Annotated in this window: 60 protein-coding genes and 1 tRNA gene (1 of these 61 running past the window's edge); 44 read left to right on the forward strand and 17 right to left on the reverse strand. The window is 41.4% G+C overall.

The genetic code is table 11. From position 1 onward, the window contains the following. Window positions 1-301 precede the first annotated feature (301 nt). From NT136_03930 to pheT, 25 genes are all read left to right on the forward strand, one after another. Entirely contained in the window at window positions 302-856 is a 555-nt protein-coding gene (locus tag NT136_03930; protein ID MCX6766078.1) for a hypothetical protein, read from the forward strand. A 103-nt stretch (window positions 857-959) separates the two neighbouring features. Beyond that, window positions 960-1,730 (forward strand): hypothetical protein, encoded by a 771-nt coding sequence (locus tag NT136_03935; GenBank protein MCX6766079.1) that lies wholly within the window; start codon window positions 960-962, stop codon window positions 1,728-1,730. 54 nt (window positions 1,731-1,784) lie between these two features. Next, window positions 1,785-2,555, forward strand: a complete 771-nt coding sequence (locus NT136_03940; protein MCX6766080.1) for a hypothetical protein — start codon at window positions 1,785-1,787, stop codon at window positions 2,553-2,555. 840 nt (window positions 2,556-3,395) lie between these two features. Then, window positions 3,396-4,808: a sugar transferase gene (locus tag NT136_03945; GenBank protein ID MCX6766081.1), complete on the forward strand. Its 1,413-nt coding sequence runs from the start codon at window positions 3,396-3,398 to the stop codon at window positions 4,806-4,808. Between the two features lie 115 nt (window positions 4,809-4,923). Beyond that, window positions 4,924-5,253, forward strand: a complete 330-nt coding sequence (locus NT136_03950; protein MCX6766082.1) for a KH domain-containing protein — start codon at window positions 4,924-4,926, stop codon at window positions 5,251-5,253. Between the two features lie 82 nt (window positions 5,254-5,335). Then, on the forward strand, window positions 5,336-6,016 hold the full coding sequence (gene trmD, locus NT136_03955) for a tRNA (guanosine(37)-N1)-methyltransferase TrmD (GenBank protein MCX6766083.1): 681 nt from the start codon (window positions 5,336-5,338) through the stop codon (window positions 6,014-6,016). An 86-nt stretch (window positions 6,017-6,102) separates the two neighbouring features. Continuing rightward, window positions 6,103-7,209 carry a putative lipid II flippase FtsW gene (gene ftsW, locus NT136_03960; GenBank protein ID MCX6766084.1) on the forward strand — a complete coding sequence of 369 codons (1,107 nt, stop codon included), beginning with the start codon at window positions 6,103-6,105 and terminating at the stop codon, window positions 7,207-7,209. Window positions 7,210-7,282: 73 nt separating this feature from the next. Then, window positions 7,283-8,389 (forward strand): undecaprenyldiphospho-muramoylpentapeptide beta-N-acetylglucosaminyltransferase, encoded by a 1,107-nt coding sequence (gene murG / locus NT136_03965; protein ID MCX6766085.1) that lies wholly within the window; start codon window positions 7,283-7,285, stop codon window positions 8,387-8,389. A gap of 60 nt (window positions 8,390-8,449) precedes the next feature. Continuing rightward, entirely contained in the window at window positions 8,450-9,844 is a 1,395-nt protein-coding gene (gene murC, locus NT136_03970) for a UDP-N-acetylmuramate--L-alanine ligase (protein ID MCX6766086.1), read from the forward strand. A 112-nt stretch (window positions 9,845-9,956) separates the two neighbouring features. Further along, window positions 9,957-12,728: a cation-transporting P-type ATPase gene (locus NT136_03975; GenBank protein ID MCX6766087.1), complete on the forward strand. Its 2,772-nt coding sequence runs from the start codon at window positions 9,957-9,959 to the stop codon at window positions 12,726-12,728. 42 nt (window positions 12,729-12,770) lie between these two features. After that, the gene (gene murB, locus NT136_03980; protein ID MCX6766088.1) at window positions 12,771-13,700 is read left to right on the forward strand and encodes a UDP-N-acetylmuramate dehydrogenase; all 930 of its coding nucleotides are present in this window, start codon (window positions 12,771-12,773) and stop codon (window positions 13,698-13,700) included. 93 nt (window positions 13,701-13,793) lie between these two features. After that, window positions 13,794-14,162, forward strand: coding sequence for a ribosome-associated translation inhibitor RaiA (gene raiA / locus NT136_03985; GenBank protein MCX6766089.1), 369 nt, complete (start codon window positions 13,794-13,796; stop codon window positions 14,160-14,162). Between the two features lie 147 nt (window positions 14,163-14,309). Beyond that, complete coding sequence (locus NT136_03990) at window positions 14,310-14,687, forward strand: hypothetical protein (GenBank protein MCX6766090.1); 378 nt, start codon at window positions 14,310-14,312, stop codon at window positions 14,685-14,687. Between the two features lie 184 nt (window positions 14,688-14,871). Continuing rightward, window positions 14,872-17,541, forward strand: coding sequence for a preprotein translocase subunit SecA (secA, locus tag NT136_03995; GenBank protein ID MCX6766091.1), 2,670 nt, complete (start codon window positions 14,872-14,874; stop codon window positions 17,539-17,541). Between the two features lie 10 nt (window positions 17,542-17,551). Next, window positions 17,552-18,490, forward strand: coding sequence for an AIR synthase-related protein (locus NT136_04000; GenBank protein MCX6766092.1), 939 nt, complete (start codon window positions 17,552-17,554; stop codon window positions 18,488-18,490). Window positions 18,491-18,550: 60 nt separating this feature from the next. Next, a complete protein-coding gene (locus NT136_04005; protein ID MCX6766093.1) occupies window positions 18,551-19,018 on the forward strand; it encodes an 8-oxo-dGTP diphosphatase in 468 nt (155 codons plus the stop codon). Between the two features lie 93 nt (window positions 19,019-19,111). Beyond that, a complete protein-coding gene (locus NT136_04010; GenBank protein ID MCX6766094.1) occupies window positions 19,112-19,594 on the forward strand; it encodes an NUDIX domain-containing protein in 483 nt (160 codons plus the stop codon). 105 nt (window positions 19,595-19,699) lie between these two features. Next, on the forward strand, window positions 19,700-19,933 hold the full coding sequence (locus tag NT136_04015) for a hypothetical protein (GenBank protein MCX6766095.1): 234 nt from the start codon (window positions 19,700-19,702) through the stop codon (window positions 19,931-19,933). Between the two features lie 57 nt (window positions 19,934-19,990). Then, window positions 19,991-21,700 (forward strand): protein translocase subunit SecD, encoded by a 1,710-nt coding sequence (gene secD, locus NT136_04020; GenBank protein MCX6766096.1) that lies wholly within the window; start codon window positions 19,991-19,993, stop codon window positions 21,698-21,700. Window positions 21,701-21,766: 66 nt separating this feature from the next. After that, window positions 21,767-22,525, forward strand: a complete 759-nt coding sequence (locus NT136_04025) for a hypothetical protein (GenBank protein MCX6766097.1) — start codon at window positions 21,767-21,769, stop codon at window positions 22,523-22,525. Window positions 22,526-22,566: 41 nt separating this feature from the next. Further along, a complete protein-coding gene (locus NT136_04030) occupies window positions 22,567-22,818 on the forward strand; it encodes a hypothetical protein (GenBank protein ID MCX6766098.1) in 252 nt (83 codons plus the stop codon). A 359-nt stretch (window positions 22,819-23,177) separates the two neighbouring features. Beyond that, window positions 23,178-23,251, forward strand: a tRNA-Val gene (locus NT136_04035). 38 nt (window positions 23,252-23,289) lie between these two features. Then, window positions 23,290-24,513 (forward strand): tyrosine--tRNA ligase, encoded by a 1,224-nt coding sequence (gene tyrS, locus NT136_04040; protein ID MCX6766099.1) that lies wholly within the window; start codon window positions 23,290-23,292, stop codon window positions 24,511-24,513. Next, on the forward strand, window positions 24,514-25,542 hold the full coding sequence (pheS, locus tag NT136_04045; protein MCX6766100.1) for a phenylalanine--tRNA ligase subunit alpha: 1,029 nt from the start codon (window positions 24,514-24,516) through the stop codon (window positions 25,540-25,542). A 95-nt stretch (window positions 25,543-25,637) separates the two neighbouring features. Next, window positions 25,638-27,713, forward strand: coding sequence for a phenylalanine--tRNA ligase subunit beta (gene pheT / locus NT136_04050; protein ID MCX6766101.1), 2,076 nt, complete (start codon window positions 25,638-25,640; stop codon window positions 27,711-27,713). Window positions 27,714-27,831: 118 nt separating this feature from the next. Here the strand turns inward: pheT and NT136_04055 are convergent, their stop codons facing one another. After that, a complete protein-coding gene (locus NT136_04055) occupies window positions 27,832-28,149 on the reverse strand; it encodes a hypothetical protein (protein MCX6766102.1) in 318 nt (105 codons plus the stop codon). A gap of 29 nt (window positions 28,150-28,178) precedes the next feature. Beyond that, window positions 28,179-29,135, reverse strand: coding sequence for a hypothetical protein (locus NT136_04060; GenBank protein ID MCX6766103.1), 957 nt, complete (start codon window positions 29,133-29,135; stop codon window positions 28,179-28,181). A 168-nt stretch (window positions 29,136-29,303) separates the two neighbouring features. Between NT136_04060 and NT136_04065 the strand changes: the two genes are divergently transcribed. From NT136_04065 to NT136_04110, 10 genes are all read left to right on the forward strand, one after another. After that, window positions 29,304-30,374, forward strand: coding sequence for an HTH domain-containing protein (locus tag NT136_04065; protein MCX6766104.1), 1,071 nt, complete (start codon window positions 29,304-29,306; stop codon window positions 30,372-30,374). Window positions 30,375-30,402: 28 nt separating this feature from the next. Beyond that, complete coding sequence (locus tag NT136_04070) at window positions 30,403-31,686, forward strand: hypothetical protein (protein ID MCX6766105.1); 1,284 nt, start codon at window positions 30,403-30,405, stop codon at window positions 31,684-31,686. Between the two features lie 84 nt (window positions 31,687-31,770). Beyond that, window positions 31,771-33,522: a type IV secretion system DNA-binding domain-containing protein gene (locus tag NT136_04075; GenBank protein MCX6766106.1), complete on the forward strand. Its 1,752-nt coding sequence runs from the start codon at window positions 31,771-31,773 to the stop codon at window positions 33,520-33,522. Beyond that, window positions 33,512-33,676 carry a hypothetical protein gene (locus NT136_04080; GenBank protein ID MCX6766107.1) on the forward strand — a complete coding sequence of 55 codons (165 nt, stop codon included), beginning with the start codon at window positions 33,512-33,514 and terminating at the stop codon, window positions 33,674-33,676. Before NT136_04075 ends, NT136_04080 begins: the two co-directional genes overlap by 11 nt. A gap of 2 nt (window positions 33,677-33,678) precedes the next feature. After that, window positions 33,679-34,899: a tRNA 2-thiouridine(34) synthase MnmA gene (gene mnmA, locus NT136_04085; protein MCX6766108.1), complete on the forward strand. Its 1,221-nt coding sequence runs from the start codon at window positions 33,679-33,681 to the stop codon at window positions 34,897-34,899. Window positions 34,900-34,935: 36 nt separating this feature from the next. Further along, complete coding sequence (locus tag NT136_04090) at window positions 34,936-35,220, forward strand: hypothetical protein (GenBank protein ID MCX6766109.1); 285 nt, start codon at window positions 34,936-34,938, stop codon at window positions 35,218-35,220. A gap of 6 nt (window positions 35,221-35,226) precedes the next feature. Further along, window positions 35,227-35,484, forward strand: coding sequence for a hypothetical protein (locus NT136_04095; GenBank protein ID MCX6766110.1), 258 nt, complete (start codon window positions 35,227-35,229; stop codon window positions 35,482-35,484). 25 nt (window positions 35,485-35,509) lie between these two features. Next, window positions 35,510-35,743, forward strand: a complete 234-nt coding sequence (locus tag NT136_04100; GenBank protein MCX6766111.1) for a hypothetical protein — start codon at window positions 35,510-35,512, stop codon at window positions 35,741-35,743. A 3-nt stretch (window positions 35,744-35,746) separates the two neighbouring features. Then, a complete protein-coding gene (locus NT136_04105) occupies window positions 35,747-37,690 on the forward strand; it encodes an alanine--tRNA ligase (protein MCX6766112.1) in 1,944 nt (647 codons plus the stop codon). Window positions 37,691-37,723: 33 nt separating this feature from the next. Further along, window positions 37,724-37,918, forward strand: coding sequence for a hypothetical protein (locus NT136_04110; GenBank protein MCX6766113.1), 195 nt, complete (start codon window positions 37,724-37,726; stop codon window positions 37,916-37,918). Window positions 37,919-38,095: 177 nt separating this feature from the next. Here the strand turns inward: NT136_04110 and NT136_04115 are convergent, their stop codons facing one another. The 8 genes from NT136_04115 to NT136_04150 form a co-directional block, all read right to left on the reverse strand. Beyond that, a complete protein-coding gene (locus tag NT136_04115) occupies window positions 38,096-38,707 on the reverse strand; it encodes a hypothetical protein (protein ID MCX6766114.1) in 612 nt (203 codons plus the stop codon). Continuing rightward, window positions 38,704-39,615: a hypothetical protein gene (locus tag NT136_04120; protein ID MCX6766115.1), complete on the reverse strand. Its 912-nt coding sequence runs from the start codon at window positions 39,613-39,615 to the stop codon at window positions 38,704-38,706. Before NT136_04120 ends, NT136_04115 begins: the two co-directional genes overlap by 4 nt. Window positions 39,616-39,673: 58 nt before the next feature. Continuing rightward, window positions 39,674-41,662, reverse strand: coding sequence for a lamin tail domain-containing protein (locus NT136_04125; protein ID MCX6766116.1), 1,989 nt, complete (start codon window positions 41,660-41,662; stop codon window positions 39,674-39,676). Then, window positions 41,640-42,260 (reverse strand): signal peptidase I, encoded by a 621-nt coding sequence (locus NT136_04130; protein ID MCX6766117.1) that lies wholly within the window; start codon window positions 42,258-42,260, stop codon window positions 41,640-41,642. The genes NT136_04125 and NT136_04130 overlap by 23 nt, the downstream gene beginning before the upstream one ends. 23 nt (window positions 42,261-42,283) lie before the next feature. After that, complete coding sequence (locus NT136_04135; protein MCX6766118.1) at window positions 42,284-42,493, reverse strand: hypothetical protein; 210 nt, start codon at window positions 42,491-42,493, stop codon at window positions 42,284-42,286. A 145-nt stretch (window positions 42,494-42,638) separates the two neighbouring features. Further along, window positions 42,639-43,196, reverse strand: coding sequence for a TasA family protein (locus NT136_04140; protein MCX6766119.1), 558 nt, complete (start codon window positions 43,194-43,196; stop codon window positions 42,639-42,641). Window positions 43,197-43,369: 173 nt separating this feature from the next. After that, window positions 43,370-43,570, reverse strand: a complete 201-nt coding sequence (locus NT136_04145) for a hypothetical protein (protein MCX6766120.1) — start codon at window positions 43,568-43,570, stop codon at window positions 43,370-43,372. Window positions 43,571-43,981: 411 nt separating this feature from the next. Then, the gene (locus NT136_04150; protein ID MCX6766121.1) at window positions 43,982-44,776 is read right to left on the reverse strand and encodes a hypothetical protein; all 795 of its coding nucleotides are present in this window, start codon (window positions 44,774-44,776) and stop codon (window positions 43,982-43,984) included. A gap of 304 nt (window positions 44,777-45,080) precedes the next feature. Between NT136_04150 and NT136_04155 the strand changes: the two genes are divergently transcribed. Beyond that, entirely contained in the window at window positions 45,081-45,665 is a 585-nt protein-coding gene (locus NT136_04155; protein MCX6766122.1) for a hypothetical protein, read from the forward strand. A 287-nt stretch (window positions 45,666-45,952) separates the two neighbouring features. Next, window positions 45,953-46,261, forward strand: a complete 309-nt coding sequence (rplU, locus tag NT136_04160; protein ID MCX6766123.1) for a 50S ribosomal protein L21 — start codon at window positions 45,953-45,955, stop codon at window positions 46,259-46,261. Window positions 46,262-46,554: 293 nt separating this feature from the next. Here the strand turns inward: rplU and NT136_04165 are convergent, their stop codons facing one another. The 3 genes from NT136_04165 to dnaB all read right to left on the reverse strand — a co-directional run bounded on the left by NT136_04165 (window position 46,555) and on the right by dnaB (window position 49,014). Then, a complete protein-coding gene (locus NT136_04165; GenBank protein ID MCX6766124.1) occupies window positions 46,555-46,869 on the reverse strand; it encodes a hypothetical protein in 315 nt (104 codons plus the stop codon). A gap of 62 nt (window positions 46,870-46,931) precedes the next feature. After that, window positions 46,932-47,525: a recombination mediator RecR gene (gene recR, locus NT136_04170; GenBank protein MCX6766125.1), complete on the reverse strand. Its 594-nt coding sequence runs from the start codon at window positions 47,523-47,525 to the stop codon at window positions 46,932-46,934. A 130-nt stretch (window positions 47,526-47,655) separates the two neighbouring features. After that, entirely contained in the window at window positions 47,656-49,014 is a 1,359-nt protein-coding gene (gene dnaB / locus NT136_04175) for a replicative DNA helicase (GenBank protein ID MCX6766126.1), read from the reverse strand. A gap of 257 nt (window positions 49,015-49,271) precedes the next feature. Here dnaB and NT136_04180 point away from each other — a divergent pair, with 257 nt between their 5' ends. Next, complete coding sequence (locus tag NT136_04180) at window positions 49,272-49,862, forward strand: hypothetical protein (GenBank protein ID MCX6766127.1); 591 nt, start codon at window positions 49,272-49,274, stop codon at window positions 49,860-49,862. 116 nt (window positions 49,863-49,978) lie between these two features. Here NT136_04180 and NT136_04185 read toward each other — a convergent pair whose 3' ends face one another. The 3 genes from NT136_04185 to NT136_04195 all read right to left on the reverse strand — a co-directional run bounded on the left by NT136_04185 (window position 49,979) and on the right by NT136_04195 (window position 52,927). Next, window positions 49,979-50,449 (reverse strand): signal peptidase I, encoded by a 471-nt coding sequence (locus tag NT136_04185; GenBank protein MCX6766128.1) that lies wholly within the window; start codon window positions 50,447-50,449, stop codon window positions 49,979-49,981. A 57-nt stretch (window positions 50,450-50,506) separates the two neighbouring features. Further along, window positions 50,507-51,931 (reverse strand): cysteine--tRNA ligase, encoded by a 1,425-nt coding sequence (gene cysS, locus NT136_04190; GenBank protein ID MCX6766129.1) that lies wholly within the window; start codon window positions 51,929-51,931, stop codon window positions 50,507-50,509. 87 nt (window positions 51,932-52,018) lie between these two features. Then, entirely contained in the window at window positions 52,019-52,927 is a 909-nt protein-coding gene (locus tag NT136_04195) for a magnesium transporter CorA family protein (GenBank protein ID MCX6766130.1), read from the reverse strand. 181 nt (window positions 52,928-53,108) lie between these two features. Between NT136_04195 and yidD the strand changes: the two genes are divergently transcribed. From yidD to NT136_04220, 5 genes are all read left to right on the forward strand, one after another. Further along, a complete protein-coding gene (gene yidD, locus NT136_04200) occupies window positions 53,109-53,345 on the forward strand; it encodes a membrane protein insertion efficiency factor YidD (protein MCX6766131.1) in 237 nt (78 codons plus the stop codon). Window positions 53,346-53,620: 275 nt separating this feature from the next. Beyond that, on the forward strand, window positions 53,621-53,917 hold the full coding sequence (locus tag NT136_04205) for a hypothetical protein (GenBank protein ID MCX6766132.1): 297 nt from the start codon (window positions 53,621-53,623) through the stop codon (window positions 53,915-53,917). 124 nt (window positions 53,918-54,041) lie between these two features. Next, the gene (locus tag NT136_04210; protein MCX6766133.1) at window positions 54,042-54,641 is read left to right on the forward strand and encodes a hypothetical protein; all 600 of its coding nucleotides are present in this window, start codon (window positions 54,042-54,044) and stop codon (window positions 54,639-54,641) included. A gap of 224 nt (window positions 54,642-54,865) precedes the next feature. Beyond that, on the forward strand, window positions 54,866-55,609 hold the full coding sequence (locus NT136_04215; protein MCX6766134.1) for a hypothetical protein: 744 nt from the start codon (window positions 54,866-54,868) through the stop codon (window positions 55,607-55,609). A gap of 70 nt (window positions 55,610-55,679) precedes the next feature. Then, window positions 55,680-56,249 (forward strand): nucleotide exchange factor GrpE, encoded by a 570-nt coding sequence (locus NT136_04220; GenBank protein ID MCX6766135.1) that lies wholly within the window; start codon window positions 55,680-55,682, stop codon window positions 56,247-56,249. 113 nt (window positions 56,250-56,362) lie between these two features. Here the strand turns inward: NT136_04220 and NT136_04225 are convergent, their stop codons facing one another. After that, window positions 56,363-56,557 carry a hypothetical protein gene (locus NT136_04225; GenBank protein MCX6766136.1) on the reverse strand — a complete coding sequence of 65 codons (195 nt, stop codon included), beginning with the start codon at window positions 56,555-56,557 and terminating at the stop codon, window positions 56,363-56,365. A 377-nt stretch (window positions 56,558-56,934) separates the two neighbouring features. Here NT136_04225 and dnaK point away from each other — a divergent pair, with 377 nt between their 5' ends. Next, window positions 56,935-57,671 carry the start of a molecular chaperone DnaK gene (gene dnaK, locus NT136_04230; GenBank protein MCX6766137.1) on the forward strand. The gene runs 1,237 nt beyond the window's last position, so the window shows 737 of its 1,974 coding nt (coding positions 1-737); it begins with the start codon at window positions 56,935-56,937; its stop codon lies off the right edge, out of view.

Raw genomic sequence — 57,671 nt, forward strand, 5'->3', positions numbered from 1 at the left:
GGCTCAATTCGGAGCGGAAAAGAAAACCCACGCCTGGTTTGTTTCTTATGCTCCTTATGATGATCCGCAAATCGCGCTAGTGGTGCTGGTGGAAGGGGGAGGAGAAAGCACCTCCAGCGCTTTGCCGGTGACGAAAGAAGTATACCAGTGGTATTTTGGTGGAAGGGAGTAATTAAAAAATTAGAAAAGGTGCTATAATCCGAGCATGAAATTAAAAAAAATCCTGAAAAGGGGATTAAAAAAGTTATGAAATTTTTAAAAGATAAATAAGCAAAAAATTCGGCTAGCGAATAAATAAATAATGGGACAAGGAGAAATTCTAGAGAAACTAAATAAAGAGTTAGAAAGAGATATTAAAAACGAGTGTCAGGTTGTTTATATTTTGTCTCGAATTAGAAAAATTTTAGAAATTAAAAATCAGAAAGATAAATACGAACTTCTTAATTTTTATTGTAACTGGTCATTGCATGTTAATTTGAAATATAAAAATACAACGCAATTTATATCAAAAATGTTCGATCAATATATTGAATTTACGAAAAGTGAGAAGGATATTGCTCGCGAAATGAAATCTAATCATGCCGATTTTTTTAAGCTCAATGATTTAAAAAACGAGCTAAGGAAATTTTTTGAAGTCCATGATTTGCCATTAAACTTAGTAGATAAAAACAAATATTGGATTACTTTTATAAAGTTGCTTCTGGAAATAATTGAAGAATGTCCAGTTATTTGTATTAAAAGTTCAAAGAAAATAGAAAGATTGACCCTGATAAAAAATAAAAAAGGAGATTATTGTTATAAATTTAATTTGATTAATTTAAGGCATAAACCAATCATAAAATTAAAGTTCAAATAAAATAATATCTAAAAAAATTTTTAGGCAGCGTGCCAGCCTTGTTGGCACAAAATCCGGTGGGGGAAAATATCTTTTCTAAAAAAGTTATTGCTAAATAAAATTTATGGATCCATTATCAATTTTGTCTGCAGTTCCAACTATCTGGGATTTTTTTAGACGATTACTAAAAGCGTTACCTAAGGCGATTACCTCCCATAGTCTTAAAAAGTTTTTTGGTAAGCATTTTTTTGATAATAAAAAAATCTATCTGGTACTTGATACATACAGAGATTCACGACCCAGAACAGACAATCGTTATTATAAGGATTACCCGAATAGAGGAAAAGGACGACAGCCTCTTATAGGTGGTGATATAATTTATGGAACATTTGCTCCCAAATTCGTATCTTTATTTGAGTCAAAATTTTCTGATTTCCGCAAGGGTCAATTTAATGTTGTGATAGACGAAGAGGTAGACACGGTTATGGATGCTACACTAGTTTGTTATGGGAGTTCAGATTCAAATCTTAAAACATTTGATATTGAAAAAGAGTATGGCGGGAAATATTACGAATTCGTTTTTGGGAATAATAGACGGAGAGCTTTTAAAATGAAAGGTAGAATTTTTGAATTTAAACAAGGTACTCCCGCTAAAGATAGAGCAGTATTGCTAAAGATAAAGAATCCAAACGATAAAGAACATTCCTTAATTGTTTGCGCTGGACTTTCTGAATGGGGATCTCTTGCGGCTGCATACTATTTAGTTAATAATTGGCGAACGCTTTATAAGGATTACAAACAGAAAAACTTCTGCTTACTTTTTGAGATTACCTATGGTCAATTCGAAAATGCAAATGTTTTAGAAAGAATTACAGAGGAAGATATTGATAAATGAAATCACTTGAGGACTGTCCTCGCCTCGGCCATTTTATAAAAAAATGTTATAAAGATGAAACAACTAGAATTTGAAGGAGAATTAAAATGGATTTCTCCGAACAAAATTATCAAAGAGGGTGGCTATAATGTGGATAATGAAGTGGCTAGTTTTTTTATAGGATTCGGGGTTATTTTTAATGACCTAAAAGATCTAATTTTATTTGAACAATTGCTCATTAATAATTATCGTAAACCGAAGGAAAAAAAGGCGTCTGTTCACTCAGGAAGTTATAATGGAATAATTGTTCATATAAACAAATTAATAGCCAGTACTATTCATGAATTTTTTAAATTTTTGAATAAAAATAAAAAAATTTTAGGCACAAGAGAGTTTAACGAAATATTAAATAAGCTTCCCGCAGAAGAAAAAATAATATGGAATGGACTTGTTGCTGCCTCTCAGGGTAATTTGTTAAAGGCCTTAAATTTTTTAAAAACTATCGTCCGTATTAGAAGTAATATAGCTTTTCATTATGATCATTCTGGAAAAATTTTAAAAAGAGGATATAAAAGTCGATTTTTTGGTGAATATAAAGATGATAGTAATAAATGTGCTTATTATTCTATAGGGGATAAAATCGAACTTACTAGATTTTTCTTTGCTGACGCGGTTGTTGAAGAATCTCTATTTATCGAAGCAGGAAAGGAAGAGAAAAAGAAGTTTATAGAGGATATGAGCTTGATAAAATATCAAGCTCAATTAAGAGAGACTGTTAATGTTGTAACTAAAATTATAAAGCTTTTGTTGAAAAATTTTTTACAATCACGGCGTAACCGTCCGTGATTACGTAATTAATTACCCCGTAAAATCCGCGGCGGATCACTCGAGGACCGTCCTCGCTTCGGCCATCAAATCTAATAGTTGCTATGGATTGCGTACGCAATTTATAAGAGTCATTAAGTTTTTTATCTACGTAGATACCTATGTAGATCCGAAACTTGGCCGGCCCCGGGAGAGCTGGGTTTTTTTGGTTTCTTTAAGCCCTTGACAAAACGCCTAATTTGACTATAATATTGATGTTTTGAATGGAATTGGTATAATAATAGCGTGTTCTTTTTAGGTCTAATACTCATCAAGGCAAGCTGGGCAATTACTCTTCTGCAGGGTTCTGCAGCGGGGAGGAAAGTCCGGACATTCGGTCCCGCTTTGGCGGGACAAGGGTAGCGGGTAACGCCCGTCTAGAGTAATCTAAGAGGTGCGAGCAGAAACGCCGCGTGGCGAAAGCTTTACGCGGGGACCCCATCCCAAGCTAGGTGGTCCAACTCCGCTATAGGGATAAAAAGGCGGAGATGAAACGGCTAAATCCTTACCTGAATGCAAGGTCGTACTGCCAATGCTTTGCGTTGGCTTTGTGCCGCTAGAGCTCCGCAGTAATGCGGAGTCGAGATTAATGATTGCCACCGATGTGTTCACCTTGATGTCACCCCAGCACCTTTTCCGGGTATAAATTTACCTATAATGGAAACTTGTTTCACGGAACGGCTTCGCCTGAACAGGAAATGATATGAAATTTGTACTTAGAAAAGGTGCGGGGTGCTCAATGTGTTACCGAAATTAAAATTTCGAACACATTGGCACAGAATCCGGCTTATGGCTTGTCTTGATAAGTATTGGACTTAATTTATGAAAAAGTCAGAATTATTTTTTAGCGCGTTTCAGGTGCCAGTGGACTTTGCAATGATTATTCTGGCGGCAATCACCGCTTTTGCCATCCGCGACATTCCCCAGATTTTGGCGCTCAAACCCAAACTGTATAATTTTCCCTTTGAGAGCTACGTTGAAATTGCACTTTTAGTAGCTCCTTTTTTTATTCTTATTTACGCCTTGGAAGGGCTTTATGACATCCGGTCAACCAGGAAAATTTGGAAAGAAATAGTAAAGGTCTTCGTAGCCACTTCAATCGGCCTGGTCATAATTATTGTTGCCATATTTCTTAAGCGCGAATGGTTTTCTTCGCGTTTTATAATTTTAGCCGGCTGGTTTTTTATGGTCGTTTATGTCGTGATAGCCAGATTTATTCTCCAAAATATCCAGAAGGTGCTTTTGGTTAAAAAAGGAATTGGCATCCACCGGGTGCTTCTCATTGGCCGCAACGGTAAAATTGATGAAATTGGCAGAGTGATAAAGGAAAAGCCAAAGCTGGGTTATAAAATTGTCGGGCAGATTGATACCGGAAGCGTGAAGGCGGTGAAGCAAATTCGCGGGGCTGAGGGAGTAGATGAAATTATCGTCTGCGATCCGACGCTTACCGATGCCGAGCAGGAAAAATTGGTTGATTATTGCGCGATCAATAACGTTTCCTATAAATTTATTCCCACTACTCTCCAGACATCTCAGCTGGAAATCGGGATGCTGGACGGCGAGCCCATTATTGAGGTTCAGCATACTCCTTTGGAAGGGTGGGGAAGGATACTCAAAAGAATCTTTGACATTGCGGGATCAGCCGCACTGATTATTATTTTCTCTCCGGTTATGATTGTTACGGCCATAATTATTTGGCTTGAGGGAGAGGGGCCGATTATTTATAAGAACGAACGGATAGGAAACGACGGGAAAAAATTTTACGCCTGCAAATTCCGCTATATGAAATGGCGTTACAGCATCCATCGTGACAATCCGAATTTAAAAGAAGCGCTTGAATACGAACAAGAACTAATCAGGGAACGGAGCGTCCGCCAGGGACCCCTTTATAAAATCAAAAACGACCCTCGCAAGACCACTTTTGGAAAATTTATTGAAAAGTATTCTATTGACGAACTCCCGCAATTTTTTAATGTATTAAAAGGCGACATGAGCTTGGTTGGGCCGCGCCCCCATCAGGAAAGGGAAGTGGAAAAATACCGCGAATATCACCGCCGGCTGCTCACCATCAAACCGGGGATAACCGGCATGGCGCAAGTGGCGGGCCGGTCCGATCTTGATTTCGAGGACGAATATAAAATGGATGTCTATTACATTGAAAACTGGTCGCTGTGGCTGGATATCCAGCTTTGCCTGAAAACCGTCGGAGTGATTTTCAGAAGGAGGAAAAATTGAAGTTGACAATTTTCAAAAGATTAGTTATAATAGGCGATGAGAGATTGCGAAAAGGAAGGTTTAGTCAACCTTTCGGTCATTCCACTCTCCGTAATCAGTAATAATCAGTACTAATATGGCGAAAGAGAGCTATACTGATCAGGAATTCCTTGAGTACACCGTGAAGTTGCTCGTGGACACTCCTGACGCAGTAAAAGTCGAAAGAAAGATTGATGAAATGGGAGTACTCATCACACTCCAGGTCGATCCCAAGGACATGGGTATGGTCATCGGTCGAGAAGGTGCGACCGCCAAGGCCCTGCGAACAATCCTCCGAGTTATCGGCGCAAGAAACAATGCCCGTGTTAACCTCAAGATCAATGAGCCGGAAGGATCCGAGCGACCTAATCGCAGTCAAGAAGGAAGAAAAAGCATAGAAGATGTGGTCGGAGACATAAAGATTTAAAATGCTTTGAATCATTTTCTTTTAGCAAAAAAGCCACAACCGTGGCTTTTTTGTTTCGGGAAAGCGTGATATTATTAGGAATATGAAAGTAAAATTTCACATAATTACCCTGTTTCCTCAAATGTTTGAAGGGTATTTTTCCCATTCGATTTTGAAAAAAGCCGAGAAAAAAGGCCTTATTGACGTTAAGGTTTATAACCTGCGCGATTACACTGCCGACAAACACCGCACAGCCGACGATACGCCGTACGGCGGGGGAGCCGGGATGGTGTTGAAAATTGAACCGATTTATAGATGCGTGCAAGATTTAAAATCAAAAATCAAAAATCAAAAATCAAAATTAAGGATAGCTTTGTTCTCTGCTAAGGGAAAGAAATATACACAAAAGGAAGCTGAAAGATTGGTAAAGTATAATGACCTAATACTGATTTGCGGCAGGTATGAAGGAGTAGATGAGCGGGTAGCCAAATACATTGCTGATGAGGAAATTTCAATTGGCGATTATGTATTGACTGGAGGAGAAATCCCAGCGATGATTTTGGTTGATTCAATAGCCCGCCTAATACCCGGGGTCTTAAGCAATACAGAAAGCTTGAAAAGCGAGTCGCACAGTAACGAGGGATACCTGGAATATCCACAATACACCAAGCCCGAAAATTTTCGCGGCTGGAAGGTGCCGAAAATTTTGCTAAGCGGAAATCATAAGAGGATCGAGGAATGGAGAATTAAAAGTTCAAAAATTAAAATTCAAAAATCAAAATGACATATCAAAGTGTAAAAAGAATAAAATCATTTTTTATTTTACATTGTCATTTTGCATTTTGATATTTACATTTTGCATTAATGGTCATGTCTCAAAATCAGCCCGACAAAAAACTGCTTTTCACCGTCTTTGCACTGATAATATTTGGTTTAGTTATGATCGCCAGCGCCGGGGTGGTGTATTCGCAAACCCGCTTTGGCGACCAGTATTATTTCTTCAAGCATCAGCTTTTTTTTGGCGTTATTCCCGGACTGGTGGCGCTTTATATTTTCCAGAAAATTGACTATCATTTTTGGAAAAAGATGGCAACGCCCTTTTTCATTCTTTCCCTGGTCTTGCTGGTCTTAGTGTTTGTTCCCGGCATTGGAGCCAAGGCCTACGGCGCCAGCCGCTGGATTCAATTAGGTTCATTTTCCTTTCAGCCGGCAGAGATGATGAAATTGGCAATCGTGCTTTACTTGGCGGCCTGGCTGGAAAGCCGCGGATGGAGAAAGGCAAGGGATTTTTTTGAAGGTCTTCTGCCCTTTTTGGTTATCATGGGTGCTGTGGGCTTTCTGATTATTAAACAGCCAAATATAGGCACATTGGGAGTAATTATCCTGACTTCCCTTACTATTTATTTCATTGCCGGAGCGCGGCTCTCTCATATGATCTCTCTAATTTCCGCCGGGGTGCTGCTTTTGGTAGTTCTTGTTAAAATAGCGCCTTATCGTTTTAGCCGCTTTCTTGTCTTTCTCAATCCCCAGCTTGATCCCCGAGGAATCGGATATCAGATCAATCAGGCGCTTTTAGCCATTGGCTCGGGAGGGATTTTTGGACTAGGACTGGGACATAGCCGCCAAAAGTTTAATTATCTTCCCGAGCCAACTGGGGATTCAATTTTTGCTATAATAGGAGAAGAGTTAGGCATTATTGGAGCGGGTCTAATTATCCTCCTTTTTGTTGCTCTGGCTTTTCGGGGATTAAAGATTGCCGCCAGTGCTCCTGATAATTTTGGAAGGTTAGCAGCCGGCGGAGTTACTGCTTGGATTGTTATTCAGGCCTTTGTTAACATTTCAGCCATCACGGGAATTATTCCGCTTACGGGCATTCCGTTGCCGTTTATCAGCTACGGCGGAACCTCACTGATGTTCGTAATGGCAGGGGTCGGGATATTGCTTAATATTTCAAAACAAGCAAAAATGGAATCATAAGTCATGAGTTATGAATTATGGACAGGGAGAAATATTCCTAATTCATAATTCCTAATTCATAATTCAAAAATATATGCGTATTGTTCTAACCGGCGGCGGAACAGGCGGGCACATATTTCCTCTTGTTGCCGTAGCCCAAGAGTTAAGAAAAAAACTGAGGGAAGAAGCAGAGATTCTCTACGTGGGGTCGCGGGGAGAATTGGAAAAGGAGGTTATGGTCAAAGAAGGGATCCCGGCCAAGCACGTTTTGAGCGGCAAAAAGCGGCGTTATTTTTCGCTGCAGAACTTTTTGGATTTTTTTAAAATCCCCCTTGGATTTATTCAGTCGCTCTGGATACTTCTTTGGTATATGCCGGATGTAGTTTTTTCCAAAGGAGGATATGCGTCTATTCCAGTAGTGCTGGCGGCCTGGCTCTACCGCATTCCGGTAATGATTCACGAGTCCGACGCGGTTCCCGGAACCGCTAATCAGATACTGGCCAAATTTTCCCAGCGGATAGCCGCGGCCTATCCTTCAGCGGAGCAGTACTTTCCGCACTCCCAAGTGGTGCTTACCGGCAATCCGGTCCGCTCTGAAGTGTCCAAAGGAAGTGCTCATTCCGCCCGGACGAAATTTGAATTTACTGAATCAAAACCTGTGATATTGGTAATGGGAGGAAGCCAGGGAGCTCAAATCATCAATCGGGCAATTGTTAAAATTCTTCCGCGTCTTTTGGAGCGCGCTCAAGTTGTTCATCAGACCGGAGAAAAAAATTATGATGAAGTGGTTCATTTAGCGGCAGAATACGGAATTAAAGCGGGAAGAGAGGGATACGCGCCGGTAAGATTTTTAGGCATAGATGACTTAAAAAATGTTTACGCGGCAGCCATGCTTGTCGTCAGCCGGGCGGGAGCTAATTCCATCGCTGAAATTGCCGCCAATGGAAAAACGGCTGTTCTTGTTCCTCTGGAAAATTCTGCCAATGATCATCAGCGAATGAATGCTTATGAAATTGCGCGGATTGGTGGTGCGCTGGTGCTGGAAGAAACTAACTTAGGCGAAAATATTTTACTGGATAAAATAATAATGCTTTTGGACGATGAAGAGTTGCGAGGCGCGATGGGCCAAAAAATTCGCGTTTTCCATCACTCCGATGCGGCGGAAAAAATCGCGGACGGGTTAATTGAACTAGTTCACTAATGAATCGCGAATGGCAAAACAATATTCGCGAATATAGTTTTAACATTTGCGCTGATTCGCATGTTTAATTTATCAAAAATCAAGAAAGCTTATCTTATCGGCATCAAAGGAGCCGGCATGACCGCCGTGGCGCAGATTTTGAAATCGCGCGGTATTGAAATTTCCGGTTCGGATACCAGTGAAAAATTTTACACTGATGAAATTTTAAAAAGCAACCGCATCCCTTTTGTGGAAAAATTTTCGGCTGAAAATGTGCCCAGTGATAACGATGTTATTATTTACTCCACCGCCTATTTGGAGAAAAATAATCCGGAGATGGCAAGAGCAAAAAAACTGGCTATTCCGCTAGTGAGTTATCCAGAAGTATTAGGAATGTTATTTCAAGAGAAAATAGGGATTGCTGTTTGCGGCACTCACGGAAAAACAACAACCACGGCAATGCTTGCTGAATGTCTGCGCCTGGCGGGGGCAGAGCCAAGCGCCATTGTAGGAAGCAAAGTTATTGGATGGGGAGGAGGAGCGCTTTCCGGAAAAGGCCGGTATTTCGTGGCCGAGGCGGACGAATATCAGAATAAATTCCAGTATTACAATCCTTTTGCGGTAGTGCTCACCAGCGTTGATTGGGATCACCCGGATTTCTTCCCGACATTTACCGAATATAAAAGCGTTTTTGAAAACTTCGTGGCCAAAATTCCGCGCCACGGATTTTTGGTTTCCTGGGGAGACAGTTCAGATGTTTTAGATATCGTGAAAGAGGCTGAGTGCCAAGTGTTGAAATACGGATTTAGAGAAGATAATGACATAATTATATCAAATATCAAATATCAAATATCAAAATCCGGACAAAACATTCAAGTTTTTGAAATTACTCAAAATGATAATCTGCTGGGAAGTTTTGAAATACAGCTTATTGGGAAACACAACATTCTCAACGCCGCGGCGGCTGTCGCCACTTGCCATAAATTAAATATTGATATTGATAAAGTACGCAAGGCGCTTAGAAATTTCCAGGGAACGGCGCGGCGTTTTGAGCATATTGGTAAAAAAAACAGCGCGATTTTGATAGATGATTACGCCCATCATCCGGAGGAAATAAAAGTTACCCTGAAAGCCGCGCGGGAAATTTATCCGGGAAAAAACATCATCACCGTTTTTCATCCTCACACATATACGCGCACTAAGGCGCTGCTTTCCGAATTTTCTCAAAGTTTTGATGATGCTAATAAAGTTATAGTCATTGACATTTACGGCAGCGCGCGCGAAATTCAGGGAGGAGTTTCCTCAAAAGAGCTGGTTGATCTGATAAATAAATACGATCACGACAAAGCCGAATATATTCCGACGATTAATGAAGTTATTGATAATTTAAAAGATGCGCTTGGCGAAAATGATGTTGTGATTTCCATGGGAGCGGGGGATGTTTGGAAGGTAACTTCAGGTTTGCGAACTAACTGACAGATGTTAAAACATATCAGCAGGTGTTTACTACCGTATAACAGTATACGGTAGTAAGGGTAAATTATTATTTATTGGATCTTCAATTTAATTCGAGATGATAATGTATAAAATGCAAAAGCGTATCTATAATTTAACTCCCGAAGAAGTATTGAAGAAATTCAATGCTTCTTTAAATGGTCTTTCAGAAGAAGAATTAAAAGCGCGGCTTAAAATTTACGGCTGGAATCAGATTGAAAAAAAAGCGCGGTGGAAGTGGCTGAAACTCATCTTTAATCAATTTAACGACGCACTGGTTTTGATCTTGCTAGTCGCGGCGTTTTTGGCGCTGCTTTTTCATGAATACCGCGACGTAACGATAATTTTGATTATCGTTTTTATTAACGCGCTCATCGGATTTTTCCAGGAATTCAAGGCCGAGCGCATCTTGGATAGCATTAAAAAGTTTACCACTGATAAGGCACTGGTGATTCGCGGCAGCATAAAAAAGGAAATTGACTCGCGCTGGATAGTGCCAGGAGACATAATTTTTTTAACAGCGGGTGATAATATTCCGGCCGACGGTTATCTTCTGGAAAGCTACGGACTGCGCGTCAACAGTTTCATTTTTACCGGTGAGTCAAAACCGGAAACAAAGTCCTCCAAAGTTCTAGCGGATGAGAACATAGTATTGGCCGATGTTGACAACATGATTTTTATGGGTGAAACCGTGACGACAGGAGAAGGAAGATTTGTCGTGACTGCAACAGGAATGAATACAGAACTGGGAAAAATTGCAGGCCTTACCCAGAAAGTGAAAGACGAGTTGACACCGCTTCAGAAACAAATGCGAAAACTGGGCAAGGACGTCACTATTTTGGCAGTGCTCATTGGGATATTGGTAATGATCGCCGGCCAATATTTCAAATTATCATTATATGAAAACTTCCTGTTTGCTTTAGCGCTTGCCGTTTCGGTAGTGCCGGAAGGACTTCCAGCAGCGATTTCAGTGGCTCTTTCACTGGGAATGAAACGCCTGCTCAAGAGCAATGTTTTAGCCAAAAAGCTGAACGCTGTGGAAACACTGGGGTCAGTTTCTGCGATTTGCACCGACAAAACCGGAACAATTACCAAAAATGAATTGACGGTAACGAAAATTATAATTGACAACCGAATTATTAATGTAACTGGCGAGGGCTATAAACCGGAAGGAAAATTCAGCATTAACGGAAAAATAATTAATGCTCAGGAAATAAGAAATTTTGATTTGCTTTTTAAAATCGGAACGCTTTGCAACGACGCTAGTTTAGTGAAAGAAAATGGCACCTATAAAATCCTGGGCGATCCGACAGAAGGAGCAATAATTGTAGCCGGCAAGAAATTTAATCCAAAGGATGGCATATACGAAATCGGCGAGTATAAGATTAATGAAAATCCCTTCTCTCCCGAGCGGCGAAAAATGAGTGTAGTATTCCGGAATAAAAACACAGTTTCTTATGTCAAAGGATCGCCGGATGTGATGCTGGATTTGTGTGTTCAAAAAATGGCTGGCGATAAAATAGTTGGGTTTACCCAAGAGGAGAAAGAAAAAGTGAAAGCAATTTATAATGAAATGTCTTCCCGGGCGCTTCGCGTTCTTGCTTTTGCTTATAGGAATTTAGATGAGTTTCCTGAAAATAAGTACCTTGAGGAAAGTGAGAGAAATTTAATCTGGGTTGGCATGATGACTATGATTGATCCGCCGCGGAGAGATGTAGCGCGGGCAATCGGACAATGCAGAAGTATGGGAATTAGAGTAATTATGATTACGGGGGATTATGAAGTGACGGCGCGGGCGATTGCCGAGCAAATAAAACTTATAAACAGAGAAACTGAGCAACTAAGCAACGATAATCTGGTTATTAATGGAAAAACATTAAACACATTAAGCGACAAGGAAATTTATAATAAAATTAAAAACGGCGCGCGTGTTTTTGCCAGAATTGCCCCGGAACAAAAACTGCGAATTGCCAATATTTTGAAAAACAACCATGAAGTTATTGCGATGACCGGAGACGGCGTTAATGATGCGCCGGCGCTCAAGCGCGCCGACATTGGAGTGGCAATGGGGATTATTGGCACGGATGTTTCCAAAGAAGCTTCAGATATGATTTTATTAGATGATAATTTTGCTTCTATTGTGGAAGGAATAAAAGAGGGGCGCACTATATTTCAAAATCTCAAAAAATTTGTTCATTATGTTTTTACCTCGAATGGAAGCGAATTGTTTACTGTGGTGTTTGGAGTTTTGCTGGGCATTCCATCGCCAATAACCGCCATTCAAATTTTAGCCACCGATCTCGGAACCGATATTTTTCCATCTTTTTCGCTAGGCATTGAGCCGGCCGAGCCGGATCTGCCGGCTCGCCTCGATAAGACCGAGTCGGAGCAGGCTGCCGGAGAAAAAAATAAAATAATAAGCAGCAAGCAAAAAGTGATGACATGGAAAGGTTTTCGGAGGATAATTTATATAGGAGTGATTATGGCAACGGGGGCAGTAGCGGCATTTGTCTGGTCTATGCTTCGGGGCGGCTGGTACTTTGGAGAATCAATCGTGTCCGATTCTTTGCTCTATATACAATCTACAACCGCGGCCTACGCGGTCATATCCATGACTCAAATGGCAAATCTTTTACAATCCCGAAGTGAAAACTTGTCGCCTTTTAAACTAGGATTTTTTAAAAATAAATACGCCATCGGCGCGATATTTATTTCTGTCGGAATTCTGCTATCCTTTATATATCTTCCATTTTTCCAAAAATATCTCCACATGCATCCGATTGTGTGGCAGGACTGGCTGATTGTCATTGTAACCACCCTTTTGGTATTTTTATGGGAAGAAGCAAGGAAAGCAGAGGAGCGTTAAATTGCTATATGGTTAAATTGTTACATTGTTGAAAGTTTTTTTATGCTGGAAATTAAAAAAAATGTTTTAATGAAAAATTATACCACCTTCCGCATCGGCGGACCGGCGAAGTTTTTCGCGGAGGTAAAAAGTAAGGAAGAGCTACTTGAAGCGTTAAAATATGCAAAGGATAATAAGCTTGATTTTTTTATCCTTGGCGGGGGCAGTAATTTACTAGTGAGCGACAAAGGATTCAGTGGGATTGTAATTAAAATACATGATACATCATACATGATACATAATACTTTGATAAAATGTGACGCCGGAATTCCACTCGCGCTTGTTGTTAATTTAGCCACACAAAATAGTTTATCCGGCATGGAATGGGCGGCGGGGATTCCGGGAACAATCGGTGGAGCTATAAGAGGCAACGCAGGAGCGTTTGGGGGTTGTGTGGCGGATGTGATTGACACAGTCAAGGCCTTGGATACTAACAACTTACAACCTGTAACCTACCGCAAAGAAGATTGCCAGTTTAAATATAAAAACAGCATTTTTAAGCAAGATCCGAATCTGATAATTATGTCGGCAATAATTAAACTGCAATCAGGAAATAAAGAGGAGAGCCAAAGGAAGATTCAGGAAATTATTGCTAAAAGATCAACCCGGCATCCTTTGGACTTGGGAAGCGCCGGGTCGTTTTTTATGAATCCGGTGGTGGCAAGTGAAGAATTATGTAAGAAATTTGAAGAGGAAAGTGGCAGCTGCTGTGAAGGGAGAAGAATTCCAGCCGCCTGGCTTGTTGATCAGTCAGGTCTCAAGGGCAAAAAAATCGGCGGAGCAATGGTAAGTGAAAAACACACCGGCTTCATTGTTAACACTGGTAACGCTACTGCTGAAGATGTTATAATACTGGTAAGTTTAATTAAGCAGCAGGTGAGGGATAAATTCGGGGTGGAGTTAATAGAAGAAGTACAGTATCTCGGGTTCTAGTCTTTACGAATTACGAATTTTGTACGAATATACAAATATTTTTTTAATTAGTATATTAGTATTTGATTAGTAATTAGTAAAAATTTACTCAATATGACAGTTGAAGACATGAAGTTTATGCGCTTATTTTTTAAAGGCGTGAAGATCGACGAGCGCACGGAAGAATATATTAGAAAGCGGCTGGCAACTATTCAGCGGTTTCTCCCTAAAATTTTGCGGGCAGAAGTTGAAATAGACCTTGATAAAAAAGGAAAATTTCGAGTGGAGGTGATGTTAAAAACACCATATCGGCTATACCGGGCTGAAGATATAACTGAAAGCATCGAGGGCTCTGTTGATTCTGTCGCAGAGGATCTCAGGACTCAGATTAATCGAAGCAAAGATCGTCTAATATCACTTCGTCGCCGCGGCGGGCGGTCTATCAAGAAAAAAGCGGTGATTGACGAAAACGCGCGGTTTTGAGTATATATCGAGGTTCAACCCCCATAATTTACTGTGCTGTGCATAACCTGAATTTTGCCAATTTTTTCGTGGTAAAATAGAGAATAGCTAATAATAACCAACTTTACTTCCATATTACCTAATATGGTAGCAGAACAAAAAACAAATATGCAAACCCAAATCAAAACCTGGCTGGGAGTGGTAATTATTATCATCTTGGCCATCACTGCGGGTGTATTTGTCTGGCTGGCGCAGAAGAATCAACCGGAAATAATTTCGCCTCCGATACAGCCACCGATTAGCAAGAACCAGAAATTCTGCACCCAGGAAGCAAAAATTTGCTCCGACGGAACCTCCGTCGGCCGCACCGGACCCAACTGCGAATTCGCGCCGTGTCCCAGTGAGACGAATTGTGCCAAAGAAGGGGAAAGCATTGGAGCGGTATATCCAGGAGTGGTGCTAAAAGAGTGTTGCGATGGACTAACGCCGATTATTCCCAAAAACATAGTTGGCACGCAGGGAATCTGCACGAAGGTGAATAATTAAATTTCCACTTTCAAATTCACAAACTAGCACTACCATAGATATATGGAAGAAAATATAAAAGCCCCTCATCTTTGACCTGGGAGGCTTTTTTTGGTATGATTATTGGGTTATAATTGGTAGTGTCATCCCGAACTTAATTCAGGATCTAATTAGATTCCGGATCGAGTCCGGAATGACAAATTTCATTATGTCCCTATTTAAAAAAGTTTTTGGCTCTAATGAAAGAGAACTGAAAAAACTTCGGCCGCTAGTGGAAAAAATCAACGTGCTGGAGCCGGCTGTTAGCAAGCTTTCCGACGAAGAGCTGAAAAATAAAACAACTGAATTTAAAGAACGTTTAAATCCGCCAGCCAGTGGAGGCGAGGCGCTGGATGATTTGATTCCCGAGGCCTTTGCGGTAGTTCGTGAAGCCGCCAAACGTGTTATTGGCGAGCGGCATTTTGACGTGCAACTTATGGGCGGAATTGTGCTTCATCAAGGAAAAATCGCCGAGATGAAAACCGGTGAAGGAAAAACACTAGTATCAACGCTTTCGACATATTTAAACGCGCTTACCGGAAAGGGAGTGCATATCGTGACAGTCAATGATTATCTGGCCAAGCGTGACTGCAATTGGATGGGAGCAATATATCACGCTCTGGGAATTTCCACCGCCTGCATCGTTCATGACACCTCTTATCTTTATGAACCAAAAATTGTTGATGCCGATGAAGTAAGCGTGGAAATGGAAAACCTCAAACCCGTTTCGCGCCGCGAGGCCTACAGTGCCGATGTTACTTACGGAACCAATAATGAATTCGGTTTTGACTATCTTCGCGACAATATGGTTCCGGGTTTAGATCAAATGACCCAGAGAGAATTAAGCTACGCTATTGTGGATGAAGTGGATTCTATTTTAATTGACGAAGCGCGTACTCCTCTTATTATTTCCGCTCCCGACACGGAATCCACTAAGCTCTATCGTGAATTCGCGCGAATCGTTCCGCGGCTGAAAGTCAAAGATGACTACGAAGTGGATGAAAAAATGAAAGCGGTAACTCTCACTGAAAAAGGCATTACTAAAGTAGAAGAACTGCTGGGAATCGGAAATATTTACGAGCCGGGAAAAATAACTTATGTTCATCATCTGGAGCAGTCGCTAAAAGCCAATGTTATTTTCAAACTTGACCGCGATTACGTTGTGAAAGACGGGCAGGTGATTATCGTTGACGATTTCACGGGGCGCTTGATGCATGGCCGCCGCTACTCCGAAGGACTTCATCAGGCCATTGAGGCCAAAGAAGGAGTAGAGGTGCAAAAAGAATCGCGCACCTTGGCCACCATTACTTTTCAAAATTATTTCCGGATGTATGGAAAACTAGCGGGAATGACCGGAACAGCGGTAACCAGTGCGGAGGAGTTTTCCAAAGTGTACAAACTGGAGGTGATGGAAGTTCCAACCAACAAGCCAATGATCCGCAAGGATTTTCCTGACGTTGTGTACAAAAGCGAAGAGGGCAAATTCAAGGCGATTGTTGAGAAAATAAGGGAACTTCATCAGGCCGGCCAGCCGGTGCTGGTGGGAACCATCGCCATTGAAAAATCAGAGTATTTGAGCGAACTTCTTTCCCGGGAGGGAATTACGCATGAGGTTTTAAACGCCAAGCACCATGAAAAAGAAGCTAATATTGTGGCCAAAGCAGGGCAAAAAGGAGCAGTAACTATCGCCACTAACATGGCTGGGCGGGGTACTGATATTAAACTGGGAGAAGGCGTAAGAGAACTGGGCGGACTTTGCATAATTGGAACCGAACGCCATGAAGCCCGCCGGATTGATAACCAGTTGCGGGGACGCGCTGGCCGCCAAGGCGATCTGGGCGCGTCTCAATTTTACGCTTCGCTCGAAGATGAATTGATGCGCCGATTTGGCGGTGATAAGCTGCACAATATGATGAATACCCTAGGACTACCCGAAGATCAGCCGATTCAGAACGCCATTATTTCCAAATCAATCGAAAGTGCGCAGTCAAAAATAGAAGGATTTAACTTTGATATCCGCAAACACGTTTTGGATTATGACGATGTGATGAATAAGCAGCGCGAAGTTGTCTACAAAAAGCGACGCCAGATTCTTGAACTGGAGGAAACAAAAAACGAAATTTTCAACTTTCTTTCGGAGGAGCTGGAAAAAATTGTTTCCCTCTATTGTACCAAAGAGGATTACCAATGGAATACCGAAGGCATTATTGCGGAAGTCAGCACAATTTTTCCTCTTAACGGCGATGATAAAAAACAATTAGATATAATCCGGGACGATAAGTCAAAAGACGATGCCGAAAAAATCAATTCCCTGATTGAATATCTTTTAGGACAGGCGAAGAAAGTTTACAATCAAAAAGAGAAGGAAATTGGAGAAGAAACAATGCGCCAGGTTGAGAAAATGATAATTCTCCAAACAATCGACATGCTTTGGATGAACCATCTGGACGAGATTGATTATCTGCGCCAAGGGATAGGACTGCGCGGTTACGGCCAGAGAGATCCTTTGATTGAGTACAAAAGGGAAGCGTTCAATATGTTTTCCCACTTAATGGATAATGTCCGGTCCACCATTGTGCGGACAATATTCAGAATTAGCCCGGTCCGGCGGGAAGGCGAGCAGCGTGAATTAACGGAGCGGCAGAACTTACAGTTTAAGGGAGCAAATGATGCGGTAGAACAGTTTGGAGCGGCTAAGGAAATGCAGTCCTCTTCAGGCGGGGAAGCAAAAAGTGAAGCCAAACAGAAGCCAATTATAAATAAAAACAAAGTGGGCCGCAACGATCCCTGCCCGTGCGGGAGTGGCAAAAAGTATAAGAAGTGTTGTGGAGCGTAGGGATAGAAATATGGCATACAATCCAGAAAAACCATATAAAAATCAAATTTTAGGGCTGATTAAGAAAACCTGGCATACGCCCTATGTTTCTGTCCAGGAAGGAACATACACGGTGTTTAAGAGAAAATTTGATTATTCTGAAATCGATCATACCGATGGGATAGGTACGAAAGGAATTTACCACTGGGGTAGACGCACTTTTCGGAACGCAGTTTTAGACGCCTTAGCGATGAATTTGAATGATTTAGCAATGGCGAGGGCGATCCCATATAAACTTCAATGTCATCTTATTGTGCCAAAAGATGATAACAGAGCAATATTAGAGATTATGAAGAATCTGGTAGCGGAGTGCAAAAAACGCAATATTGTGATTACCGGCGGGGAAACGTCTATTCAGAATAATATACAAGGTCTTGACATCAGTCTGACAGTTAGTGGTTTTGTAAAAAGCGAGAAGCAAAATCAGTTTCGGGTTGGTGATGTATTGGTAGGCTTGGCAAGTAATGGAGTGCATTCAAACGGTTTTACAACGGTACGAAAGACGCTAGGTAACAGATTTTCCGAAGCATTCACAGAGCCAACAAAGATATATATAGAAATGCTACAAGCCATTCAGGAAAAGTACGTTGTTCATGGCATGATGCATATAACAGGCGGTGCTTTCACAAAGCTGAAAAGTTTGCTTTCTAAAGCCGATGCGATTATTACGAAAAATCATTCATTGAAACCTCAAGCTATATTCAGGAAGCTATATACACACGGGATCACAGATAAAGATATGTACAGGACTTTCAACTGTGGAATAGGGTTTGTGTTGTCAACCCCCAAAGATGACGCATTAAAAGTTGTTTCCGGAATAAAAGGCGCAGATATAATCGGAAAGGTAATACCAGGGACGGGCAAGGTGAGAATTACCTCAATTTTTAGCGGTAAAGAGATAAAACTTTAAGAGAATTACTGCGGGAGCGGTAAGAAGTATAAGAAGTGCTGCGGAAAATAAAGTGTAGTTATGAAGATTATCCAAACAGTTGCAATAATCCAAAAAGGAGATGAAATTCTTCTCGGCATGAAAAAGCGCGGTTTTGGAGCTGGAAGATGGAATGGTTTTGGCGGGAAATTAAAAGAAAATGAAAATGTAATTCAAGCAGCGCAAAGGGAGCTTAAAGAGGAAACCGGGATTGATACAGAAAATTTAATTGAAATGGGCATTATTGAATTTGAATTTAAGAGGAATCCTGATATCCTTGAAGTTCATTTTTTAAAAGGAACAGATTTTTCCGGAGCGCTGGTAGAAACAGAAGAAATGAAACCCGCTTGGTTTAAAATTAATGAAATCCCCTACGACTCAATGTGGCCGGATGATAAATTCTGGCTGCCGCTGTTTCTGGAAGGAAAAAAATTTTGCGGTAAATTCTTATTTGATAATTATAATAAAATCATTAAACATAAACTTGAGATCGTAGATAAGTTACAATAGCTGTTTCCATATATCAATATATGAAAAGACAATACCGCATTCTAGTATACGGTATGATGGACAAGTAAGGAATAAAGGGTAAAAAAGAAAAGCATGAAACCAAAATTTTCCTTTGAAAAATCAGTCGGTGGAGTAATATTTTTTCAGGAGGAAAACACTATAAAATATCTTCTTCTCCATTATGAGTCAGGCCATTGGGATTTTCCTAAGGGCCATGTTGAAAAAGGAGAAAGTGATGGAGAAACGCTGAAAAGGGAAATTCAGGAGGAAACCGGGATTACTGGCGTTGGGATTATCCCGGGATTTAAAAAACAGATTAGATATTTTTACCGGGCCGGCAAGGAAGAAAAAGAAAAAAGGATAAAAGAGGGCATTGGCACAAGCATTATCAAAAGGGTAATATACTACCTTGCCGAAACCAAAACCAAAGAAGTAAAAATTTCTTTTGAGCATATCGGCTTTGAGTGGCTGGCATACGACAACGCGTTAGAGAGAATTACCTACAAAAATTCAAAAGAAGTTTTAAAAGAAGCTAATGATTTTTTGATAAATAATAAGCAGTTGAGCATTCTATAAACTTAAAAATTGCACATCAAATGTCATTCCTGCCTCTGAGCCGGAATCCAGAACAAATTTTTCTAGATTCCGCATCAAGTGCGGAATGACATTAAAAAACCCCCCATGACTTACAAAGGCGGAGAATATTCATTCAATGAATTATTAAAAGAGCTGAAACAGCGGGCTAAAAAAGAATTGATACAATCCGACTACGAGTACCTGGAGTTAATTGACGGACTAATCGAAGAAAAGAAAAGCCAGGGTTATTTTTCGGAAGACGAGGATATGGAGCAACTCAAAAGCGATCTGGAAATTATGTGGCCGGAAGTGGAAAAATATTTGCAGGATGAAAAATAGTTTTAATAGTCAGGCCATTCTTGATAAATTATTTAAGCCGGGATATTATATTAAAAGATGAATATCAGGAAAAAAATCAAGATTAAATTTGCAGGAGTTTTATTTCTTGGCATAATTGCCGGGCTGATTTCGTATCCTCAAGCAATGAAATTCGCGCCGCCGTTTTATAATGCGCTTAATAAACTTAAGATAAATTTAGGCCTGGATCTTCAGGGCGGAATACATTTGGAATATAAAGCCGATGTTTCCAATGTTGAAAAAAGCAAAGTTAACGATGCTCTTCAGGGGGCGCAGGACGTGATTGAGCGACGCATTAATGCTTTTGGCGTCGGCGAACCGTTAGTGCAAACAGCGCAATCAGGAGGAGAACGTCGGATTGTTGTAGAACTGCCCGGAGTGAAAGACATTGAAGAGGCAAAAAAAAGAATAAAAGACACGCCTTTTTTGGAATTTAAAGAAGAGACCAGTCCCGAGGAATTGGCCAAAACCCAGGAATTATTCAATTCCTTGAATGAGCAGACAAAAAAACAGGCAGAGGATATCCTTCAGCGCGCGCTGGCCAGTGAAAATCTTGAGGACTTGGCAAAGCAGTACAGTCAGGATCCCGGCTCTAAGGACCAGGGTGGTGATCTGGGTTTTGTGAAGAAAGGGATTTTTGTTCCTGAATTTAACAAAATTTTATTTGAAGAAAATTTAAAGCCGGGCGAAATTTACCCCAAGCTGGTTGAATCCCAATTCGGCTGGCATATTATTAAATTTATTGAATCGCGCGGGGAAGGGGATAATCTGGAGGTGCATAGCCAGCATATTCTTTTTGCCAAGCAGTCGGCGGAGATGGTTCCTGATTTGAAATATAAATCAACCGGGCTTTCAGGAAAAAATCTCAAAAGTGCCGCGGTGACCTTTACCAGCCAGGGCTTGAGTGAGCCGCAGGTTTCCCTGAAATTCGACGCAGAAGGGACAAAACTTTTCGCGGAACTTACTAAAAAAAATCTGGGGAAAACCATCGCTATTTATCTTGATGGCACAGTTATTAGTGCCCCAGTGGTCCAGGCGGAAATCGCCAATGGTGAAGCTGTTATCACGGGAGATTTTTCCCAGGAGGAAGCAAAAGAATTGGCTCAACGTCTCAATGAAGGAGCGCTTCCGGTACCACTCACGTTAGTCGGCCAGCAAAGCGTGGAAGCGTCACTGGGAGCCGAATCTCTGAAAAAAAGTTTTGTGGCTGGCCTGGTGGGACTGGCGGCGGTGATGATCTTTATGATTTTTTATTACCGGTTCCTGGGAGTGGTGGCAGTGATAGCTCTTCTTATTTACACCTGCATAATGGTTTCCATCGTAAAATTATCCGGAACTTTCACTCCCTGGCCGATTACTCTTACCCTTTCCGGAATCGCCGGCTTTATTCTTTCCATCGGAATGGCGGTTGATGCCAATATCCTGATATTTGAAAGAACTAAAGAAGAAATCCGAAGGGGGAGAGGCATTATGAACGCACTGGACGAAGGATTTAAGCGCGCCTGGACGTCCATCCGCGACGGCAATGTTTCTTCCATTATTACCTCTTTCATTTTAATTATGATGGGAACCGGCTTTGTTAAGGGATTCGCCGTGATGCTGATTGTCGGAGTGCTGATTTCGATGTTCACGGCAGTGACGATTTCAAGAACGTTGCTTAGGGTTTTGGTGGGAGAGTGGATAATGGATAAGCTGTGGATGATGGGGATTTCTGAAAAATCAAAAATCAAAAATCAAAATGAAAAATGACAAGGTAAAAATGATAATCGCAGTGCGATACAATAATTTTGATATTTGATTTTTTATTTTTGATATATGTTTGATATTATCTCTAAAATAAAATACGCCTACATATTCTCTGGAATACTAACAATCTTGAGCATACTTAGTTTGTTCGTTTGGGGATTGAATTTCGGCATTGATTTTAAAGGCGGAACGTTGATGGAAGTTCAGTTCAGCGCAGCTGCTCCGGGGGTCTCGGAAATTCAGGAGAAACTTAAAGAGGTACAAGTTCAGGATCTCACTATCCAGCCTAGCCAGGTAAGTTCCGTGATTTTGCGCTATTTGGCTTCAGACGAGACGCACAACGAACAAGTGCTTGAGAAACTGCGCGAATTTGATCCCGGCGCCAAACAGCTGAAAGTTGACTTCATCGGTGCTTCTGTTTCCGATCAGATCAAAAAGAACGCTATTTGGGCGATTCTGCTGGCAGTGGTGGGGATTGCGCTCTATATTGCTTGGGCTTTTCGCAAGGTCTCGCGGCCTGTTTCTTCCTGGCAATATGGGATAAACGCGGTTATCGCGCTTATTCACGACATCTTGATTACTTCTGGTGTTTTTTCAGTGCTGGGGCATTTTTTCCAAGTGGAGATCGGCGTTCCTTTTATAGCGGCGCTGCATACATCTCTTACAGTCATTATTACGCTTCTGGCAATTTATATTTTTGGCGGGGAGTCAGTCAAATTATTTTCCCTCGCGCTTTTGATCGGGATAACTTTCGGAACCTATTCTTCAATTTTTATCGCCTCGGCATTATTGGTTACCAGTTATAATCTAAAAGTTAAAACCCGTTAACTCGCGAACTCGTTAACCGGACAATAAATAACCAGATAGCAATGTGGAATCCGTTAAAAAAATTTAAAAAATCAGATGATCCTAATAAAATGGGAATATTACAGCGTTTGGCAATGAAAAGAGTGATGTCGATGAGTGAAGAAGAAAGAAAAAAGTTGGCGGAAAAGGCAATGTCGCCGGAAAACATCACCAAAAACAAGGATAAAATTCTGGAAGTATTAGAACAGATGAAAGCTAGCGGACAACTTACTGAAGAACAAGTGGAAGAGGCTAAAAGGAAATTAAACCTTTAAATCAATTCGTATTCTTTAAGAAAGCAAAAAGGCAGAAAATATCTGCCTCTTTTTATGCCATTCGGAAAGAAAGAACTACCTCCATTTGGAGGTGAAGCGGGAGGGAGGATTCGAACCTCCCCCCAGAAGTGGTCCCCCTAGGCTCCCAAGGAACTCCCGCACATTGATTTTAGCTTTCTTAATTTAATTATATTGCGTCTGCCTGAAAGTGCAATACACCTTTTCTTTTTCGGAAAAATGCACTAAAATAGGAAAGAAAGGGCATTTAGCTCCCCGTACATCCCGCTTGAGCGGGAAACGGGGCAAATAGCTGGCTGCTAATAAATGGGCACATAGCTCAGCCTTGCCCCGCACCATTTGGGCACATAGCTCAGTTGGTTAGAGCGCTGCATTCACATTGCAGAGGTCACTGGTTCGAGTCCAGTTGTGCCCACAATTGCAAAAAATAAACCGTGCTGATACTATAAGGTTATGGACAAAGATTTTGAGTCAAAAGTTGAAGAAATTCTAACTCGCGGAGTAAGCGAGGTGATTGACCGCGAACATCTTAAAAAGTGTCTTTTAAAAGGGGAAAAATTAAGAATAAAACACGGTGTTGATCCAACAACTCCCGATTTACATTTGGGATATGCAGTAGTTTATCGGAAATTAAAGCAACTTCAGGATTTGGGCCACCAGATAGTTTTTTTAATTGGCGATTTTACCGGCCGTTTTGGCGATCCGACGGACAGAGAAAAAATAAGGGAGATGAAAAAGAAAGAAGATGTAAAAGAACTTGCGAAAAATTACATTAATCAATTGGGAAAAATTTTGGATATTAAAAAAGTTGAAGTACGCCATAACGGTGAATGGTACGATAAAATGTCGGCCGAAGAACTGCTTAAATTAATGTCGAAATTTACTACCAGAAGGATGCTTGAGCGTGATATGTTTAAAGAAAGAGATAGAAAAGGATTAGAAATTGGACTGCACGAGCCAGTATATCCAGTTCTTCAAGGATATGATTCGGTGATGCTCAAATCCGACCTCACGGTCATCGGTAGCGATCAAAAATTTAATGAACTTCAAGGAAGAAAAATTCAGGAAATTTATGGTCAGGAACCGCAAGATATTATTATCATGCCTGTTTTAGCTGGCACCGACGGCAAGCAAAAAATGAGCCAGAGTTTGGGAAATTATATCGGCCTTACTGAAGACTCTGATCAAATGTTTGGAAAAATTATGTCTATTCCTGACACTTCAATAACAAATTATTACGAACTTTGTACAGATGTTCCAATGGAAAGCATAAAAAAGATTGAAAAAGATATGAAATCGGGCAAATTAAATCCGCGCGACGCGAAGCTTGATCTGGCGCAGGAAATTGTGAAAATTTATCACGGAGAAGATAATGCCAAAAAAGCAAGGGAATATTTCATTAAGACATTTTCAGAGCGTAAAACGCCGGAAAATATTCCAGAACAAGTTATAGAATGGGTTGAGGCTTACAATGCGCATCAAAACGTTATGGATTTTATGGTTTCAGCCAAACTTGCAACCAGCAGAAGCGACGCAAGAAGAAAAATTGAACAGGGCGGCGTATCAATTGATGGAAAAAAAGTTATTGCAGGAGAATTAATTTTAACACCGGAAATATATGATGGCAAAGTGGTGAAAGTTGGAAAAATACATTTTGTAAAAATAAAATTCAAATAAATGCTGGAGCAGAAAATTTTAAATATCAAAACGCAGGCATTTCAGGATACGAAAGACGCCAAAACGGGAGCGGATGTTTTGAATTTGCGCGTGAAATATTTAGGGCGAAAAAGCGAATTCAACAAGATTTTGAAAGGCCTCAAGGACTTGTCCGCTGCGGAAAAAAAGTTGATCGGGCCGCTGGCTAATTCAGCAAAAAAAGAAATAGAACAGGAGCTTCAAAGAGCCGAAAAAGCGATCAAGGCGAAGAGTTTTGACGCGAAAAAAGAGAAAATTGACGTGACCATACCAGGAAGAAGAGTTAAGCGCGGCCATCTTCATCCACTCACTAAAATCCAAAATGAGATAGAAGACATTTTTGCTTCGATGGGATTTGAAATTGCCGACGGGCCGGAAGTGGAAACGGAATGGTATAATTTTGACGCTCTTAATATTCCCGCTGATCATCCGGCAAGAGACGCGTGGGATACGTTTTTTATCAAAAATAAAAATGAAGGAAAATTATTATTGCGGACGCATACATCGCCCGTTCAGATACGATACATGCAGACGCATAAGCCGCCATTTCGCATTATCGTACCGGGAAAGTGTTTTCGCCATGAAGCGACTGACGCGGCTCACGAGCATACTTTTTATCAATTTGAAGCGCTGATGGTAGGCGATGATATTAGCGTTGCTCACTTAAAACACATTGCCCAGCAGTTTTTTTCCCGATTTTTCAAGAAGGAGGTAAAAATTCGGCTGCGCCCCAGTTTTTTTCCTTTCACCGAACCCAGCTTTGAATTTGATTTGAGCTGCACGGTCTGCTCCGGCAAGGGTTGTCCATCGTGCAAAGGCGGAGGATGGCTGGAAATGGGCGGAGCCGGAATGGTCAATCAAGCCGTTTTCGTCGCAGCAGGTTATCCGCGCAACCGCTACCAGGGATTGGCCTGGGGATTTGGCCTGGAGCGTTTGGCGATGATGAGATGGAAGATTGATGATATCCGGCTGTTTCATAGCGGGGATTTAAGGTTTATTAAGCAGTTCTAGTAATCTTTACAAATTACTAATTTAATACGAATATACTAATCATTTCTTAAAAATTCGTATATTAGTAAATAATTCGTAATTAGTAAAGAATTGTCATGAAATTTTCATATAATTGGTTGAAAGAATTAAGCGGAACGAAAAAGTCGCCAAAAGAATTGGCGGAGCTTTTGACAATGCGTTCATTTGAGGTTGAAGGAATTGAAAAAGCAAAAAGCGATAATGTTTTGGATATTAAAATACTGGCTGATCGGGGACATGATTGTTTAAGTCATATAGGAATTGCCAGGGAAATTACAGCACTCGAAGGAAAAAAATTTGTCTTACATTACGGAAAATCAAAAATCAAAAATCAAAAATCAAAAATTGTTAAGATAGATATTCAAGACAAGAAATTATGTCCTCGCTATATCGGCGCGGTAATGACGAATATAAAAATAGGGCCGTCGCCAAAATGGATGCAGGAACGATTAATTACTGGAGGATTAAGGCCGATAAACAATATAGTTGACGCAACCAATTATGTAATGCTGGAAACGGGACAGCCACTGCACGCATTCGATGCGGACAAAATCAAAGATCAAAAATCAAAAATCAAAATTATAATAAGGAAAGCGAAAAAAGGGGAGAAAATTAAATTGTTGGATGAAACGGAAAAAGTTTTAGCAGACGATGATCTAGTAATTGCTGATTCTCAAAAAGCCCTGGCTATTGCCGGGATTAAGGGCGGGGTGGAGGCGGAAATTGGCGAGAACACCCAAACGATCGTGCTGGAAGCGGCAAATTTCAATCCGACGGCCATTCGCAAAAGCCGGATTCGTCTGGGACTAAAAACCGATGCCTCCGACCGGTTTGAAAAAGAAATTGATCCCAATCTTGCGGAAATCGCAATGGCAAGAGTTGTCTGGATAATTGAGGAATTTGGCGGAAAAACGGAAGGAATGTTTGATGTTTATCCTTCCAAGGTGAATTCTTGGAAAATCAAGTTGGACCTGAATTATGTTAATAAACTTCTTGGAGAAAATATACCAGTCAAGGCGGTTACAAAAATATTAAAATCGCTCGGATTGCTGGTTACTGGTTACGGATCACAAGTTACGGTTACGGTTCCGACGTTCAGGATTGATTTAAAAACCCAGGAAGATCTGGTTGAAGAAATCGGAAGAATTTACGGATATGAGAAAATTAAGCCGCAAGCCCCTCACGCTCCGATTCAGGCGGCGGAGGTGAACGAGCAAAGGTTATTTGAGAGGGAGGTCAAAAATATTCTTGCGGGCAAAGGATTTTCGGAAGTGTATAATTATTCCTTCTACAGCGCGCGCGACGCGGGACTGGCCGGGCTGGGAGCGATCGAGCATCTGGAACTGGAAAATCCGATGAATCCCGATCAAGCGTTGATGCGGGTGAGCTTGATTCCTGGAATTTTGAAAAATATTAATCATAATCTGAAATATTTTGACGATTTTCGAATTTTTGAAATTGGGCGCGTATATTGGACAAATAAAACAATATTACCTGAAGAAAAAAATATGCTGGCGGGAGCGATTGTTATGGAAGAAAGCAGCAAGAAGGAAGCATTAAGCGGAGTTGAAAAAGCAAAAGGATTTTATGAATTAAAAAGTTATGCAGATGTATTGCTAAGCAGGATAGGAATTGATGATTATTATTTTGACACTTTTGACGCGGTGCCAAATGATTCATTTTCAACGCTCTGGCACGAGGGAAGGACAGCGGAAATAAAAATAGAAGGTCATGAAAAAGCCATTGGATTTTTGGGAGAAATAAATCCTTTTTTACTGGCCAATTTTGATATTCACAAAAGAGTGGCGTGTTTCGAATTTGATCTGGAAAAGTTGCAGGAAATATCCCAGTCGGAAAGAGAATATCAGCCGGTCAGGAAATATCCGGAAGTTATCCGCGATATATCCATGATCGCCCGGAGCAATGTACTGGTAGACGAAATTCTAGCTGCTATTCAAAAAGCTGGAGGAAATTTAGTTCTAGATGTTGACCTCTTTGACATTTTCGATTTTGCCGACAGCACATCCAGCTACGCTTTTCACATTATCTTCGGTGCGGAAAACCGGACGCTCAAAAGCGGGGAAGTGGATGAATTGATGAAAAAAATAAGTTCTGTGCTGGAAAAAGATTTAAAGGTTAAGGTAAGGAAATAAGTTTTATCACTTCCATATAAGGTATAAAGTTGTAATTACTATGTTATAAAAATAGAGGCCTGCTGCTCTATGAGCAACAGGCCTATTTAATTTCTATCGAAGTCGGACTTCGATAGATTTACTCTAAAAAAGCTCTTGTGACATCTGATGGGCTATTGAACTTTTTATAATCAACCTCAAATTTAATTTCATCTTCCTGTAAAATAGATGCCACAAAATCTGCTAACTGTCTGCACCAAATCTCCTTTCCCTTTACCCCTATTATGTAGGAGTTTGCTGGTGCAGTATCCTGTTCAGTTAAGATATATGAGTTCTTCTTTCTTTTATCCTTTCTAACCGAGTATCCTCCGGTTCCCAAAGGATAGAAACTCTTATCCTGATCCTCAATGAGTTTTTTTAATACTTCTTCATTTGTATTGGTCTTGAAAATTGTCATTGTAATTTCTTGCTACGCGGTAATTGTTTTCATCTTTCACCTCCAAATTGTTTATTGGCTTCTTTTTTTGTTCCCTTTAACCTCCAAGGACGGACTATTTTTACCGCTCCAACAGCAATCGCACTGGCTCCGGCTTCTTTCATAAGTCGCACGTCACCTCTTTTGTAAATACTCCCGGCAATTATCGGAAGTTCAATATCCGCCTTTCTTGCTCTCCAAATCCATTCAGCTGTTAGCTGTGTTTGCCAGGGTCCAGAATAGCCACCGCCCCCGTAATTATGAAGGGGTGATATTCCATTCTTGAATAATTTTTTTCTGAATTTTTCCGGAAGTTCGTAAAATGGATAGGTATTGGGTATGGAAAAAGCATCGCAAAATCCTGAATGAGCAAGCTTGACTGCCAAAAAAATGGGAATAAGAAGATTGAATTTTGCAATCAGCGGAACTCCTAAACCGTCCATTATTTCGAAGTGGAGCAAAGATTCTTTCGCAAGTTTTCGGGTGTCGTGACCAACGTTAGGACAACTTTCATTTATCTCAACAGCAATTTTAGCTTTAAGATCAGGAATTAACCTTTTAAGATGGGTTTTTATTCCTTTCATTTCTTCAATCCTTTGTTCCAAACTTTTCCCGATAACCATGACGGATATTACAAAGTTTTTAGTCATTTGCTGCCAAATGTTCCTGCTGATAAGATCATCAAGACCGGTATTAGTAAGTTCAACAGCATTGAGAACAAAAGACCTTAAAAAATCCACATAAATGCAGTCCGGAAGTTTATCGAGTGGTTGCAATGTTTCCTTATTGATTGGCATATTGCCGATTGTTTCTAGAAGCGTTGCGGTTTTTGAGATGTGCGTTATCCCATCCATTGTATAACCGGGAATGAACTTAAAATATTTGTCGTACGGCCAACCATCTTTGAAAAAATTCATACTTCCCGATGCTCCGAAAATATTTCCAAATTCAACTCCTCTCAGTTTCATAAATTCCTCCTATAATTTATGGTTTTATATCCAATTTTTATTCACTTTTTAAAAAACTGCCTAATTTCTTATAGCACAACCTTCATTTCTTGTCACTCTTGACAAAAATAGGTAATATGTGCTAATCTATGCTGTTACATATTCAGTAAATTTTTAGCTCAAAATTTAATGAAAAGCCCATCTCTTACCAAGGAGGCGCAAAAAGAAGAAAAAGATGTTTCTGGCGGTGATTTTTGCTTTCAAAAAGCCCTAAATGAGGTTACTTCCGGCTTTCCGGAACGTTCTCGCAGCATAATTTTGATGCGTTACGGGATCAGCCAGAAGAATCCGAAAACGCTTGAGGAAATCGGCAATTCCTACCGCGTTACCCGGGAAAGAATACGGCAGATAATCCGGGAAGTTATCAAAAAAGTTGAGGAGAAGAAAGAAAATCCCATTTTGCAGGAGGTAAGCAGAAAAATAACATTTACAGTAAACGAAAAGAGTGGTATAATAAAGAAAAAAGAACTGATAAAACTGCTTGGTAAGGGGAATGAAAAAGAGTCCGGAGCGGTTGAATTTTTCTTGGATTGCCTGAAAGACCCGGTAATGGCGGAAACCAAAGGCGAAATGGAAGAGTCCTGTATTCGGATTGAGTTTGACTTGGATTATTGGAAAAAAATAAAAGACATTGCCAAAAACGTTTTGGAAGCCGAGGGGAAACCAATTAATGACGATGAGTTGGCGAAGAAAATTTTACTCCAGGTTCCAGCCATAACCCGGAAAAAACTGTTTGATTACCTGGCTCCCTCAAAAGAAATCGTAAAAAATAATTTTGGAAAGTGGGGACTGGATAATTGGCCGGAAATTACTCCTAAAGGAACACGGGAGAAAGCGTATCTCATGCTCAAAGAAAGCGACCGGCCGCTTCATTTCAGAGAAGTCGCGTCTCTTATTGATCATTACAAGCTTAGCAAGAAAAAGACCCATCCCCAGACGGTTCACAATGAACTTATCAAAGACAGCCGCTTTGTGTTAGTGGGAAGAGGGGTTTACGCTCTGTCTTCCTGGGGATACAAAAAGGGAACAGTCAAGGAAGTGCTGGAGGAAATTTTAAAAAATAATAAAGGGCCGATGAAACGCGGGGATATACTCAATCAGATACTCAAAGTGCGCCAAGTCAAAAAATCGACGGTAATAATCAATCTTAATAATTTTTTTCTGAAAACTGGCAGAGATGAGTACACCATTCGCCGGTAAAAAACAAAAATAGTTAACAAAAAATTCAATGGATTTTTTTGTACAAATTTTTAAAGATCTCTTTGAAAACGCAAAAGCCATAGGGAACATATTTTCGTATGTCTGGTTTATCGTGTTGCCTATGGCTTTTTATTATTTGTTCAAAGTTCTGTGGCTGGAATATATTCGCACCCGGTACGGGAAATCCATTAAATACGTTCTTTTAGAGATCATTCCGCCGCGCAACGTTGAAAAAAGCCCCAAGCCGATGGAGTCGCTCTACTGGGGAATATCAGGAGTGTTAAAGACATTCAACGCTCTGGAAGAATTTGTAAAGGGAATGACCACCTTCAAATTCAGTTTGGAACTGATGAGCAGTGAAGGCACGGTCCATTTTTACATTAGGACCCCGGTGCAATTCCGCAATTTGGTTGAGGCCCATCTCTACGCCCAGTATCCGGACGCGGTAATCAAAGAGGCCCCGGATTATATTAATGAAGTTCCCAAGATCGTTCCCAATCGCGAATGGAATCTCTGGGGAACGGACTTTGAGCTGGTAAAACCCGATCTTTATCCCATCCGGACTTTTCGCTATTTTGAAGAAGATATCACCGGAAAAATGATTGATCCTTTATCCGGACTAGTGGAAACAATGGGAAAATTGGGACCAAACCAAAAAATCTGGTTTCAGTATGTTATCGTGCCCGAATATGAAGTTCATAAACCCTGGGTAACTGCGAGCCGGGCGGTAATAGATAAACTAGCCGGAAGAGACAAGAAACAGGAAAGTGTCTGGAGCAGAATCTGGAGCGATATTGTTGATGTTATTTCCAATATCGGAAACGCTCTTTTCGGACCGGTTGAATTTACCAAGAAGGAAGAAGCCAAAGAAGAAGCGCCGCTTGAATTCCGCCTTACTCCAGTAGAAAAAGAAATACTCAAAGCGGTGGAAAACAACTTCGGAAAAAACGCTTTTAAGGTCAAAATGCGCTTTATTTATTTTGGGAAAACAGAAAATTACGACCCGACTTTTATTTCCGCATTCGTCGGCGGGATCAAGCAGTTCAATGACATCAATCTCAACAGCTTCAAGCCCTATGATAAAGCGAAAACATTCGCTGATTATATTTTAGTAGAACCCCGTTTGCGCCACCGGCAAAGAAAAATTTTCCGCCGTTACCGGGACCGGGACACCGATGGCAAGACCTTTTATCTTAGCACCGAAGAACTGGCCACTGTCTATCATCTTCCCGATATGTCGGTAGTGGCGCCGTCTGTTACCTATGTGGAAGCCAAAAGGGGAGGAGCGCCGGCTAATTTGCCAGTTGAATGATACGAATAATAATCCGAATTAGATCCGAATAAGATGCGAATTTGAATTCAGATTTGGATGTAATTTGGACAATAATTCGAATATATGTCAGATGTAACATTCTTCGCCAAAACCAATTTCCGCAACGAGGAGCAGACATTTGGAATTAAAACCGACGACCGGCGCCGGCATATGTATGTTATTGGAAAAACCGGAATGGGGAAAACTAATCTTCTGGAGCACATGGCGATTCAAGACATCAAAAACGGACACGGCATAGCCTATGTTGATCCCCATGGCGACACGGCGGAAAAAATAATTAAAACCATTCCTTCAAACAGAATAAACGATGTCATATATTTTAACCCGGCTGACCAGGATTATCCGATTGCTTTCAATGTGATGGAAAAAGTTGATCCGGAATGCCGCCATTTAGTAGCTTCCGGACTGGTAGGCGTATTCAAAAAAATCTGGGCGGATTCCTGGGGGCCGAGATTGGAATATATTTTAAGAAACGCGATTCTTTCCCTTCTTGAATATCCCGGAGCGACACTTCTGGGGGTCACCAGAATGCTGGTTGATAAAAATTACCGCATTCGGGTGGTAAATAAATTAACCGATCCGGTAGTAAGATCTTTCTGGGTGGATGAATTCACCAAATGGAATGAGCGGGTTCTGCAGGAAGTCGTTTCTCCGATTCAAAATAAAGTTGGGCAGTTTTTATCAAGCGCGCTTATCAGAAATATAGTAGGCCAGACCAAATCTTCCTTTGATATAAGGGAAATTATGGATAATAAAAAAATACTTATCCTTAATCTTTCCAAGGGGAGAATCGGGGAGGATAATAGCGCGCTTCTGGGAGCGATGATGATAACGAAGATCCAGCTCGCCGCCATGGCGAGGATTGATATTCCCGAAGAAGAACGGAAAGATTTTTATCTTTATGTCGATGAATTTCAGAATTTTGCGACGGAATCCTTTGCCAATATATTGTCCGAAGCGAGAAAGTACCGGCTTAATTTGACTTTGGCCAATCAATATATCACGCAAATTGACGAAATAGTGAGAGATGCCATTTTTGGAAACGCGGGGACGCTTGTTACTTTCCGGGTAGGGGCGGTTGACGCGGAATTTATGGAAAAAGAATTTGAGCCGATATTTATGCTGAACGATCTAGTTAATCTTCCAAAATACAACATTTATCTTAAATTGATGATAGACGGAATAGCCGGCGATGCGTTTTCAGCTGTGACGCTTCCGCCAATTGACATCAGAGATACCGAAGGAAATGCCGGCAAAGTGATAAAAGTTTCCCGCGAGCGATACGCGTCAAGCCGGGCCGAAGTTGAGGATAAAATTAACCGCTGGAGCGGGATGCTGCCGGCAGAAACAGTACAAAAAATAGAGAGGCCAAGCAACCAGAAAACTGAAGAACTAAGCAGTCCTGTAGAGCCAGTGGTAGTTGGACGCGAGGCAAGCCAAGTGGCTAAACAGCTATTTAACGCCGTCTGCGACACCTGCGGTGTGGGAATTCAGGTTCCCTTTGAGCCGGACGGGAGAAGGCCCACGTTTTGCAGAGAGTGTCTGAAAGATTACCAGCGGACGATGGCGCGGGGCAAAGACCAGGAATCAAGAATTAGAAATCCGGAACTAGTGAGAAAAAATAATATAGACAGGAATAAAGAAAAAGAAGTTAAGAAAACAGAATTGAAGGCCTATATTCCGCAAGAAAACCCCCTAAAACTTTCTCAAATTCAGCACGTGGCTCCGAAAAAATTTCAGTCCACCCGCAAAAAGCCGGAAGTGAATCTGGAGGAAGTGAGGAAGTTGATTAAGGAAAGCAGAAATGAAAATTAATTTTGATTTTAAATGGAACGAAAAAGTATCAAGCGGGCTGTGCTTTATTTTGATTTGTCTTTTGAGTTTAATCACGGCTTGGTATGTTGTCAAAGCAGGCGAGAGCATTATTGAAAACCCGCCGCAAGCGATTGTGAAAAATATCACGGAGTAGCGATGGATAAATCTTATAAAAAGCAAGTTATTGTAGCGATATCCCCGAAGGAATCCCTTCGGGATCCTACGGGGCAAGCCGGCGGGCACAGCAAGAAAGTCATTATTGCCATGTCAGGCGGAATTGATTCTTCAGTCGCCGCTTATTTGCTAAAAAAACAAGGTTACGATGTTACCGGATTTCATCTCCGGCTTTTTAAGGATGAAAAAAAAGAGAAACAAATTAAAAAAATTGCTAAAATGATTGGCATACCGCTTGTTGTCAGAGACGCCAGAAAAGAATTTAAGAAAAAAGTGATTGATTATTTTTTGCGCGAATATGAAACAGGAAGAACGCCTAATCCCTGCGTGGCGTGCAACCGGGAAATTAAATTTAAATTTTTATTTGACGAATTATCCAAACAAAACGCGGATTATGTGGCGACGGGACACTATGCGCGAATCATGAAACATATAACATATAACATAAAACATGGCATTTATAAACTTTACAAGGCCAAAGACAAAACTAAGGACCAGTCATATTTTCTTTACACTCTGGCACAAAAACAATTGGTGAAAATCATATTTCCTCTTGGTAATTATACCAAAACCGAAGTAAGAAAATTGGCGAAAAAATTTAGGTCTCCAGTGACTCAAAAAGATGAATCGCAAAATGTTTGTTTTCTGGCGGGGAAATGCCCGGATGATTTTTTGAAGCGTTATTTAAAATTAAGAAAAGGGAATATAGTTGACAGCCGGGGCAAAATAATCGGACGCCATGAGGGACTTCCCTTTTATACTATCGGCCAGCGCCGAGGCATAAAGATCGGCGGAACGGGGCCGTATTATGTAGTAGGGAAGAATAAAAAGCAAAACCGGCTTATTGTAACAAACAAAAAAGATGATCCGCTAATTTTTCGAAAATCCGCTTTTCTCCAAAACGTCAATTGGATCGCGGGGAAGCCCGCTTCGACTCGGTCTCATCGAGGCGAGCCAAAACTGCCACTGAAAGTGCTAGCAAGAACCCGCTACCGAAATCCGCTGGTTGGTGCTATAATAGAATTAACCAACAACCGACCCGCCCGCTTCGATTCGCGAAGCGATTCGGGCAGGCAACTAATAACTAAAAACTTTAAATGCAAAGTCGTGTTTGAAAAACCGCAGAGAGCGGTGACACCGGGGCAATCGGCTGTATTTTACGGGAAAAATGGCGAGGTTTTGGGAGGAGGAGTCATCAGCTAATCACAAATCTTAAAGAGCAACCTTTAATTTTAAAATATGGCTCTGGGAAATTTAAATTTTAGAGGAAGCGGGAAAACGTTGGGCGGAAAATTTACGCCCGCGAGCGCTAGAAGAGTTTTACAGTCCCAGTTTAAAGACCTGACTCTGGAAGCAAGAAATTACTTTAGCAGGGAACTTGGCCGCGGCAGGATGATTCACGGAGCTGATTTTGACAAAATTGTGACCGAAGCCCACAAAAGGGGTCTTATTAGCAGTACTCATGCCGAGCAAATAAAGGACGTAGTGAAACTTCCCGACGAATTTAATGAACACTGGAAATAAATAATTATGGAAGACCAAGGACAAAGCAAAGGGGCGCAAGTTCGGCGGATCCAATTGGATCTGACAATACTTGAATCGGATTACCGGAAAAATGAAAGAGAATTGGAGGACTTGAGATTGGAGCTAACTAAAATGAAAAGACAAAGGAGCCAGTTGGATTTGGAAATCGGCGAAGAAGAGGAAAAGGTAAAAAAACTGCAAAACGAACAAATGATACTGGTTGACGAACTGAAGCGACTAAAGCACAAAATGAACCTTTTATGAAACTTTTAAGTATTAAGCTAATTTTATGGCGTCAAAAGATAAGTATTTTTCAGTTGTTAAGGACGTAGCCGGGAAATACGGAATTTCGTTATCAAGCGACAGTGAAAGCAGGATAAAAAGCTTTTACGGTTCGGATGTTGAGGGGATGGTCAAAAGCGCTATCCAAGAGCTTCGCGACAGAGCTATCGAGACGGGAGTAAAATTTGACGAGGGCGATGAACGCTACGCTGAAAAAGAGATAAGAAACAGAATTAAGTAAATCATGACCGCTCAAGAATTACGGCAGAAATTTCTGGACTTTTTTAAGTCGAAGGAGCACGCTATTATTCCTTCGGCGTCTTTAATTCCGCGCGAAACCGACCCGACAGTGCTTTTTACCACGGCTGGAATGCACCCGCTAGTGCCATATCTTCTGGGGGAAGACCATCCCGGCGGCCGGCGCGTCGCTAACGTGCAAAAATGCATTCGTACGGTGGATATTGAAGAAGTAGGGGATAATCGCCACCTTACCTTTTTTGAGATGCTGGGAAACTGGAGTTTTGGCGACCCTGCCTCGCCCGACGGCATTGGCGGGGCGGGCTATTTTAAGCGCGAGGCGATTGAGTGGAGCTGGGAATTTTTAACTGGCAAAAAATGGCTTGAATTGGATCCGAAAAGAATTTATGTGACAGTTTTTCAGGAAGAACAGGGGATACCTAGAGACGAAGAGTCAATTATGATTTGGCAGGAAGTGTTGGCTAAAGCCGGAATTTCCAGCAGCGTTGCCGGCGAAAATTCAATCATCAAAGACGATATCAGAATCATTTCACTGGGAACGGACGACAATTTCTGGATTGCAAGCGCCACTGGTCCCTGCGGTCCGGACACGGAAATGTTTTATGACACGCGCCCGGCAGATGGCCCAATAAATGATACTTTTGAGAACCTGGTTAATTCCGGCCGCCTGATTGAAATGTGGAACGATGTTTTTATGGAGTTTAATAAAACCACCGATGGAAAGTATGAAAAGTTGAAGCAGAAAAATGTGGATACGGGAATGGGAGTGGAACGGACACTGGCGGTGCTTAACGGAAAAGAAACCGTCTTTGACACGGAATTGTTTGAACCGATTTTCAAGAAAATAAAAAACGTCATCCCGGACTCGATCCGGGATCCAGAAATGGATTCCCGCCTTCGCGGGAACGACAATGATGATCAGAAAAGCTATAGAATTATCGCTGATCATATAAAAGCTGCTGTTTTTATTCTGGCTGATAGCGTTGTTCCTTCCAATGTTTTGCAGGGCTACGTCTTGCGCCGCTTAATTCGCCGGGCGATCAGGCACGGAAAAATCATCGGGATTCAGAATAATTTTACCCGGGCAATCGCGAAAGTGGTGATTGAAACGTACGAAGATTTTTATCCGGAAGTAGGGGAGAATAAAAATAGGATTTTGGAGGAGCTGGAAAAGGAGGAGGATAAATTTAGAAAAACGTTGGAGAAAGGATTAAAAGAACTTGATTTGTTACTTAAGATTGACCAAGCTATGCCATTTTCTGTTGCTACTTCTAAATCTGGATGGGTGAGCGGAGAAGAAGCGTTTAATTTATATCAATCTTATGGTTTTCCGTTGGAATTGTTTTTTGAAGAATTGGACAGAAGAAATATCATGTATGATAAAAACAGTATAAACAGAGATTTTAATAAAAGATTTATAAAACACCAAAAATTGTCAGAAACAGCGGCGGCCGGGCAATTTAAAGGCGGACTGGCGCAAGTAAGCGAAGAGACAGCCCGGCTCCATACGGCCACCCATTTGCTTTTGGCGGCTCTGCGAAACGTTTTAGGGCCGCATGTTTATCAAAAGGGTTCAAATATCACTGCCGAACGGCTGCGATTTGATTTTTCTCATCCTCAAAAAATGACTTCCGAGGAAATTAAAAAAGTGGAAAGAATTGTGAATGATTATATTGAAAGAAATCTTCCCGTCGTTGCGGAAGAAATGAGTATTGAAGAAGCCAAAAAGATCGGAGCAATGGGGGTCTTTGATGCCAAATACGGGGAGAAAGTCAGGGTTTACACGATAGGGGAAAAGATGTTTCCCATAAGCATTGAGATCTGCGGCGGACCGCATGCTAATTCTACCGGAGAACTGGGACATTTCAGAATCGTCAAAGAAGAGGCTTCTTCGGCGGGAGTGAGAAGAATTAAAGCAATTTTAGAGTAGCTCTTTTTAAATTTTTAGGGACAAGGGAGGTGGATGATGGCTGGATATATTAAACATATCATAGAAGGTGCAGCAGCAGCTGCTTTAATTACTACAACAGCTGTCACAGTTTACAGAAGTGAGAAATTTGAAAATTTCATAAGATTTGTTAGATCTGTAATTGCTGAAGGTTATAAAATGGCCTTTGTAAGATTAAAGGAGAGGAAAAAGAAAGGAGCTAAAAAATAAAAAAGGTGTTGCGGAGTCAGCACCTTTTTTTAAATTAAAGCATTCCGCCATTCGCGCGAAAGTTCACCAGCGTCAATGGGTTGCTATAAATTGCGTACGCAATCCATAGCAACCACTCTAATTTTTTAAATTTTCCTATTAGAGCGTGCCTGTGTCGAATCTAACTTTAATAGGCAATTATTCAAATGGCAAGGGCGAGGTCTTTTCTGTTTCTTTTGACTCTGTTTTTGATAACTCGGCCAGTTTCTTTTTAAAATAGTAAAGATAGAAGGCATAAATTATGATCCCGACTTCTATTACCGTCGGAGCAAACCAGGAATTTTCCCGGCACCCGTCAAACCGGTCCCAGGCGATGAGAGCCAGTATTGTGTAGAGCGACTCCCAAAACCAGCGGAGGCGATTGTCTTTTTCAAAGCCGTAAGAAAGATTGAAAAGAATGAGAAATAAATAAGCGCCTAGAAGAAAAACCCAAAGACCTTCCGGAAGAGAAGAACAGGGCGGTATCTTTTGTGCCACTTTTTGCATTTCTGTCTTGCTCTTTGGCTGGCTCTCTTCTTCTTTCACGACGGATGCCGCTTCCTCGTCAATGCGCGGCTCGGGATTCAAAAAAGGGGAATCAGAAGGAACTTTGGTCTTGTCAATAATGAAGTCCTCCGGAGTGTCGGCATCGGAATTTTCGCCTTCAGCGGCCAGAGAAAGAGAAGCGGGAAAAGAAAAAATAATCAGTAATGATATTATTACTGACGCTGAAAACATGACGGCTTTATTAAAGCATCCAAACGCTCTCATAATTTTTTATCATTGGGAGGGTAAGCTTCCAAATCGCTTCCGGATTGGATTTTTTTTCTGAAGAAGTAGAGATAAGCGAGATAAATGGCAAAGCCGGAAATTATAGTAGCGTAGACAAACCAAGTATTCGTCCGGCAGCGGTCAAGATAGTACCAGCCAATAAGCGCCAAAACTGTGTAGATTACCTGCCAGAACCAGCGAATACTTTTTTGTTCCTGGAATCGATAGGAAAGAGTGAAAATCATAAGTAGCACATAAGCGGCTAGAATCAGAGCGAAAATCCACCACCTAACCGGAACACATTCTTCCTCGCCGGCTACTAGCCCTTCTGCGCCGGGTCCTGCTTCAGCGGCGGCTTCCGGTGTTACGCCTTCTTCTGTTACTGCGCCGGCGGCTTGCCCGGGGCGGTAGGGAGGCGGCGCGCCGAGAGCGGTCAAAATTCCGAATCCGAAAACCATATCAAATTTCACTTTCTCGTCCTGAAATTCATTTCCGGCTTCCTCGTCAAATTTCACTTTTACTTCGTATCTATTGGATTCGCCGGGCTCCAGCCGTTCAATGAAAACATCTCCGGCCTTGTCCATTTCGTGGAGAGTGAACCGGTCACCCGGCCCGCCGATGAAATATTTTCCGCTGCTCTTGTCAGTGAGGTAAAATTTGAGTTCGTCCGCCAAATCGTCATTGCTGACATCGTCAATATTAAGATAAAGGTCTTCCGCTTCAGTGCCGACATTTTCCGCCCGCACTTCCTTGGTTTTGGAATATCCCGGCGCGGCGTTTTTCACGTCAAAAAGCGGATCATCTTCGGGATTAATGTCTATTTTAACTTCGGCGCAGGCATGACTGGCCATTCCCAAAACTAGCAGGGAAAATACGCCGAAAATAAATAAAAATTTTAACTTATTCATAAATTATTTCAAACCTGTTTGAAACTCGGTAACGTTATACTGCGGCTGCGGTATAATGTTACGCATCTTTTGCCGAGTCATTATCTGATTTAGAATCACCTTTAGAATCATCATCTTTCTGGCTGTCTTTTTTATCCCCGTCTTTTTTCTTGTCATCATCTTCATCTTTCTTATCGCTGTCGCTATCATCGTCTTTTTGCTGGATAGCACTGGACTTTCCATCAGTTTTTTCCTCATCATCTTCTGCCTTATCTCCCTCATCATCCTCGTCTTTCTTTACTTCGGCGGATTCTTCCTCATCGTCACCACTGTCTTTTATTTCTTCTTTAGTATCGCTTGAAGTGGTATCACCGCCGCCATCGTTATCACTGTCAATATTATCCGCGTCTTCATCCGTTCCGGCATTTTCTTCCGGCGCGGAAGCTGCCGGATCTTCGGCTTCGCCGCTTTCATCCTCGCCATTTTCTTCCGGAACGATTGCCGGCTCGTCCGTTGTTTCGGCTGTTTCATCAGTGTTATTTTCTTCAGTTGCTTCCTCGCCACTGGCGCTTTCTTCACCTACTGCTTCATCGGCATCTTCTGAATCCGCTTCTGACCCGTCGGACATTTCGGATTCCTTTTCTTCCTTTTTGTCAAAGTATTCTTTTTCCATGAATTCTGGATCGTATTCTTCCGAAGACGGATCATTAACCGATAAATTGGCATGTCCCGGCGTTCCGAAATTCACGCCCTCGTGATCCCAATAAGTCGTGTTATTGCAATGGAAATCAACGCAAGTATGCCAGCTTCCGGAATCCAAACCGTCGCCCGGAGTATTATTTCTTTCCATTGACATTTGGAATAATATCCCATGCCAGCCAGCCGGCCAGTGTGGAGTGCCTTTGGCCTGATCAATTATGTTTACGTCTTTGTCTTTTAATATTAAATTGCCATTGTTTGAATTATAGAGAGAAATACTGTCATTCACTACATCCACATCAACGTTTAACTCCGTATTGGAACTGGTTTTGGGATAATTGGCGATGAGGAAATATCCATGGGCGGCAATTGATTCGCTTGCAGGGATTTGAATTTTATTATTGCCAGTATGCTTGGCGTTTTCAATTTCCCACTGGCCGATGTCAATTTCATGCCCGGTCATATTGCGCAGTTCTATCCATTCGTCGGCAGTATGGCCGAAAGAACCCATCCACATCACTTCGTTAATAATCACATCCCCAGCTTTGGCTGTCACGGAGTTATTAACCTTAACGTCAATCCAATCCACGGAGTCACTGGGATTTTCCGGATCGGCCGGCACCGGCGCCAGATTCGGGCACTTGTTTCCGGCTTCGTCGCGGGCTTCCAGCTTGATCGTATAATCGCCGTCATTAACCCCGGTCGTATCCCAGTCAAAAAATTTTTTGTTGGTGAAAGAATTTGTGTCATTAACTGTTCCGGGTCCTGCAACAATGCTTCCACCGGAATTTTGGATTACCAGCCAGTAATGATGCGGGTTAGCGTCGGTGACAGTGCCGCGAATTTCAACTGTTCCGGAAAGAGTGTCCCCGTCGTCCGGATTAGTGATTTCTACAACCGGGCATTGAGTGTCCACTTTGAAACTTCCCGTAACAATATTGCTTACCCAGCTTGAATTGTCATTATTGGCGGCATGAGCCGAAAAATCCCATTTGCCTTCCGGAACCGGGATGCAGGAGCCGGGATAGAGGTAACTTCCGCTGATTGAGCTTGAATTATGGGTGAATTCCCAGTAAATAGTAACATCGCTGATGCTCGAGGTGAGCGTAATGCAAGGCGTGCTGGCGTACCATCCGTTATCTCCATCCGGGCTTGAAGGGCTTACACTCATCGTAAGCTCCGGAATCCAATATCCCGCCGTCATCGTGTTCCCGCCGGAAATCGCCGTATCGGAAAAATAAGAATTAGTCCCGGAAACGCTGGCAAAAACAACGGCCAAAAACAAGACAGCAAAAACCGAGCCGATTTTCTTCGCCGACCGAAAAATCCTTTTATTGATTATGGATTTATATTTCTTTCTTTTCTTCATAATCTTTATCTAAATTCTCATTCCGTTTTTCAATGCGCTTTTTGTAATCCATCTTTTTTCTTATTTCATTCCTGATTTTCTGCATTTCGTCATAAATTATTATCACCGCCGGAATGATTATCAGTAAAATTAATCCGGGCGTTGTTTTGGCGTAACTCACCGGATAGCCGAGAAGGGGGACAGAGATAAATGCTTTTCCCACAATTCCTTCTTTGGTGAACTTCTCGCCGTCCGGCGCGTCGTTGGCGTCTCCCTTGGTTTCAAACGCGATTTTGCCGCCTGCTTCGCCAGCCTCGCCGAGTCTAGGCGGGCCGAGTTGAGGCGAGTTAATTTCTTCTTTGCTGACGATCCGGTGGGTGATGGTTATTTTCGGGTCTCTTGTTCTTCTGGTTATCACATCGCCGACATTGTAATCAGCCAGCGGTTTAACGAATATCAAGCTCCCTGCGTGGATCGCCGGGGACATTGACCCGGACATTACGGTAAAGACCTTATAGTTTCCCGGAAATGGAATGAATGAGAATACCACCAGAACGCCGATGAGAACGAGCGCAACCAGCAGGGTATTTACAGTGTACTTAAAAATTTTTCCGATCATTTTTATTTAAACATTCAAACATCTTAACATTTCAACTCTTTTTTCAATTTTTCTATTTCTTTCTTCCCTTCTTCTCCAACAATTTTTCCGCACTCTGGGCAATAGCCATGAGATATTGATCCTTTCGGCACATCTTCAACGGTTCCATATTCTTTCCCGCACTTTAAACACTTCATTATTCCTTTACCAATCTTCTGTTCTGGCGGTTTTATAAAACTATTTTCTCCTTCCATATTTGTAAATTTTGAATTTGGGATTTTGGATTTGATTTGTCATTTGACATTGGGATTTTGAATTTCCGAAGCAGAACTTCGGTTCCTCCCTCTACTTGTTACGTAACTTGTTAAGTAACTTGTTACGTAACAAAAAGAGATCGGATTAGCGGTGAGGATTATACGCATTCATAACAAAATCAAAGGTACAAGTTTTTCCTTGCAAAGTATCGCCAGCAATTGTTGGTAAGCAAACTTCATATTTAGTGGTTATTGAACTTCCTGCAATAAGCCCTCCACCGTACCATGACATTAACAGATTTGCTTCAGTTACTCCGTTAAGAGCACCGGTCGCATATGCAGTTTCACAAGTACCAGAGCATCTTTCAATTTTTGCTGTTAAAGCGTTGCAAAGTCCTGTGTCTCCAGTAAAATCGGCTGTGCTAATTACTAATTCCTTAGCAGTTAGAGTACTTGGTCCAGCAAACCAAGGTGCGCCGTAGTTTTGAACATCAAATTCTCCTGTCTTACAATCGCCAGGAGCCATATCTGAAGCAGTAAATCCTGCTATCGTTGGCTGGCCATTTACTCTAATTTGCAAGGTTCCAGTTGCGAAACTGTTATTATCTACAGTTGCAGTAGAGCTAAATATTGCCCAGGTGGCGACGGATGCGACGGCGGCGACGGCGACGACGATTACCAAGCTCTTAATTATATTTTTCATTTCATATACACCTCCCAATCTAGTTGGATTTCTCTATAATAAGCAGTAAATCTTTTAAACCCTCCTCCTTGGGGGATCGCCCTCCTTTTTATAGAGGGCTTAAATCATCGGCTGCCTATTTAAAAAGCCAACGGGCGCGCGCTATCCGAAAATAGCAAGCACCAGTCGGCTTTCTAAAAATGAATTACTTCTTTGTAGCCAAAGAATATCCATAAATCACCCGTATTTAACTTGTCCCCCACCACTTTTATTCTAAACTTTTCTTTATTCTTTTTTTTAATTCTTGCAGGCCTCTCGCGTTCTTCTTTAATTTGCTTTCTCTTCTGAAAGCGTCTTCTTTTGAGTAAAACGCTTCGTAATATCTGACTTCCCATGGTCCTCTAAATCGGGTAAATACTGATTTGTTTTGGTTATGCTTGTTTACTCTTTCTTTTAGATTGTTCGTGCAACCAATATATATCCCGCTATCCCTCCGGCTTTTAATAATATAAACGTAATACATAGAATAAAAGTGGTGGGGGATAAAAACAAAACCGGCCTAAACCAACAAGCGCAGCACTTATTAATTCAGGCCGGTTTCGCTATTTTGCTCCCCGCGCTTCACTGGCGACCAATGGTATCTTTCGTCACGAGAGTTTCTGGCGCGGATCCACGCTTTCCCGAACGGTTTTGTTTTTTTGTTTTCCTTTGTTATCTTATGCTACTATAGCGCCAGTTGAATATTCTGTCAACGAAATTATCCACAGTTTTTGGCTTGACAAAAGGAAAATTTATGTTTTAATTTTTTACTGATAAATGGCAGTCACCCCATCAATATCTCCTGTTGTTAAAGTGTCTTTATTAATTTCTCCTTTAAAGCCGTAGCCGTACATTGTGTTGTTTCTATAAATTGTAGTGTATTCGTCATCCAAACCGACCCAGTGTCCAAGTTCGTGGGTCAAAATGTCTTGAGCGTCATAGGTAACAAGATTCGGGCAGGCGGTCGGTGAAAATGGCGTCCAAGTCCAGGAAAACTTTTTGTTCATAATCGTGTCGGTTTCTACTGCCAGTCCGGTGCTTTGGTAATACCATATATAAGTAATTCCCAATGCGCTGCCGGGCGCGCTCCCAAAAGCCACTATATTTTTCCCATCCAAAGCTTTTTTTGAAAGGGTTGTTACTCCGGCATTTTTGAAGATTACTCCCGCCGCATTAATCTCTGTACCTTGCCAAGTTTCAAAAGATAAATTCGTCAAATTACTGAACTTGGAAGAACCGACCGAACTAGGAGCACTGCCCGCATTCAAGTAATATTTCCATTCGCCTGCCGGAAGCTCCCAGCCGGCTGGACTGACCATGGCAGTTGAATCAGGATCACTGTAACTGCATTGCAGGGGCTTGGTTTCTTTCACTTTCGGATAATGCACAAACACCCTGACTTTGAGGTTAGGATGCCCCGGCACGTCGTAAACGCCGTTTTGTTCAGGAATTGCCCAATCATCATCGGTATTGTCGTCATTTTTGGCTAAAACCGGACTTACCGACAAAACCAGCGCGGCCATTGCAAGAATCAAAGAGGTAAAAATAAGTTTTTTAAGCATAATTTTTTTGGGTCAAGATTAAGAATTATGAGTAAATAATAGCAATGTTAAATCAGGGTGTCAACAAAAAAAACAGCCTGCCAAAATCGGGCAAATTATTTCGGCCTGACAAAAAGGAAAAATATTGTTTAATTTTTTCCCACTCATTCGCTATCCATCGCTATCCATATTCCACATACTTGCGGCCGCGAATATGTGTTATACTGGATATAGGTACTTTATACAGGTATTTTATGCAGATATTTTGCGCAACAGAAAATTGCTAAGACGGCCAATAAACAATAAACGCAAGCTGACTAAAGCTATGGCAAGAAGGGAGAAAATGAAAAATGTGATCGCGAAAAATATTTTAAGCGGCACCTTGAGCGCAACGGCTTGGGCATTTGAGTTATTGATTAATGCTGGTGTTTTGACTATTGAAGCGTTTCTTAACCCGTCTGTGTACGCGGACATGCCGAGCGTATTGTATCAAAGGAACTTTATCAAGAAGAAAAAAGCTAAGTTTCGGGAAATGACAATAAGGCAAAGCCTCTGGAGACTTAAAAGAGCTGGCTTTGTGGCTAAAAAAGAAAATAGATATTTTCTTACAAAAAAGGGGAAGAAACTCGCTCTTTTTGTGCGTGGCAGAAGTGATGTGATTACTAAGCAATGGGACAAGAAATACAGAGTAGTTATTTTTGATATCCCGGAAGAAAAAAAGAAAATCCGTGACTGGTTAAGGCAGGAGTTAAATATGCTGAACTACAGAAAACTCCAGGAAAGCGTTTTTATCGGCAAATATCCTCTGCCGCAGGACCTGATTGAGAGTATTAAAGAATATAAAATAGGGAATTGTGTCAATTACCTTCTTGTTGAAAAAGTGTATAAAAACGTTGAACAGAGCTTTTGAATTTCCAGAGCAAGTTATGGAAATTAAAAATTAATCAGTTTGCCAAAAACGGAAAACTTTAGCTTCATTTTAAACCATTTTACACTATTTTACACTTATCTGCGGCCGCAAATAAGTGTAGTAAGATAGTAAGATAGTGGGATAGTAGGATTGTTATTGCAATCCTTGCAATTCTTACTAACTATATTTACTTGGTTTACTTGTTGTTGGCAGAATGTAGTTTTTTTGTTGACAAAATTATATTATTGGAGTAAATTAGTAAGAGTAATCATTGATTTGTTTTTATTATGCTAGCAGTCATCAAAACCGGCGGGAAGCAGTATATCGTCAAAAAAGGCGCGCGGATTAAAATTGAAAAAATTGAAGGAAAAGAAGAAAAAGCGGTAAAATTTTCCGAAGTGCTTTTTATTGGGGACGAAAAGGGAGTAAAAATCGGGACGCCGAAAGTGAAAGGAGCAATAGTGGAAGGAAAGATTATTCAGCAGGGGAGAGGCAAAAAGGTCTGGGGCATCAAGCATAATCCCAAAAAGCGCTACAAAGTGAAATTCGGTCATCGCCAGCCGTTTACGGAGGTGGAAATCATTAAAATCGCGTAACCTGTAACCTATAACCTGAAACGATTTTTGGAAAATTTAAAACACCTGGCAAGAATTTTTGTCAGGTGTTTTTTGGTTGCTTTAAAATAGAGCATAATCTTCAAAAGTACTTCTTTCGGGACGGGGGATTTCGTCAACAGGAGTGTTCACAATAGTGAAAGACCGACAGTTAAATCCCTGGGGGTATAATCGGTAACAATCATCGCAAGTGATACCACATTGAAGAAGAGTTGGTTTCTGAATCATCTGCAACGACATTCCCATCTTTTGGATGTTAGGACTTTTTTGCGAGCTCATAGTCCCTCCTTTTCCAAAAGCGATTTTATGAGGTCATACGGTACCATCTCTTCGCAAAATATGCCGTGGATTATTATTCTCCTTTCATAGAGGCTGTTTTTCCCAAAACATACTCCTACGCATTTTTTACCGCAGTATCCGCTTACTTTCATAAGAGAAACATCATCTGGGATCATGACCCCTTGATCTTTTAGATCCCTCCTTACTATTGCTTCATATCCCGGTAATGGCATTTTTCTACCTCCTCTTTTTTTATAATATTTTTTACTGTCATCCTGAACGCAGTGAAGGATCCTTGAATAATACAGCAAGTGATATTTAGGACGGGATTCTTCGCTTTGCTCAGAATGACTTTATTTTAACGAACTCACCATTATACCAACTCCTTCCGATTTGTCAAGGCCTCACTTAAAGTTATCTCATCGGCGTATTCAATGTCGCCGCCCGTGGAAAGTCCCCGTGCCAGGCGGGTAATTTTGATTTTTAGCGGTTGGAGTTTACGTTTGACGTAGAGTGTTGTTATGTCGCCTTCGGTAGTCGGATTGGTGGCGATAATGACTTCTTTAATTTTCTCGTCTTTGATGCGTTTCAGCAGCTGTGGTATTTTTAGGTCCTGTTGCGCTCCGGAAAGGGGAGAATCAATCGTTCCTCCCAGCACGTGGTAAAGCCCCCGGTACGCTTTTGTCTTTTCAATGGAGATAATATCCAGCGGTTCCTCAACAATGCAGATCGCGCCTCGTTCGCGATGAGCGTCTTTGCAAATTTCACAAAGATCTCCTTCGGAGATATTAAAACACTGCCGGCAGCTTTTAAGATTTTGTATCCCTTCAAGATTTTCGGCGAAGTCCTTAATTTTTTCTTTGTCCTGCTTGAACAAAAACAAAACCAGCCGCTCGGCCATTTTTGGACCGACAGAAGGCAATGAAGCGAAGTTTTCTATTAGTTTTCGAAATGGCTTAGGAAACACAAATTTTAGTGAATTTTGAATTGAGAATTTAGAATTTTGAATGGGAATACTGAATAAATAATTTAGATTCTATTTCCAATATTCTATATTCCAATTCTAAATTCCATATTCCAAATTCACAATTCTAAAATTACTCAGTATGCGTTCTCTCCAACGACCTAAATGTTGTGCTTGTTTCATCGAAAAACAGCGACACCCGCCCCAGCGGGCCGTTTCGGTGCTTGGAGACGATGACTTCCACGATATTCTTGTTGGGGGTATCTGGTTTTTCCCGGTCTTCCCGGTAAAGGAAAAGCACCACGTCGGCGTCCTGCTCAATGGAACCGGACTCGCGAAGGTCAGAGAGTTTGGGAATCTGGGGAGAGCGAGATTCAACGGCGCGGGACAATTGAGAAATAGCCAGAACCGGAGTGTTAATTTCCCGAGCCAGATTTTTGAGAGAGCGCGATATTTCGGAAATTTCTTGAACCCGGTTTTCCGTGCGGCGCCCCTCCATCAATTGAAGATAATCAATGATAATAAGCCCCAGTTTATGTTCGGACTGGAGGCGCCTGGCCATTGTTCGCATCTCAAGCACATTGGCAGTGGCGGTATCGTCAATGAAAATCGGCGCTTCAGAAAGGATTCCCATCGCGTCGCCGATGCGCTGAAAGTCATTTTGTTCGGGATCACTACGGAGCCGTCCGGTGCGCAATCGCCACAGATCCACTCCTGACTGAGCCGCCAGCAGCCGGTCGATTAACTGATCGGAAGACATTTCCAGAGAAAAGATCCCCACTGGTATTTTATGTTTCACGGCTGCATAGCGGGCGATGTCCAATGAAAGTGCTGTTTTTCCGATAGAGGGGCGAGAGGCGAGAATCACAAGATCTGATTTTTGCAGTCCCGCCAGAATATTATCCAAATCGGGAAATCCGGTTGGTACGCCGCGCAGCGTGTGCTCCTCCCGATGAAGTTCATCAATGCGGTTGAAGGCCGCTTCCAGAATTGACCGGATGGGAATAAAATCCTGCTTGATGTATTTTTGCGAGATGCTGAATATTTTCTGTTCCGCTTCATCCATTATTTTGTCCACGTCTTCTCCTTCCCGGTAACCCATTTCCACTACTTCACTGGCAGCGGTAATGAGTCGCCGCAGGAGCGATTTTTTCTGCACCACTTTGGCGTAGTGCACCACATTGGAAGCCGAAGGAACAGTATTGACAAGAGACGCCAGATAACTTGAGCCGCCGATTTCATCCAGCTTCTTTTTTTCTTCCAGCTTATTGGACAAACTCAAAACATCAATCGGCTCGCGCTCTTCATAAAGTTCCAGCATATTTTCATAAATCACGTTGTGGTCGTCTTTGTAGAAATCCCCGACGCGGAGAAGATCAGCGATTTTGACAATCGCGTCTTTATCCAGCATCAAGGAACCCAGCACCGACTGCTCGGCTTCGATGTTGTGGGGAGAAACACGCAGGTTTTCGTTGGAAGTATTAGCTGCCATAAGTGAACTTAGTATACAATAGCAATGATAAAAATCAACCTTGCATTATGCGCAGTTTGTGCAGTATTTATTGACTTTTATAAGTCAGCTTGAAATTAAAGTTCTCCTAAATTTAACTTTAGGATTTATATAACACTTTTAATATTTGACAAGTTATATAAAGTATGATTGAATAGGATGCCACAGTACATTAAAAGCAAATTTAGCAGAAAGGTTCCGCTTTGCGGAATTAAAAAAAGAAAAATAGGAGGATAAAGGTGAAAAAATTTGGGTTGCTAGTAATATTAGCTATTGCTATTTCATTTGCAACTGTATCAAATGCGCAGGGTGAAGTTGAATATGCTTATATGAATGGTTCGGATTATTCATTCGAAAGAATTGAATGGCCTGCCGGAGTTTCAGTGGAAGTTTCCATAGGCAAAGTGCAACAGTATGGAGGCGATTTGGTGGATGTTGTTTTTATCACGGCCTATGGTGCCGAAGAAATGGAAATCGTTGGAAATCTTGCTCCGCGATTCGACCAAAACTGGGGAGGATTCGAATTAGGGCCAATTTTTATGGAGCAATTGGCAGATGGCAGTATACATCCCATTTCCATGTACGTTAGTAATAAGAAAGAAGCACTTCCATTCCAGAAAAAAGGAAGTATATGGCAGACATACTTCATAAGGGAATGGCTTTGCAGGAATACGGATGGATATACGCTTTCGCTAGTGTTACATGATTATGCGATACGGCACGATTACGAGATAGATCTTGATTTAACGCAAAATTATTTTGTAGCCGGCAACGGAGTTGAAAAGCATATCTCAGCACATGGCCCGACAATGATTACGGTTTGTAAATAATAGTAAAAGCAGGTTTGCGCCGAGTCGCGAACCTGCTTTTCAATTACTTTGAAAATCTCCTAAAGTTCAACTTTAAATGAAAAAGAGTGAGCGCTGTTAAGATCTGCTCACTCTTTTTAAGTTGCCTTTCGTTTTCTTCTCTTTAGTGCAAATTTCAGGCCAACCGATGTAACGATAATTGAGATTAGTATGAATTTCAAGGGTATTCCTCCTAAATTTACAAGAGCGGCGTAGCCCAGCAATGGAATTCTAAAAAAATATATCCCCCTCACATAGGAAATCAGGACTACCTCAGAATCATTGTTAGCGTCTCCCTTGGCAATGATATACTGATCTGAGACCCAAAGCACTCTGTGCAGTACTTCATAGTAGGAGTTAAGTTTATAATAGACAATATCTCCTATCTCAATTTTCTCAGGTCGGCTTATCAATCTGGTTACTATTAAATCACCTTCTTTCAAAGTCGGGTGCATGCTCTCGCTGCAAAATGAGCGAATCTCATATTTACCGGAGAAGCGGAAAAAACAGAGGCAGGCAATAAAGATTATAAGAATTGCCGTAATAAAATACCTGAAGTATTTTTTCATTTTTCCCTCCAAAACGTCCTTATTTTTTTTGAAAAGATCTAAAAGCAGTGGCGGTTTTTAGCTTTTTGGTTTTATTTTATATCCCTCTCTTACGTCTTCTATTAAATATCCTTTTTCTTCAATTTTTTTCCTTATATTATCAGCTTTCTGGAAATCTTTATCCATTCTAGCAGTTTCTCTTTCCTCGGCAAGTTTTCTAATATCTCCAGGAATTTCAATTTTCTCTTTTTTAATGACAAAACCAAAAACTTTATTCATTTTTTCCCAAACATTAAGATATTCCTTAGCTTCATCAGCTCCTAACTTATTATCTTGAATTTTTTTGTTAGCTTCTGTTATCAGCTCGTATAAAACCGCCAGAGCCACCGGGGTGTTTAAGTCATCATTCATCGCCTCCTCAAACTTTTTTTCATATGAAGCCAAATTAAGACCGGAAGCCGATTTGGAGGTTGAACCTCCAAATCCGGTTTTCAGGATGGAAACAAAGTCGGAAATTCTCTGTAGGTTTACTCTGGCTTGTTGAAGAGCATCTTCAGTATAGTTTGTGACACTCCGGTAATGGGAACTCAAAATCCAAAGTCGTACCACCATCGGATCGTATTTTTTGAGGGCGTCTTTAATATAGACAAAATTTCCTAGGGACTTTCCCATTTTCTCGCCGCTCACCGTCACCATATTCCAGAGCGTCCAAAAATTGGCCATTGGTTTTCCCAAGAAGGCCTCGCTCTGGGCAATTTCATTTTCATTGTGAGGGAAAACGTTTTCATTTCCGCCGCCGTGAATGTCAAAAGTATCCTGGCCGAGAAGATCATAAGACATCACCGAACACTCAATATGCCAGCCGGGATATCCCACCCCCCAGGGACTTTCCCATTTTAAAATGTGCTCTTTGGGCGCTTTTATCCAAAGGGCAAAATCCAAAGGATTTTTTTTGTCGGGATTCACTTCCACGCGGGCGCCGGCAATAAGGTTCTCCTTTTTCTTGCCGGAAAGCTTTCCGTAATCGGGGAATTTCTCCACCGAAAAATAAACCGATCCGTTTACTTCATAAGCATATCCTTTTTTAATCAGTCCCTGAACAAAATTAATAATCTGGGCAATATATTTCGTCGGTCGGGGATTAAAATGAGCCGGCTTGATATTGAGAGAGCGAAAATCATCTTGGCAGGACTGAATGAAGCGGTTGGCGATTTCCATCGGATCAACTTTTTCCGTTTTGGCTTTCTTCTCAACTTTATCTTCGCCAATTTCCGCGTCCGCCACTAAATGCCCCACATCGGTATAGTTCATAATATGACGCACTTCAAATCCGGAATATTCCAGATAACGGCGCAGCACGTCCATCATCGTATAGCCGCGGGCGTGCCCCAGATGGCAGTGATCGTAAACCGTCGGACCGCAGACATAAAGGCCGGCCTTGCCGGGATGGATAGGGTTAAAAATCTCTTTTTTCTTCGTTAAAGTGTTATAAAGTTTTAGCATTTAGCTTTATTAGCTTTATTAGCTTTATTAGCTTGTTAGCGAAAGTTAATCTAATAAAGCTAACCAAGCTGAAAGCTAAGAAGCTAATTATAGCCATTTTCGCAGTTTGAAAATCGTAATTGTGAGAAAAGAAATAAAAAGCATAATGGAGGTATGGATCCAGAAGCCGTAGGGATTTTTTCCGAAAGGGATATCAGCGCTCATTGCCAGGATATTAGAGTACACCGTCATTGGAAGCATTATGGCGGAGAAAATAGTGAGCACTTTCATGGTGAGATCGAGTTTGTTGGAAAGCAGTGAATTGTTCGTTTCTTCGAGCGATTCTATGGTTTCTTTCTTACTTTCCAGGTCGTTCCAAATCCGGGTGTTAGTGCCGATAAGATCATAAAAATAGGGCTTTAATTCTTTAGGGATAAGAGGAGAGTCCTTTTGAACAAGGGATTCCAAAATTGACCGCTGGGGCTTGAGCGTTCTTCTGAAATTGAGAATATCTCTTTTAACTACCGATATTTCAAAAACCATTTCTTTTTCTTTTCCGGCGAAAACGTCTTTTTCAATACGATCGAGATTTTCAGAAATGTGATCGAGCCGGGGAAAGCAGGATTCAAAAAGAAGCTCAAGAAGATTGTAGAGCAGATGAGCCGGGGTCTTGTCCATATAAAGGCGCCGTTTCCCCTCGCTTTCGGAAAGGGTGTCAAAAAAGTCGCTCAACTGGTAGATGTTGTTGGCATGCCCGGTGATTAAACAATTTTTCGTAATCACAATGTCCAGTTCTTCCGGATAAGTGGTTCTGGACGCAACGTCAAAAAGGGGAAGATGGACAGTAAGAAAAAGGCAGTTGTCGTACTGGGTCGCTTTGGGGCGGAAGGTAGGCGTGGTGAATTCCTCAATGGCCAAAGGATGAATGTTAAAGTTTTCCTGGAGATACAAAATATCATCCGCCGAGGGATTTTCAAAATCAATCCAGGTTATATCTTTGAATTTTACTGACTTCATGGCATGTTAAGTTTTATTTTTATGTCATTCCCGCGAAACTTGTCCTCGAGAAATCGGGGAGCGGGAATCCAGAAAACTTTTTTCTTTACTGGATTCCGCATCAAGTGCGGAATGACATTAAGTTTATCATACACCATTTTCTGCCTTGACGGAAGGGCGATAAACTGGTAGAGTGTTGATAATGTTTAAAAAAGCATCGTTGTTGTTAATTCGGCTGTATCAGAGAACATTATCGTTAGATCATGGTCTATTGTCCTATGTCTATTCCGAGCGATGGTGTCGGTTTCATCCGACCTGTTCGCAGTACACCTACGAAGCGATTGATAAATTTGGAATAGTAAAAGGCGTGTGGCTCGGAATTAGAAGAATAGTAAGATGTCATCCCTGGAACGATGGAGGGTACGACCCGGTTCCATAGCAACCATAAAGTTTCATAAATTTTATAGCTATTTGAAAATTCAGCTCTAAAGGAAGGAGATTTTAATGAATGGATTATATGAAGCACCAAACTGCGAGCTGTTACTGACAGAAATTTTCGGGGTAAAAGTTGAAGTTCCTGGCACGGCTTGCAACCCGAGATGTCAGAAAGAAATGTGTTCCAAGGTAAACCAAGTTTGCGGGGTTTGCCCGTGTTTGGCTTACTGTGTTCAGGAAGGATTAATAGAATAAAACATAGCAAAAAAGGAGGAGAGTATGAGAGATATTTTTGGGGGTTTTAAACCGACAGAAAGGGAAGAAACCAAGGGAAAAAATTTAGGAATAGAAATTGTTGATTACAGCAAATGGGCCGGGGCCGGCAGGGGAAAAGGCAGCGACTACCCGGCTGGCAAGAGTATTCACTCTGATGAGATGGGATTCATTTCTTATTGCCGTGTGGTTAGTGAATTCAAAAAGGACAAGGATGCGAGAGAAATTAATAATTCAGCCTCGTCGGAAACTAAAGAAGAGATCTGTTCGAAAATATGCAAACTCAACTGCTTCTTAAATTAAGGAATTAGTTATTTTTACACCGCTTAGCGCTAATGGCTAAGCGGTATTGTTTTTCTGGAGTGCTTTTTCATTTTGCAAAAAATATGGTAGAATAAATTAGCAGGTAATAATTAAAACAAACCAAATGAAGAAAATTGCCGTTTTTGCGCTGGTAGTAGGATTGTCAATCTTTGTCGCCGGATGCAAAAAAACAAACCAAAATGATAACCAGGACCAGGGAGCAATACAGAAACAGGAAAAAGGCGGTGTTGTCAGTTCTATTAAGGACGCGATGGGTCTGGGCAAAAAAGTGAAATGCACGTATCGTTACGCAATTGCCGGACAAACAGATGAATCAGTAGTGTATATTGAAGGAAAAAAATACAAATCAAGCTATGAGATAGAAGGCCAGAAAACCAACAATTTTTTTGACGGAGAAATAAGCTACACCTGGACTGAAGGACAAAAGACCGGGACGAAAATTTCCATGGCCTGTCTTAAGGAAATCGGGGACTCATATAAAAGCGAAGAAAAGAACACTGGCCAAAATCAGAACCAATTAAAAGCCGGGCAAGAAGCGTTTGAAAACGCGGTTGACACAAAATGCGAACCAACTAATGAGGATATTTCACTTCCCATTGACATAACTTTTACTGACCAGTGCGATCAAATGAAAGGGCAGATACAATCAATGCAGGAAATGATGAAAAAATATCAGAATATGGGACAGGGTGCCGGACAATAAAAAATCCTTGATTTGCCAAGAGCCCGCAAAAACGGGCTCTTTTGTATTGAAATATTGACCCATTTTCAGAGTAGTATATAATCACAATTAGCACTCGGACTTGACGACTGCTAATGGAAGGTTTATAATGGAAATATAAAGTTAAGAATGTCATCCTGAACTTGTTTCAGGATCTAATGATATCGGATTAGATTCCGGATCAAGTCCGGAATGACAAGCCAAAAATGAACACTCGTCAGAAAAAAATTCTATCCGCCGTCATTGAGGAATATACCAATACTGCTATTCCGGTGGCTTCGGAATTATTGGTAAAAAAATATAATGTCAAAATGAGCCCGGCGACGATTAGAAATGATATGAATGAACTGGAAAAAGACGACTTGCTCTATCAGCCGCATATCAGCGCCGGAAGAATTCCCACCGATAAGGGCTATCGCTATTTCGTGGAGGAGATAATGAAGGACCGCGAGCTTTCCAAAGAGGATCAAAATAAATTACAGAGAGAATTACTGAAGCTTAAGGGTCAAAATAAAAGGATCACCAAGACCACAGCGAAATTACTTTCTATTCTAAGCGGAAATTTAGCGGTAAGCGGACTTTTGAAAAAAGAAGAATTTTCCGAATTCGGGATGTTGGAACTGCTGGCTGAACCGGAATTTAAAAAACTGGATGAGGTCTGCCGTCTGGTTGAAGTGATGGATTCTATTGACGAGAATGTTGATAAATTAACCAGGGGTTTGAGAATAGGGGAGACAAAAATTTTCATCGGCAAAGAAAATCCGCTGGCAAAAATGCCCAACTGCGCGATGATGGTGTCGCCCTATAAATTAAAAACCGGAGAAAAAGGAGTGCTGGCTCTCATTGGCCCTAAAAGGATGGAATACGCCAAAAATAAGTCGCTAATTGAGTATATGAAGAAGTTGTTGAGTTCGGCGGTAGTAGTAATATTAGTGGTAAATTTATTGTAATAAAATGTTATTCCGGGCTTGACCCGGAATCCAGAAAAATAAAGACGTGAGAAAGAGTAACGACAAAATTATGACCAAGAAAAAAGAAAAAGAAGAAGATGTAATAAAGGAACAGGATATTGAAAAAGCCGCTAAAGAAGAAATTGAACTTGCTGAAGGCGAGGTTGAGGCGGAAAAGATCGACAAAAAGGTGCACGAAGAACTGATAAAAACAGCAGAAAATTATATTTCCGGCTGGAAACGCTGCCAAGCCGATTTTGAAAATTATAAAAAAGACCAGGCGCGAAGAATGGAGGAATTTCGAGAGTTCGCCACTCTGGACTTTGTGTTCCAAATTTTTCCGGTGTTAGATAGTTTTGAAAGTTCACTCACTCATGTTCCTGAAGACCAGAAAGAAAGCGCGTGGGTCGGCGGGATATTGCATATAAAAAAGCAGCTAGAAGAGCTTTTAAGGAATAATAAGGTAGAGGAGATTGAAGCCAGAGCCGGAGATGAGTTTAATCCGGAGGTGCATGAAGCCGTAAAACAGGAATCAGGAATCGCGAATCAGGAATCAGGAAATAAAATAAGTAAAGTTTTGCAGAAAGGATACAAAATGGAAAAAAGAGTGATTAGACCGGCAAGAGTAATAGTAGAATAACCCGCGAATAAAAATAGTTCATTTTAAAATAAAATAAAAAAGCCCGATTCGCTCTAAATTTCTATATTGGTTTGTGAACCCGTTAGAAAGTTAGGCGAACCGAGCTGGGACAGCTACGAGTTTTCAGGATTAAAACCGTAGAGCTTTTTCATTAGTTTTCGCAAGCGAGGACTAACGCCCTTGTTTATTTTGTTAAGAAATTTTTCGCCGCCATCACCGAGAAGATCGGTGCGAACGGCATTAATTTTCTTTTTCATTGGGAGCGGGTTCCGGACAAGTTTGTCACGAACTGGTAAATCGTCAAACATTTTTCACCTCCGTTTGCACTAGGATTATCTAAGTAGTTCTCTCCGAATCTCAATGTATCCATTTTCTCTGCTATTCCTAATAAGATTAGTCAAGTAAATGCTTATTTGCTTTAAATGATCCGATGAAAATTCCAACGCTTGAGAAAAAAACCAGTTTCTAAGCTCCACTGCTTCGGGCAAAGTTATTTTTACCATAAAAAGAACTACCTCCTCGTATAAATTTTTTGATGTCCAAAGGTTAACATAAATAAATATTTTAGTCAAAATTGATTATCGACTTTTGCCTTAAATAAAGCTAAAAGCTGGTAATTAATAAATTTTTGCTAATTAACTTTGAAGCTAATCAAACTAACAAAGCTAATGAAGCTAATAAAGCTATGGGTAAGATATTAGGAATCGACCTCGGCACCACTAACTCGGCAATGGCTGTAGTTCAGGCCGGAAAGCCGCAGATTTTAGAAAACAAAGAGGGAGCGCGCACCACTCCTTCAATGGTGGCAATTTCCAAAAATGGCGAGCGTCTCGTGGGTCTTTTGGCCAAACGCCAAGCGGTAACTAATCCGGGAAATACTTTGTTTTCCATCAAACGGCTCATTGGGAGAAGATTTGAGGATGCTGAAGTGCAAAGGGATTTAAAACTAATGCCCTACAAAATTGTAAAGGCCAATGGGGGAGTAAAAGTCATAATGGGAGACCCCTCGAGTTCCTCGGGGCAAGCAGAATATACACCGCAGGAAATTTCGGCCATGATTTTGGGGAAACTGAAAGCCGATGCCGAAGAGCGATTGGGAGAAAAAATTACTGACGCGGTGATTACCGTTCCGGCCTATTTTGACGACTCACAGAGAAAATCAACTAAAGAAGCGGGAGAAATCGCCGGGTTTAATGTCAAAAGAATAATCAACGAACCAACAGCCGCGGCGCTGGCTTATGGATTTAGCCAGAAGTCCGCCCAAGGCGGATCCGCCTCCGGCGGAAAAGAAGAAAAAATTGCGGTTTACGATCTGGGAGGTGGGACTTATGACATTTCTATTCTGGAAGTAGGCGGAGATACGGTGGAAGTGAAATCCACCAACGGCGACACTCACTTGGGGGGAGATGATTTTGACCAGCG

The sequence above is a fragment of the Candidatus Moraniibacteriota bacterium genome (assembly GCA_026396275.1).
Lineage (GTDB): Bacteria > Patescibacteriota > Minisyncoccia > Moranbacterales > JAPLXC01 > JAPLXC01.

Bases quoted from the DNA above. Each gene is read 5' to 3' on its own strand.
- NT136_04120 (MCX6766115.1), bottom strand. From the start codon at position 39,615: ATGAATAAGTTAAAATTTTTATTTATTTTCGGCGTATTTTCCCTGCTA.
- NT136_04110 (MCX6766113.1), top strand. From the start codon at position 37,724: ATGATGGCTGGATATATTAAACATATCATAGAAGGTGCAGCAGCAGCT.
- NT136_04150 (MCX6766121.1), bottom strand. From the start codon at position 44,776: ATGCTTAAAAAACTTATTTTTACCTCTTTGATTCTTGCAATGGCCGCG.
- NT136_04115 (MCX6766114.1), bottom strand. From the start codon at position 38,707: ATGAGAGCGTTTGGATGCTTTAATAAAGCCGTCATGTTTTCAGCGTCA.
- NT136_03990 (MCX6766090.1), top strand. From the start codon at position 14,310: ATGCAAACCCAAATCAAAACCTGGCTGGGAGTGGTAATTATTATCATC.
- trmD (MCX6766083.1), top strand. From the start codon at position 5,336: ATGAAAGTAAAATTTCACATAATTACCCTGTTTCCTCAAATGTTTGAA.
- NT136_04125 (MCX6766116.1), bottom strand. From the start codon at position 41,662: ATGAAGAAAAGAAAGAAATATAAATCCATAATCAATAAAAGGATTTTT.
- NT136_04155 (MCX6766122.1), top strand. From the start codon at position 45,081: ATGGCAAGAAGGGAGAAAATGAAAAATGTGATCGCGAAAAATATTTTA.
- NT136_04185 (MCX6766128.1), bottom strand. From the start codon at position 50,449: ATGAAAAAATACTTCAGGTATTTTATTACGGCAATTCTTATAATCTTT.
- NT136_04135 (MCX6766118.1), bottom strand. From the start codon at position 42,493: ATGGAAGGAGAAAATAGTTTTATAAAACCGCCAGAACAGAAGATTGGT.
- NT136_03940 (MCX6766080.1), top strand. From the start codon at position 1,785: ATGAAACAACTAGAATTTGAAGGAGAATTAAAATGGATTTCTCCGAAC.
- NT136_04225 (MCX6766136.1), bottom strand. From the start codon at position 56,557: ATGTTTGACGATTTACCAGTTCGTGACAAACTTGTCCGGAACCCGCTC.
- NT136_04105 (MCX6766112.1), top strand. From the start codon at position 35,747: ATGACCGCTCAAGAATTACGGCAGAAATTTCTGGACTTTTTTAAGTCG.
- pheS (MCX6766100.1), top strand. From the start codon at position 24,514: ATGCTGGAGCAGAAAATTTTAAATATCAAAACGCAGGCATTTCAGGAT.
- NT136_04100 (MCX6766111.1), top strand. From the start codon at position 35,510: ATGGCGTCAAAAGATAAGTATTTTTCAGTTGTTAAGGACGTAGCCGGG.
- NT136_04195 (MCX6766130.1), bottom strand. From the start codon at position 52,927: ATGAAGTCAGTAAAATTCAAAGATATAACCTGGATTGATTTTGAAAAT.
- murC (MCX6766086.1), top strand. From the start codon at position 8,450: ATGTTTAATTTATCAAAAATCAAGAAAGCTTATCTTATCGGCATCAAA.
- NT136_04095 (MCX6766110.1), top strand. From the start codon at position 35,227: ATGGAAGACCAAGGACAAAGCAAAGGGGCGCAAGTTCGGCGGATCCAA.
- NT136_04030 (MCX6766098.1), top strand. From the start codon at position 22,567: ATGTGGAATCCGTTAAAAAAATTTAAAAAATCAGATGATCCTAATAAA.
- NT136_04215 (MCX6766134.1), top strand. From the start codon at position 54,866: ATGAACACTCGTCAGAAAAAAATTCTATCCGCCGTCATTGAGGAATAT.
- secD (MCX6766096.1), top strand. From the start codon at position 19,991: ATGAATATCAGGAAAAAAATCAAGATTAAATTTGCAGGAGTTTTATTT.
- ftsW (MCX6766084.1), top strand. From the start codon at position 6,103: ATGTCTCAAAATCAGCCCGACAAAAAACTGCTTTTCACCGTCTTTGCA.
- NT136_04065 (MCX6766104.1), top strand. From the start codon at position 29,304: ATGAAAAGCCCATCTCTTACCAAGGAGGCGCAAAAAGAAGAAAAAGAT.
- NT136_03930 (MCX6766078.1), top strand. From the start codon at position 302: ATGGGACAAGGAGAAATTCTAGAGAAACTAAATAAAGAGTTAGAAAGA.
- murB (MCX6766088.1), top strand. From the start codon at position 12,771: ATGCTGGAAATTAAAAAAAATGTTTTAATGAAAAATTATACCACCTTC.
- NT136_04080 (MCX6766107.1), top strand. From the start codon at position 33,512: ATGAAAATTAATTTTGATTTTAAATGGAACGAAAAAGTATCAAGCGGG.
- raiA (MCX6766089.1), top strand. From the start codon at position 13,794: ATGACAGTTGAAGACATGAAGTTTATGCGCTTATTTTTTAAAGGCGTG.
- NT136_04005 (MCX6766093.1), top strand. From the start codon at position 18,551: ATGAAGATTATCCAAACAGTTGCAATAATCCAAAAAGGAGATGAAATT.
- NT136_04015 (MCX6766095.1), top strand. From the start codon at position 19,700: ATGACTTACAAAGGCGGAGAATATTCATTCAATGAATTATTAAAAGAG.
- murG (MCX6766085.1), top strand. From the start codon at position 7,283: ATGCGTATTGTTCTAACCGGCGGCGGAACAGGCGGGCACATATTTCCT.
- NT136_03945 (MCX6766081.1), top strand. From the start codon at position 3,396: ATGAAAAAGTCAGAATTATTTTTTAGCGCGTTTCAGGTGCCAGTGGAC.
- NT136_04205 (MCX6766132.1), top strand. From the start codon at position 53,621: ATGAGAGATATTTTTGGGGGTTTTAAACCGACAGAAAGGGAAGAAACC.
- NT136_03935 (MCX6766079.1), top strand. From the start codon at position 960: ATGGATCCATTATCAATTTTGTCTGCAGTTCCAACTATCTGGGATTTT.
- NT136_04000 (MCX6766092.1), top strand. From the start codon at position 17,552: ATGGCATACAATCCAGAAAAACCATATAAAAATCAAATTTTAGGGCTG.
- NT136_04025 (MCX6766097.1), top strand. From the start codon at position 21,767: ATGTTTGATATTATCTCTAAAATAAAATACGCCTACATATTCTCTGGA.
- yidD (MCX6766131.1), top strand. From the start codon at position 53,109: ATGTTTAAAAAAGCATCGTTGTTGTTAATTCGGCTGTATCAGAGAACA.
- NT136_04075 (MCX6766106.1), top strand. From the start codon at position 31,771: ATGTCAGATGTAACATTCTTCGCCAAAACCAATTTCCGCAACGAGGAG.
- cysS (MCX6766129.1), bottom strand. From the start codon at position 51,931: ATGCTAAAACTTTATAACACTTTAACGAAGAAAAAAGAGATTTTTAAC.
- NT136_04010 (MCX6766094.1), top strand. From the start codon at position 19,112: ATGAAACCAAAATTTTCCTTTGAAAAATCAGTCGGTGGAGTAATATTT.
- NT136_04145 (MCX6766120.1), bottom strand. From the start codon at position 43,570: ATGGGAAGTCAGATATTACGAAGCGTTTTACTCAAAAGAAGACGCTTT.
- dnaB (MCX6766126.1), bottom strand. From the start codon at position 49,014: ATGGCAGCTAATACTTCCAACGAAAACCTGCGTGTTTCTCCCCACAAC.
- NT136_03950 (MCX6766082.1), top strand. From the start codon at position 4,924: ATGGCGAAAGAGAGCTATACTGATCAGGAATTCCTTGAGTACACCGTG.
- NT136_04210 (MCX6766133.1), top strand. From the start codon at position 54,042: ATGAAGAAAATTGCCGTTTTTGCGCTGGTAGTAGGATTGTCAATCTTT.
- NT136_04140 (MCX6766119.1), bottom strand. From the start codon at position 43,196: ATGAAAAATATAATTAAGAGCTTGGTAATCGTCGTCGCCGTCGCCGCC.
- tyrS (MCX6766099.1), top strand. From the start codon at position 23,290: ATGGACAAAGATTTTGAGTCAAAAGTTGAAGAAATTCTAACTCGCGGA.
- NT136_04055 (MCX6766102.1), bottom strand. From the start codon at position 28,149: ATGACAATTTTCAAGACCAATACAAATGAAGAAGTATTAAAAAAACTC.
- NT136_04090 (MCX6766109.1), top strand. From the start codon at position 34,936: ATGGCTCTGGGAAATTTAAATTTTAGAGGAAGCGGGAAAACGTTGGGC.
- pheT (MCX6766101.1), top strand. From the start codon at position 25,638: ATGAAATTTTCATATAATTGGTTGAAAGAATTAAGCGGAACGAAAAAG.
- mnmA (MCX6766108.1), top strand. From the start codon at position 33,679: ATGGATAAATCTTATAAAAAGCAAGTTATTGTAGCGATATCCCCGAAG.
- NT136_04060 (MCX6766103.1), bottom strand. From the start codon at position 29,135: ATGAAACTGAGAGGAGTTGAATTTGGAAATATTTTCGGAGCATCGGGA.
- NT136_04070 (MCX6766105.1), top strand. From the start codon at position 30,403: ATGGATTTTTTTGTACAAATTTTTAAAGATCTCTTTGAAAACGCAAAA.
- NT136_04220 (MCX6766135.1), top strand. From the start codon at position 55,680: ATGACCAAGAAAAAAGAAAAAGAAGAAGATGTAATAAAGGAACAGGAT.
- NT136_04130 (MCX6766117.1), bottom strand. From the start codon at position 42,260: ATGATCGGAAAAATTTTTAAGTACACTGTAAATACCCTGCTGGTTGCG.
- NT136_03975 (MCX6766087.1), top strand. From the start codon at position 9,957: ATGCAAAAGCGTATCTATAATTTAACTCCCGAAGAAGTATTGAAGAAA.
- rplU (MCX6766123.1), top strand. From the start codon at position 45,953: ATGCTAGCAGTCATCAAAACCGGCGGGAAGCAGTATATCGTCAAAAAA.